At 34.9% G+C, this 57,671-nt stretch carries 39 protein-coding genes (2 of these 39 only partly in view); 20 read left to right on the plus strand and 19 right to left on the minus strand.

Annotated elements, in window-relative coordinates; all coding sequences use genetic code 11:
* The 11 genes from AC3IS6_RS12300 to AC3IS6_RS12350 form a co-directional block, all read left to right on the plus strand.
* A protein-coding gene (locus AC3IS6_RS12300; protein ID WP_489159705.1) for a TonB-dependent receptor crosses the window boundary here: on the plus strand, positions 1–897 show its 3' portion. Its footprint begins 855 nt before the window's first position; 897 of the gene's 1,752 nt are visible here — the last part of the coding sequence; the start codon falls outside the window, past its left edge; it ends in the stop codon at positions 895–897.
* Positions 898–1,041: 144 nt separating this feature from the next.
* A complete protein-coding gene (locus tag AC3IS6_RS12305; protein WP_489159706.1) occupies positions 1,042–1,572 on the plus strand; it encodes a GNAT family N-acetyltransferase in 531 nt (176 codons plus the stop codon).
* Between the two features lie 109 nt (positions 1,573–1,681).
* The gene (locus AC3IS6_RS12310) at positions 1,682–1,972 is read left to right on the plus strand and encodes an SH3 domain-containing protein (RefSeq protein WP_489159708.1); all 291 of its coding nucleotides are present in this window, start codon (positions 1,682–1,684) and stop codon (positions 1,970–1,972) included.
* 131 nt (positions 1,973–2,103) lie between these two features.
* The gene (locus AC3IS6_RS12315) at positions 2,104–2,553 is read left to right on the plus strand and encodes a hypothetical protein (RefSeq protein WP_489159710.1); all 450 of its coding nucleotides are present in this window, start codon (positions 2,104–2,106) and stop codon (positions 2,551–2,553) included.
* A 695-nt stretch (positions 2,554–3,248) separates the two neighbouring features.
* Positions 3,249–4,925 carry an asparagine synthase B gene (gene asnB, locus AC3IS6_RS12320; protein ID WP_489159712.1) on the plus strand — a complete coding sequence of 559 codons (1,677 nt, stop codon included), beginning with the start codon at positions 3,249–3,251 and terminating at the stop codon, positions 4,923–4,925.
* Positions 4,926–5,239: 314 nt separating this feature from the next.
* Positions 5,240–6,856: an asparagine synthase B gene (gene asnB / locus AC3IS6_RS12325; protein ID WP_489159714.1), complete on the plus strand. Its 1,617-nt coding sequence runs from the start codon at positions 5,240–5,242 to the stop codon at positions 6,854–6,856.
* A gap of 271 nt (positions 6,857–7,127) precedes the next feature.
* On the plus strand, positions 7,128–9,863 hold the full coding sequence (locus tag AC3IS6_RS12330) for a M16 family metallopeptidase (RefSeq protein ID WP_489159716.1): 2,736 nt from the start codon (positions 7,128–7,130) through the stop codon (positions 9,861–9,863).
* A 355-nt stretch (positions 9,864–10,218) separates the two neighbouring features.
* Positions 10,219–12,159, plus strand: a complete 1,941-nt coding sequence (gene gyrB / locus AC3IS6_RS12335; protein WP_489159717.1) for a DNA topoisomerase (ATP-hydrolyzing) subunit B — start codon at positions 10,219–10,221, stop codon at positions 12,157–12,159.
* A 113-nt stretch (positions 12,160–12,272) separates the two neighbouring features.
* Positions 12,273–13,208: a malate dehydrogenase gene (mdh, locus tag AC3IS6_RS12340; protein WP_017495355.1), complete on the plus strand. Its 936-nt coding sequence runs from the start codon at positions 12,273–12,275 to the stop codon at positions 13,206–13,208.
* A 227-nt stretch (positions 13,209–13,435) separates the two neighbouring features.
* Positions 13,436–16,411, plus strand: a complete 2,976-nt coding sequence (gene secDF, locus AC3IS6_RS12345) for a protein translocase subunit SecDF (protein ID WP_489159718.1) — start codon at positions 13,436–13,438, stop codon at positions 16,409–16,411.
* 84 nt (positions 16,412–16,495) lie between these two features.
* Entirely contained in the window at positions 16,496–17,110 is a 615-nt protein-coding gene (locus AC3IS6_RS12350) for an acyloxyacyl hydrolase (RefSeq protein WP_489159719.1), read from the plus strand.
* Positions 17,111–17,159: 49 nt separating this feature from the next.
* On the opposite strand, the gene lgt is transcribed toward AC3IS6_RS12350, so the two are convergent.
* The 5 genes from lgt to AC3IS6_RS12375 form a co-directional block, all read right to left on the minus strand.
* The gene (gene lgt / locus AC3IS6_RS12355) at positions 17,160–18,092 is read right to left on the minus strand and encodes a prolipoprotein diacylglyceryl transferase (RefSeq protein ID WP_489159721.1); all 933 of its coding nucleotides are present in this window, start codon (positions 18,090–18,092) and stop codon (positions 17,160–17,162) included.
* A gap of 65 nt (positions 18,093–18,157) precedes the next feature.
* A complete protein-coding gene (gene yidD, locus AC3IS6_RS12360; protein ID WP_070906973.1) occupies positions 18,158–18,397 on the minus strand; it encodes a membrane protein insertion efficiency factor YidD in 240 nt (79 codons plus the stop codon).
* 22 nt (positions 18,398–18,419) lie between these two features.
* Positions 18,420–19,907, minus strand: coding sequence for a cysteine--tRNA ligase (cysS, locus tag AC3IS6_RS12365; protein WP_489159723.1), 1,488 nt, complete (start codon positions 19,905–19,907; stop codon positions 18,420–18,422).
* 465 nt (positions 19,908–20,372) lie between these two features.
* Positions 20,373–21,044 carry a GTP cyclohydrolase I FolE gene (folE, locus tag AC3IS6_RS12370; RefSeq protein ID WP_291285199.1) on the minus strand — a complete coding sequence of 224 codons (672 nt, stop codon included), beginning with the start codon at positions 21,042–21,044 and terminating at the stop codon, positions 20,373–20,375.
* Between the two features lie 202 nt (positions 21,045–21,246).
* Positions 21,247–22,443 (minus strand): pyridoxal phosphate-dependent aminotransferase, encoded by a 1,197-nt coding sequence (locus tag AC3IS6_RS12375; RefSeq protein WP_489159724.1) that lies wholly within the window; start codon positions 22,441–22,443, stop codon positions 21,247–21,249.
* A gap of 122 nt (positions 22,444–22,565) precedes the next feature.
* On the opposite strand from AC3IS6_RS12375, the gene AC3IS6_RS12380 reads away from it, so the two are divergent.
* The 5 genes from AC3IS6_RS12380 (at position 22,566) to AC3IS6_RS12400 (ending at position 30,443) form a co-directional block, all read left to right on the plus strand.
* Positions 22,566–23,891: a PDZ domain-containing protein gene (locus AC3IS6_RS12380; protein WP_489159725.1), complete on the plus strand. Its 1,326-nt coding sequence runs from the start codon at positions 22,566–22,568 to the stop codon at positions 23,889–23,891.
* A gap of 150 nt (positions 23,892–24,041) precedes the next feature.
* Entirely contained in the window at positions 24,042–26,672 is a 2,631-nt protein-coding gene (locus AC3IS6_RS12385; RefSeq protein ID WP_489159727.1) for a T9SS type B sorting domain-containing protein, read from the plus strand.
* A 34-nt stretch (positions 26,673–26,706) separates the two neighbouring features.
* The gene (locus tag AC3IS6_RS12390) at positions 26,707–27,642 is read left to right on the plus strand and encodes a PorP/SprF family type IX secretion system membrane protein (RefSeq protein WP_489159729.1); all 936 of its coding nucleotides are present in this window, start codon (positions 26,707–26,709) and stop codon (positions 27,640–27,642) included.
* A 10-nt stretch (positions 27,643–27,652) separates the two neighbouring features.
* Positions 27,653–29,818: an OmpA family protein gene (locus AC3IS6_RS12395; RefSeq protein ID WP_489159730.1), complete on the plus strand. Its 2,166-nt coding sequence runs from the start codon at positions 27,653–27,655 to the stop codon at positions 29,816–29,818.
* A gap of 139 nt (positions 29,819–29,957) precedes the next feature.
* The gene (locus AC3IS6_RS12400; protein WP_489159732.1) at positions 29,958–30,443 is read left to right on the plus strand and encodes a hypothetical protein; all 486 of its coding nucleotides are present in this window, start codon (positions 29,958–29,960) and stop codon (positions 30,441–30,443) included.
* A gap of 122 nt (positions 30,444–30,565) precedes the next feature.
* Here the strand turns inward: AC3IS6_RS12400 and AC3IS6_RS12405 are convergent, their stop codons facing one another.
* Positions 30,566–30,946 carry a DUF1573 domain-containing protein gene (locus tag AC3IS6_RS12405; protein ID WP_264523270.1) on the minus strand — a complete coding sequence of 127 codons (381 nt, stop codon included), beginning with the start codon at positions 30,944–30,946 and terminating at the stop codon, positions 30,566–30,568.
* A 273-nt stretch (positions 30,947–31,219) separates the two neighbouring features.
* Between AC3IS6_RS12405 and AC3IS6_RS12410 the strand changes: the two genes are divergently transcribed.
* Positions 31,220–33,853: a valine--tRNA ligase gene (locus AC3IS6_RS12410; protein WP_489159734.1), complete on the plus strand. Its 2,634-nt coding sequence runs from the start codon at positions 31,220–31,222 to the stop codon at positions 33,851–33,853.
* A 151-nt stretch (positions 33,854–34,004) separates the two neighbouring features.
* Here the strand turns inward: AC3IS6_RS12410 and AC3IS6_RS12415 are convergent, their stop codons facing one another.
* From AC3IS6_RS12415 to AC3IS6_RS12440, 6 genes are all read right to left on the minus strand, one after another.
* Complete coding sequence (locus AC3IS6_RS12415) at positions 34,005–34,628, minus strand: GyrI-like domain-containing protein (RefSeq protein ID WP_489159736.1); 624 nt, start codon at positions 34,626–34,628, stop codon at positions 34,005–34,007.
* 160 nt (positions 34,629–34,788) lie between these two features.
* Entirely contained in the window at positions 34,789–36,102 is a 1,314-nt protein-coding gene (locus tag AC3IS6_RS12420) for an APC family permease (protein WP_489159738.1), read from the minus strand.
* 189 nt (positions 36,103–36,291) lie between these two features.
* A complete protein-coding gene (locus AC3IS6_RS12425; RefSeq protein ID WP_489159739.1) occupies positions 36,292–38,544 on the minus strand; it encodes a TonB-dependent siderophore receptor in 2,253 nt (750 codons plus the stop codon).
* Positions 38,545–38,805: 261 nt separating this feature from the next.
* Complete coding sequence (locus AC3IS6_RS12430; protein ID WP_489159741.1) at positions 38,806–39,531, minus strand: hypothetical protein; 726 nt, start codon at positions 39,529–39,531, stop codon at positions 38,806–38,808.
* 174 nt (positions 39,532–39,705) lie between these two features.
* Complete coding sequence (locus AC3IS6_RS12435) at positions 39,706–40,869, minus strand: PepSY-associated TM helix domain-containing protein (protein ID WP_489159742.1); 1,164 nt, start codon at positions 40,867–40,869, stop codon at positions 39,706–39,708.
* Between the two features lie 74 nt (positions 40,870–40,943).
* Positions 40,944–43,349 (minus strand): TonB-dependent siderophore receptor, encoded by a 2,406-nt coding sequence (locus AC3IS6_RS12440; protein WP_489159744.1) that lies wholly within the window; start codon positions 43,347–43,349, stop codon positions 40,944–40,946.
* A gap of 110 nt (positions 43,350–43,459) precedes the next feature.
* Between AC3IS6_RS12440 and AC3IS6_RS12445 the strand changes: the two genes are divergently transcribed.
* Positions 43,460–44,446 carry a helix-turn-helix domain-containing protein gene (locus AC3IS6_RS12445; protein ID WP_489159745.1) on the plus strand — a complete coding sequence of 329 codons (987 nt, stop codon included), beginning with the start codon at positions 43,460–43,462 and terminating at the stop codon, positions 44,444–44,446.
* A gap of 48 nt (positions 44,447–44,494) precedes the next feature.
* Here the strand turns inward: AC3IS6_RS12445 and AC3IS6_RS12450 are convergent, their stop codons facing one another.
* Both AC3IS6_RS12450 and AC3IS6_RS12455 read right to left on the minus strand, forming a co-directional pair.
* Positions 44,495–46,924, minus strand: coding sequence for a TonB-dependent siderophore receptor (locus AC3IS6_RS12450; RefSeq protein WP_489159747.1), 2,430 nt, complete (start codon positions 46,922–46,924; stop codon positions 44,495–44,497).
* A 117-nt stretch (positions 46,925–47,041) separates the two neighbouring features.
* A complete protein-coding gene (locus AC3IS6_RS12455; RefSeq protein WP_489159749.1) occupies positions 47,042–49,363 on the minus strand; it encodes a TonB-dependent siderophore receptor in 2,322 nt (773 codons plus the stop codon).
* Positions 49,364–49,618: 255 nt separating this feature from the next.
* Between AC3IS6_RS12455 and AC3IS6_RS12460 the strand changes: the two genes are divergently transcribed.
* Positions 49,619–50,779 (plus strand): MFS transporter, encoded by a 1,161-nt coding sequence (locus AC3IS6_RS12460; protein ID WP_489159752.1) that lies wholly within the window; start codon positions 49,619–49,621, stop codon positions 50,777–50,779.
* Positions 50,780–50,985: 206 nt separating this feature from the next.
* Here the strand turns inward: AC3IS6_RS12460 and AC3IS6_RS12465 are convergent, their stop codons facing one another.
* The 3 genes from AC3IS6_RS12465 to AC3IS6_RS12475 form a co-directional block, all read right to left on the minus strand.
* Positions 50,986–51,462 (minus strand): DUF6265 family protein, encoded by a 477-nt coding sequence (locus tag AC3IS6_RS12465; protein WP_489159754.1) that lies wholly within the window; start codon positions 51,460–51,462, stop codon positions 50,986–50,988.
* 125 nt (positions 51,463–51,587) lie between these two features.
* Positions 51,588–53,888 carry a DNA topoisomerase 3 gene (locus AC3IS6_RS12470; protein WP_489159756.1) on the minus strand — a complete coding sequence of 767 codons (2,301 nt, stop codon included), beginning with the start codon at positions 53,886–53,888 and terminating at the stop codon, positions 51,588–51,590.
* 332 nt (positions 53,889–54,220) lie between these two features.
* Positions 54,221–55,663 carry a hypothetical protein gene (locus AC3IS6_RS12475; RefSeq protein WP_489159758.1) on the minus strand — a complete coding sequence of 481 codons (1,443 nt, stop codon included), beginning with the start codon at positions 55,661–55,663 and terminating at the stop codon, positions 54,221–54,223.
* A 260-nt stretch (positions 55,664–55,923) separates the two neighbouring features.
* Between AC3IS6_RS12475 and AC3IS6_RS12480 the strand changes: the two genes are divergently transcribed.
* On the plus strand, positions 55,924–56,715 hold the full coding sequence (locus AC3IS6_RS12480; RefSeq protein WP_489159759.1) for a DUF5995 family protein: 792 nt from the start codon (positions 55,924–55,926) through the stop codon (positions 56,713–56,715).
* Positions 56,716–56,915: 200 nt separating this feature from the next.
* Here the strand turns inward: AC3IS6_RS12480 and AC3IS6_RS12485 are convergent, their stop codons facing one another.
* Both AC3IS6_RS12485 and AC3IS6_RS12490 read right to left on the minus strand, forming a co-directional pair.
* Positions 56,916–57,335 (minus strand): lysozyme inhibitor LprI family protein, encoded by a 420-nt coding sequence (locus tag AC3IS6_RS12485; protein ID WP_489159760.1) that lies wholly within the window; start codon positions 57,333–57,335, stop codon positions 56,916–56,918.
* 220 nt (positions 57,336–57,555) lie between these two features.
* A protein-coding gene (locus AC3IS6_RS12490) for a serine hydrolase domain-containing protein (protein WP_489159762.1) crosses the window boundary here: on the minus strand, positions 57,556–57,671 show its end. Its footprint extends 1,312 nt past the window's final position; 116 of the gene's 1,428 nt are visible here — the last part of the coding sequence; its start codon lies off the right edge, out of view — the gene reads right to left on this strand; the stop codon is at positions 57,556–57,558.

The raw sequence follows: 57,671 nt of genomic DNA on the forward strand, positions 1-57,671 counted from the left end.
ACAAACCCTTTAAAGTACAGCCTTACGAATTTTGGAATTGAACCAAGCTTTGTGATTTTAGAAAATGACTGGACACTTGAACTAGGAGCCGGATTGTTTTATGGTTTGGATTCTGAAAACAGCGGAAACAAGTTCTATATTTATCCAAAAGTGAATGCTTCCTATAAATTGGTTGGAGATTTGATGATTTTCTACACAGGAGTAAACGGAGGCTTGAATCAAAATTCTTATACTGATTTTGTGACCGGGAATCCGTTTTTATCCCCAACACTTAATATGAAACCTACCAATAATCAGTATACTGTTTTTGCAGGTTTAAAAGGGAAATTGGCCAACAATGTGAGTTATAATCTTACAGGTTCTTATCTAAATGAAAAAGATAAAGCATTGTACAAAGGCAACGATTATACAGAAGATTTTTCCAATCAGAATTATGCTTTTGGAAACTCATTTGGAGTGATTTATGACGATGTGAGAACATTCCGTTTTTATGGAGAATTAAAAGCTGATTTTTCTCAAAACGTTTCTTTTGGAATCAACGGTACTTTTAACAGCTATAAATTCGACGGTATAGAAGCATGGAATTTACCTTCTATGAAACTGAGTTCAAATCTGGACGTAAATATTACGAAACAATGGTATGCGGGACTGAATGTTTTCTTTGTTGGAGAGCGTAAAGACATGCAATCGAATCTAAATTTAGGAACAGATCCGGTGATTACAACGCTAAAAAGTTATTTTGACGCCAATGCACATTTAGGTTATAAATACAACGAACGTTTGACTTGTTTTTTAAAGCTTAATAATATTGGAAATCAAGCTTACGAAAAATGGCTGAATTATCCGGTACAAGGATTTCAGGTAGTCGTTGGAGCAAACTACAAATTCGATTTTTAAAAGAGGCTTACACAAAGCTATAAAGTTTTTGAGCCGCGAATTCACAAAGTAATTAGGATTATTAGTGAATTCGTGGCTCACTTTTTTTGAGACTGTATAAAACCTTTGCATCTTTGTAACTAATAACAGTAGTACCTCAAAAAAATGGAAATTAAACTGCGACAAGAAAATGAAAAGGACCAAAAAAGTGTTTTTAATTTAATTGAGAAGGCTTTTGAAAAGGAAGAATATAGTGACCACAAAGAACAATTTTTGGTTGAAAGATTAAGAAAATCAGACGCTTTTATTCCTGAACTATCTATTGTTGCCGAAGTAGAGAATGAAATTGTTGGGCATATTTTATTGACAAAGTTAGAAATCAAAAACGATACGGAAACTTTTGAATCTTTGGCATTGGCACCGGTTTCTGTGCTACCTGAATTTCAGGGAAAAGGAATTGGTTCAAAACTTATATTGCACAGTCATAAAGTAGCGAAAGAGTTGGGTTACAAATCGGTTATATTATTAGGACATCAGGACTATTATCCGAGATTTGGTTATGAACTTTGTGAAAGATACAATATCGAGATGCCTTTTGAGGTTCCTGCAGAGAATTGTATGGTGATTGCTTTAACCGAAAATGGATTATCAGGAGTAAGTGGAAAAGTCATTTATCCGGTTGCTTTTTTTGAGTAATAATTAGGAGTCTTTTCTTTCAACTATTTTTAGGATCTTTATGGTTTCATAACAAAAGAGAATTTTGACAACGAAAGAATTAGGTAGCTCATTTCAAAAAAAGACAAAAATGATGGAAGTATTTAAAATTCTTGAAGCATATAAGATACAATATGAAAATCCTATTACTCTCTATATAGGCGAGACTGTAAAATTAGGAGAAGAGGAGACAGAAGAAAAGTGGAAAGGATGGATTTGGGCCGAAAATGAGAGCAATAAAGGCTGGGTCCCGGTTCAGATACTTGAAATTTCTTCGGATAAAAAAAAGGCAAAAGTTTTAGAATATTACACTGCTAGAGAATTGAATGTCGATAAGGATGATGAAATTCTAAAAATTAAAAGCTTAAACGGTTGGACATGAGTGAGAAAAATCATGAATAATGAGGAAGGATGGATTCCCGATGAAATAATAGGTTAAAATATAAAAAGAAGACTTTTTTATTTAAAATCTCTGCTCCTCTGTATCTTTACACCTCAGTACCTAAAAAAAAAATGACTTTTAAACAAAAAATACACTCGCATTACCTGCAAATGGTTCAGGATCGAATAGATGTTTTTAGAGATATGATTTCGGCTTTGACCGAAGATTCTAAAAACGATGCCAAAGGTTCTGCCGGAGACAAACATGAAACTGCTTTGTCTATGATGCATATCGAACAGGAAAAACTCACCAATAAACTAAAAGAAGCGATTGCCCAAAAAGCGATTTTAGATAAAATTGATGCCTTAAAAACTACTGAAAATATCATTTCGGGAAGTTTGGTGAAAGCCAACGGAATTTATTTATATGTAAGCGTAGCACTTCCTAAAATCAATGTTGACGGTGTAAATGTTATTGCGCTTTCTCCACAATCACCTTTAGGTGCGCATTTAATGGGGAATAAAGTGGGATTTACTTTTGAAATTAACGGGACCAAATATTTAATTCAGGAAATTAGTTAGATGGATTATCTGTATTTAATATGCAGCTTCTCTTTGTTTGGGGCTGCTTTTGCTTTTTATAAACTACACAAACTTTGGTTAAAGGATGTTACTGAAAAAAATGATCAGTATAAATTTCAAATTAATTTTCAGTCTTTCAAAAATTGGCTTTACGTAGTGATGTTGATACTAGGAGGAATAGTTTATTTTTTCAGAGCCTTACCTTAATATTTCTTTTTAAACTTTTTTAAATCTAAATGTGTCGTTCCTTCGGAACTTTGTTTTGTTGATTATTTTTTTCAACGGATTTCAATCTGTTGAAAAAGTATAAACACGAGTCATAAGTTCCGTAGGAACGAGCAATATAAAGTTTGTAAATCTTTAGATTACCTCTCATTAAACTTTAGTTTTGATTAAAACAATAATTCCAGAACAGCTTTCATCCTTCTATTTGAGAATCTGTCAATGATTCTGAGATATTGTGCAATTTAACTTAATGATCGTTCTTTGAATTTGCGTTTTTTACTTTTATTAAGCGTGAAATTGAAATTTTTAAGTTTGAAGCTTTTTTTAATACTGAAATTTTATATTTTGTATGTAAAAACATATTTTTGGTTTTAAATTGTAATTGAAATTGTTATATGTGTTTTTCAATTGTAACTGATATTGCATCTTTGCCTTATCAAAATAAAATTTAAAAATAAAAATATAACGTTATGTGTGGAATCGTATGTGCCTTTGATCTAAAGCAAAAAGCCGAAACTTTAAGACCTCAAGTATTAGAAATGTCTAAAATTATCCGTCACCGTGGACCGGACTGGAGCGGAATTTATAGCAATGATAAAGCAATTTTATCGCACGAGCGTCTGGCAATTGTAGATCCGGCTTCTGGAAAACAACCTTTATTTACCGAAGATAAAAAATTGGTTCTGGCTGCAAATGGTGAAATTTACAACCACAGAGAATTACGCAAACAATTTCTGGGAAAATACAACTTTCAGACAGAAAGTGATTGCGAAGTAATCTTAGCACTTTACAAAGAAAAAGGACCTCATTTTGTAGATGAAATGAACGGAATTTTTGGATTTGCAATCTATGATGTTGACAAAGACGAGTACTTCATTGCTCGTGACCACATGGGAATTATTCCATTATATATTGGTTGGGACCAGCATGGAACTTTTTATGTTGCTTCTGAATTAAAAGCTTTAGAAGGATATTGTACAAAAATCCAATTGTTTCCTCCTGGACATTATATGACAAGTAAAGACGGTGAATTTGTGCAGTGGTACAAAAGAGATTGGACAGATTATGAGGCGGTAAAAGATAATGAAACAAGTATTCCTGAAATTAAAAAAGCACTTGAAGCAGCAGTTCACAGACAATTAATGAGTGATGTTCCTTATGGCGTTTTACTTTCCGGAGGTTTAGATTCTTCGATCACGTCGGCAGTAGCCAAAAAGTTTGCACAAAAACGTATTGAGTCAGATGATACTACAGATGCCTGGTATCCGCAGTTGCACTCTTTTTCAGTAGGATTGGAAGGTTCCCCTGATTTAGCGGCTGCACAGGTGGTGGCAAAACATATAGGAACCATTCACCACGAAATTAAATTTACTATCCAGGAAGGATTAGATGCCGTTCGTGATGTAATTTACAACTTAGAAACCTATGATGTAACGACCGTTAGAGCATCGACTCCAATGTGGTTGATGGCGAGAGTCATCAAATCAATGGGGATTAAAATGGTATTGTCAGGTGAGGGAGCAGATGAGTTGTTTGGAGGGTATTTATATTTTCATAAAGCACCAAATGCAAGAGAATTTCACGAAGAAAACGTTCGTAAATTAGGGAAACTACACATGTACGATTGTTTGCGTGCCAACAAAAGTTTGGCAGCGTGGGGAATTGAAGGGCGTGTTCCGTTTCTGGATAAAGAATTTATGGATGTGGCAATGCGAATCAATCCGCAAGATAAAATGATAAACAAAGAACATTCAATGGAAAAATGGGTGGTTCGTAAAGCATTTGAAGACATGTTGCCTGAAAGTGTTGCCTGGAGACAAAAAGAGCAATTTTCGGATGGTGTTGGATACAGTTGGATTGATACCTTGAAAGAAGTGGTAGCTAAAGAAGTTTCGGATGAACAATTGGCAAATGCAAAGTATAAATTCCCATTGCAAACGCCAACTTCTAAGGAAGAGTATTATTATCGTTCGATTTTTGCAGAACATTTTCCAAGTGATGCGGCTGCATTATGTGTGCCACAGGAAGCCAGTGTGGCTTGCAGTACAAAAATAGCTTTAGAATGGGATGAAGCTTTTAAGAACATGAATGATCCATCAGGAAGAGCTGTGGCAAGTGTGCACGATGATGCTTACGCTAAAGCATAAACAAGTATTTTTAGAATTAGTATATATATTTCCGAAAGACGTTCTCAGTACTGAGGACGTTTTTCTTGTCTTATATTGTTAAAAGGTATTGTTTCAATTAGTTAAAAGTTTTTTTTTGGAAATAGTTTGACTTTCTTTTTTATATTTGGTATTCACTGAAATAAAATTAAAAGAACTAAATATTGTAGCTTAATAAGTACATAAAATTCAGAAATAATATTTAGCTTAGCCGAACATTAGAAAAACATAAGATATTTAATTAACCGATTTAATATCGGCAATAAAGAGAGAATAATAAAAAAATATAGAACAGTATGTCTGGATTATTAGCTGTTATAGGTAAAGGAAAAGACCCGCAACTCGTAAAAGAGCTTTCTGCAAGAATGTCACATCGTGGTCCTGATGAAAGTGATTTACATATTATGGAAAATGGCAGTATTATGTGCCATGAAAGTTTGTCAATTATTGATTTAAAATCTGGAAAGCAACCTATTCAGGGAACTAACAAAGCCTGGATGGTTCATGATGGAGAAATCTATAACTATCAGGAACTAAAAGACACGGTTTTAAAAGAGCATATCTTTAGAACAAAATCTGATTCAGAAGTCATCGTTCATTTGTACGAAGAATTTGGACACAAATTTTGTAATATGCTGGATGGCGACTTTGCTTTTGTGATCATTGATGGTGATAATTATATTGCAGCAAGAGATGCAGTTGGTGTAAAACCTTTGTATTATGGATTGGATGAGAGAGGAAGAATCTATTTTTCATCAGAAATGAAGTCAATTTCAGATCAATGTAAATCCTTTTCAACTTTTCCTCCTGGACATTATTATACAGGTAAAACCGGTTTTGTAAAATATTACAATCCGGAATATGAAGACCATTCTAATGCCAGTCAAAAATTAGATTTAGATTTAATTCGGGAGACTTTAATTGAAGCAACCCGTAAACGTTTAATGAGCGAAGTTCCTGTTGGAGTATTACTTTCCGGCGGATTAGATTCTTCATTAACGTCTGCAATTGCTGCCCGTTTATTGAAAGAAAACAGTGAAAAATTGCATTCATTTTCGATTGGGTTGGATGCTGACGCACCAGATAACAAAGCAGCTAGAACAGCAGCAGCATTTTTAGGGACAGAACACCATGAAATACATTTTACAGTAGAAGAGGGGGTTGAGATTTTGGAAAAAGTAATCTACCATATTGAAACCTATGATATTATTTCGGTGAGATCCGGAGTGCCAATGTATTTGTTGTCAAAGGCGATTGCCGATAAAGGAATTAAAGTAATTCTTTCGGGTGAAGGCGCGGATGAAGTTTTTGGAGGTCATTTATATTTTAGAAATGCACCATCAGCACAGGAATTTCAGGATGAAACAATCGAAAGAGTACAAAAAATGTTTACCGCTGATTTGTTACGTGCCGACAAGATACCAATGGCGCACGGATTGGAAGCGAGAATTCCGTTCCTGGACAAAGAGTTTTTAGAGGCTGCAATTCGAATTAAAACCGAAGAGAAACAACCAAAAACATACGATGGAATTGAAAAATACATTTTAAGAAAAGCATTTGATACACCAGAGAATCCGTATTTACCGGAGGAAGTTTTATGGAGGCAGAAAGAACAGTTCTCGGATGGGGTGGGATATAGCTGGGTAGATGAATTGATTGATTATTGTGCCGGACAGGTTTCGGATGAGCAGCTGGCCGGAGCAAGTGCAGAATTTCCTTATAATTCGCCAACAACCAAAGAAGCTTACCTTTACAGATCGATTTTTCATAAATATTATCCACAGGTTAGCGCCGCACAAACGGTTAGAAAATGGATCCCAAGATGGCAGGAAAATCTGGATCCAAGTGGAAGAGCTAATGCCGCACACGTAAAAGCAGGTGTTGAAACTTCGAAAGCAGGAGTGACAGTTTAAAAGTTTAAGAAATAAAATGCTTTGCCAGTTTATACTTAGATCCAAATTGAAACTTGGAAATAAATCATAAAAAAAATCCGAAAAGACATTTCAAATGTAGTTTCGGATTTTTTTTATGATTTAAAAGGAATAGGATCTCCGAATTTTGAATTCCAAATATTTGGAATTTGGGACTTAAATTTCTAAAAACTAAGTTAATTACCGCTCATCGTGTTTAGGAAAAAGATTATATTTGGTTACCAATAAAAACTAACCTTTTAAAAAATCACCTATGAGAAACTTATTGCTTAGTAGTATTTTATGCTGCTCATTTGCTTCGTTAAGTTCTGCTTATGCACAAAAAACCGATGTGCCAAAATATATCAAAAATGTTGAAGGAGTAAAAGAATATTCCTTGAATAACGGATTGAAAGTTCTTTTAATTCCGGATGCTTCACAAAGTAATATGGTGGTGAATATCGTTTACAATGTGGGGTCCAGGAATGAAGGTTACGGAGAGAAAGGGATGGCTCACTTATTAGAGCACATGCTTTTTAAAAGCACCAAGAATTTGGGAGACATTAAAAAAATGCTCTCTGAAAAAGGAGGATCTGCCAACGGGACTACCTGGTTAGATCGTACCAATTATTATGAAGTTTTTCCATCCAATGATGAAAATCTAAAATGGAGTATTGAAATGGAAGCAGACCGAATGATCAATGCCACCATTTTACAAACAGATTTAGACAAAGAGTTTTCTGTTGTTAGAAACGAGTTCGAGATAGGAGAAAACAACCCTGATGGTGTTTTGCAGGAAAGGGTGCTTTCTGCAGCTTATTTATGGCATAATTACGGAAAAAGCACCATTGGAAGTAAGGAAGATATAGAGCGTGTAAAGGCAAAAACATTACGAGTTTTCTACGAAAAGTATTATCAGCCGGATAATTCAACTTTAATAATTGCCGGAAAATTTGATGAGAAAAAAGCTTTGCAATACGTAGGGCAGTATTTTGGAGGTATTCCGAAACCTAAAAGAGTTTTGGATAAAACCTATACTATAGAACCGGCCCAGGACGGTGAAAAATATGTTGAGTTGAAAAGAGCGGGTGACAGTAAAAATATTGGAGCTTTATACCATACTGCGGCTTACGCAGATAAAGATTACGCAGCTATTGATGCTTTGGGTGAAATTTTAACGGCAGATCCATCAGGTTACCTATATAAAACGTTAGTTGAAACTCAAAAAGTATCCAGTATTTATTATTGGCAGCCAACTACCAGAGATGCTAGTTTTGTGTATTTTGGAGTGGCAGTTCCTAACGATAAAGATGTCGTAGCAACAAAAGAATTAGTGAGAGCCGAACTGGATAAAATAGGATCGACCAAATATACAGACGAAGATGTAAGTAGGGCTAAGGCTAAAATCATCAAACAAATTGAGGGTATAAAAAACAACACCGTTTCTTTTGCTATTAATCTTACAGAAATTGTTGGAGCAGGAGATTACAGACTAGGGTTTTTATATAGAGATGCAATTGAAAATCTAACGAAAGAAGATATACAAAGAGTTGCCGAGAAATATTTTAGAAGCAATAACAGAACTGTTGGAGTGTTTATTCCTTCAAAAGACGAGCAAAGAGTTAGGCCGGCAGAATATACAGACGAACAATTGTTAGCCTTTACTAAAGATTATAAAGGAAAAGCACTTGAAAAAGAAGCGGCTCCATTTGAAGCTTCGATCAAGAATTTAAAGCAAAATTTTGCAGAAGGAAAGCTTGGTAATGGTGCAAAATATGGCTTGATTAAAAAAGAAATTAAAGGAGGAAAAGTTCAGGCAAGTTTTAAATTTCCGGTAAGTAATGAAAAAGATTTGTCAGGAAAATCAGATGTGGGGGCTATTTTGGCTCAATTGTTAAAAACGGGTACAAGTACCAGAACAAAAGAACAAATCAGTGATCGTTTGGATCAATTAAAATCAAGTTTGTATTTTGATTTTTCGGGACAAACATTATCAGTAGATGTTAATACTTATAAAGAAAGTTTTAAAGAAGTGATGGACATTTTAGGAGATTTGCTGGTTAATGCTACTTTTCCGCAAAATGAGCTAACCAAAACGATTAGCGAATACAACACGTACTTAGAATCGAGTTTAAATGATCCTCGTTCTGTAGCATTTATAGAGCTTTCAAGACAAACGTCAAAATATCCTAAAGAAAGTATTTTTTATACGGCAACTGTTCAGGAGCAAATTGATGCTTATAAAAAGATAAAGCAAACAGAAATTGTTGATTTCTATAAAAACATTTTAGGAGGAAACAACGGAGTTGGAACTGTGGTAGGAGATTTAGAGGCTAAATCGACAGCTCAGATTTTAGAGAGCACTTTTGGAAAATGGAATTCCAAATCGAAATATGAAAGAGCATTGTCTACTTATTTCGAAACTCAGAAAGCAGATAAAGATTACATTACCCCGGATAAGGAAAATGCCGTTGCGGTAGGAAAAATTAGTTTTAAAATGAATCAGAAAGATGCTGAATACCCTGCATTTGTGATGGCAAATGAAATTTTAGGAAGTGGAGGATTTTTGAGTGCCAGAATACCAATGCGATTGAGAGAAAAAGAAGGAATCAGTTATGGAGCGGGATCTTTTGTAAATGTACCGATTACAAATGATGTTGCGTATTGGGCTTATTATGCGTTTTTAAACCCAACGAAAAAAAGTGCAGTTGAGGTTGCTGCAAAAGAGGAGATTGCTAAAGCGTTAAAAGATGGTTTTACAGCCGAAGAATTAAAATCAAACCTGGTAAGCTGGTTAAATGAAAGAAAAACCAGATTAGGCGATGACGGAACTTTAATGACTTTGACTAATACTTATTTGCAATACGGAATTCCTTTGGAAGATTATGACGCTCTTGAAAGTAAAGTAAAAGCATTAAAAGTGGAAGAGGTAAATTCTGTGGTGAAAAAGTATTTGAGCTTAGATAAAATGACTTCCATTTATGCAGGAGATTTTAATAAAAAACAATAAAGCTTAGAAAATCTAATGTAAAAATTCCAAATTCTAAATTCCAATTTATGGAGTTTTAAATTCATAGAAACCGAAATGCATTTTATAGTGTTATTTCGGTTTTTTTTATACGGTTTTAAAAATAGAGTTTTTGTAATTTAGGTTTTATAAAATCATTTTTTTACCACATTCTTATTTTTGTAATTTGTAATTTAAGAAAATTGGAATTTAAGCCTGCCTTTAGGTCTATTTTTCGGTTTTTAAGACAATTGTGTTAATAACTTACCCTCTTTAAATGGTAATTTAACGGATATATAATTTGCGTTTTTATATATTTGCGTGTTAGACAATAAATACATTTTTTAGAATAAATTATATGAGCGAAGAAATCAAGAAGAACAATTATTCAGCAGATAGTATTCAGGCATTAGAAGGAATGGAGCACGTAAGAATGCGTCCATCGATGTATATTGGAGATGTGGGGGTTCGAGGGCTACATCATTTGGTTTATGAGGTTGTTGATAACTCTATTGATGAGGCGATGGGAGGACATTGTGATACCATTGGTGTTGCAATAAACGAAGACGGATCAGTAACAGTTGAAGATAACGGTCGTGGTATTCCAGTTGATTTACATAAAAAAGAAGGTGTTTCAGCACTTGAGGTAGTAATGACTAAAATTGGTGCCGGTGGTAAATTTGATAAAGATTCTTACAAAGTTTCCGGAGGTTTGCACGGGGTTGGGGTTTCGGTTGTAAATGCCCTTTCCGTTCACATGAAGTCTACTGTTTTTAGAGAAGGAAAAATCTACGAACAAGAATATGAAAGAGGAAAATCATTATATCCGGTAAAACAAATCGGAGAAACAGATAAAAGAGGAACACGTCAGACATTTTATCCTGATAATACCATCTTTACTCAGACTACAGAGTTCTCTTATGATACTTTGTCAGCTCGTATGCGTGAGCTTTCTTTCTTAAATAAAGGAATCACAATTACATTTACTGACAAAAGAGAAGTAGATGAAAAAGGAGAATTTAAATGCGAAGTATTTCATTCAGATGAAGGTCTTAAAGAATATATTCGTTATTTAGATGGTAACCGTGAGCCAATTATTTCTCATGTAATCAGCATGGATCACGAAAAAGGTGAAATTCCGGTTGAGGTTGCTTTGATTTACAATACAAGTTATACAGAGAATATTTTCTCTTACGTAAATAACATTAATACACACGAAGGAGGAACGCATTTACAAGGTTTTAGAAGTGGTTTAACAAGAACCCTGAAAAAATATGCCGATGCATCCGGAATGTTGGATAAATTGAAATTCGAAATTGCGGGAGATGACTTCCGTGAAGGATTAACAGCTATTATTTCGGTAAAAGTTGCAGAGCCTCAATTCGAAGGTCAGACCAAAACAAAATTAGGAAACAGAGAAGTAGTTTCTCCAGTTTCTCAGGCGGTTGGAGAAATGTTGGAAAATTATTTGGAAGAAAATCCAAATGATGCCCGAATCATTATCCAAAAAGTGATTTTAGCTGCTCAGGCACGTCACGCTGCTAAAAAAGCTCGTGAAATGGTACAGCGTAAAACCGTTATGGGTGGCGGTGGATTACCAGGAAAATTATCAGATTGTTCCGAGCAGGATCCTGCAAGATGTGAGGTTTACTTAGTCGAGGGAGATTCGGCAGGTGGAACTGCGAAACAAGGTCGTGATCGTAACTTTCAGGCGATTTTGCCATTACGTGGTAAGATTCTGAACGTTGAAAAAGCGATGCATCATAAAGTATTCGAAAATGAGGAGATTCGTAACATCTTTACCGCTTTAGGGGTTACTGTTGGTACTGCAGAAGATAGTAAGGCTTTAAATCTTGAAAAACTAAGATACCACAAAGTAATCATCATGTGTGATGCGGATGTCGATGGTAGCCACATTTCTACCTTAATATTAACATTCTTCTTCCGTTTCATGAAAGAACTGATCGAAGAAGGACACGTTTATATCGCTGCACCACCTTTATACTTAGTTAAAAAAGGAAACAAAAAAGAATACGCATGGAATGATGTTCAACGTGATCAGGCCAATGAGAGAATGGGAGGAAGCGCCGCGATTCAGCGTTATAAAGGTCTTGGAGAGATGAATGCGGAACAATTGTGGGAAACAACAATGGATCCGAGCTTTAGAACTTTACGTCAGGTAACCATTGACAGTCTGGCTGAAGCTGACAGAGTTTTCTCTATGCTGATGGGGGATGAAGTACCGCCACGTAGAGAATTTATTGAAAAAAATGCAGTTTACGCCAATATCGATGCGTAATAAATTATAATCATCAATTCGTTTAATTGTTTAAATTTACTTAAATGATTAAACGAATTGTCGATTTATCAAATACACAAACAAATTAATTAATAACCGATAAAGTATAAAATATGAAAGTTACCATTGTAGGAGCAGGAAATGTTGGAGCTACATGTGCAGATGTTATTTCTTATAGAGGAATTGCAAGCGAAGTAGTGTTGTTGGATATTAAAGAAGGTTTTGCCGAAGGGAAAGCGTTGGATATTATGCAATGTGCCACAAATACAGGTTTTAATACCAAAGTATCTGGGGTGACCAATGATTATTCTAAAACTGCCGGAAGTGATGTAGTAGTTATTACATCTGGAATTCCAAGAAAACCAGGAATGACCCGTGAAGAATTAATAGGTATAAATGCAGGAATTGTAAAAACAGTTGCCGAAAACGTACTGAAGTATTCTCCGGACACTATAATAGTTGTGGTTTCTAACCCAATGGATACGATGACGTATTTGGCATTGAAATCGACAGGAGTACCAAAAAACAGAATTATTGGTATGGGTGGAGCGTTAGACAGTTCTCGTTTCAGAACTTATCTTTCATTAGCTTTAGATAAACCGGCAAACGATATCTCGGCAATGGTTATTGGAGGACATGGTGATACGACTATGATTCCATTAACCCGTCTGGCATCTTATAACGGAATTCCTGTAACTGAATTTCTTTCAGAAGAAGTATTGCAAAAAGTAGCTGCTGATACTATGGTGGGTGGAGCAACACTTACAGGTCTTTTGGGAACGTCAGCATGGTATGCACCTGGGGCTTCTGTAGCTTATCTGGTAGATAGTATTTTGAATGATCAGAAAAAAATGATCGCCTGCTCTGTTTTTGTTGAGGGAGAGTATGGGCAAAATGATATCTGTATAGGTGTGCCTTGTATAATTGGTAAAAACGGAGTGGAAGAAATATTAGACATTCAGTTAAATGATCATGAAAAAGCCTTATTTGCGAAAAGTGCAGATGCGGTGAGAAGCATGAATGACGCTTTAAAATCGATTTTAGTATAACGAATTTCGTAAAAAGAGGAAAAGGCTGCACTTTTGCAGTCTTTTTTTTGAGATTAATTAATAAATAAATTGGTTAATCTTTTCGTTAATTATATATTTGCTCGGGTTAAAAAAAATGTTGTAATTCGTGATCTTGATTTTTTAGTTCTTAAAAATCATATCAGGGCTTATTCTATGGGACTTTAAAACAAAAACAAACAATAAAAAATAATTAATTTTTAGTAATAATGCAGAATAAAGGACTTATTAAATTTTTCGCAATTCTATTTGCATTGGTAAGTATTTACCAACTCTCGTTCACTTTTGTGGCCAATAGTGTCAAAAGTGAAGCTAAAGCTTTTGCAGGAGATAATCCTGATAAAGAATTAAAATACTTAGATTCTATTGGAAAAGAAAAAGTGTTAAACCTTGGTTTTACTGATTTTACTTATAACGAAGTAAAAAACAAACAACTTAACAAAGGTCTTGACTTAGAAGGAGGAATCAACGTGATTCTTCAAATTTCTGTTAAAGACGTTTTGAAAGGATTAGCAAACAATTCTAAAAATCCGGTATTTAATAAATCATTAGCTGATGCAACTGCAAATTTAGAAGGAAACAAAACCTATTTAAATAAGTTCTTCGAAGCTTTTGAGGCTAACTCAAAAGGGACAACGAAATTAGCTTCACCTGATATTTTTGCAAACAGAAGTTTACAAGGAGAAGGTGGTGTAGATTTTCAAATGTCTGATGCACAAGTTCAAAAAGTAATTAAGAAAAAAGTAGATGAGTCTATCGAAAGTGCTTACAAAGTACTTAGAGAGCGTATCGACAAATTTGGTGTAACTCAGCCAAACATCCAAAAATTAGGAGAAACAGGAAGAATCTTAGTAGAGCTTCCAGGTGCTAAGGATGTAGATAGAATCAAAAAATTATTAGGAGGAAAAGCTCAGTTAGAGTTTTGGGAAACTTTTAAAATTGAAGAAATTGGTAACTTTTTAGTAGCTACTAACGAAGCTCTAAAAAAGACTGAAATCAAAAAAACAGAAACTAAAACTGTTGCTAAAGATTCATTAAATGCTTTATTGACTGATAACGCTAAAGATTCAGTTGATACTAAAAAAGGTAACAACCCATTATTTGACAAAATGTTAGGTCAGGGTGGTGGACCAGTTTTAGGATACTTTGCTCCTAAAGATACAGCTACTGTAAACAATTATTTTAAAAGAGCTGACATCAGAATTTTATTGGGTGCTGATCAACACAATGCAAAATTTGTTTGGAGTAAACCAACTACGATCAAAGATGCAAAAGGAAAAGATATTGAAGCTGTTGAATTATATGCTTTAAAAGGAAACAGAGACAATGTTCCTGCGATGAGCGGTGGTGTTGTAACTGATGCAAAAGATACTTTTGACCAATTAGGAAAACCAGCTGTTTCTATGCAAATGAACAGTCAGGGAGCTAAAGTTTGGGAAGAATTAACAGGAAGAGCTTTCTCTCAAAAAGGATATATTGCTATTGTTTTAGATAATATTGTTTACTCTGCACCAGGTGTTACAAGTGGACCGATTGCAGGAGGAAGATCTGAAATTACTGGTTCTTTTGATGTAGCTGAAACTAAAGATTTAGCTAACGTATTAAACGCAGGTAAATTACCGGCTTCTGCAGATATTATTCAGTCGACAGTTGTAGGGCCATCTTTAGGTCAGGCTGCAATTGATGCTGGTACAATTTCTTCTGTATTAGGATTTTTATTAGTTTGTTTATGGATGGTGTTCTATTATGGTAAAGCAGGTTGGTATGCTAACCTTGCCTTATTATTGAACTTACTTTTCTTGTTTGGAATTATGGCAAGTTTTGGTTTTGTATTAACATTACCAGGTATTGCAGGTATCGTATTAACGTTAGGTACAGCGGTAGATGCGAACATTATTATATTTGAAAGAGCAAAAGAAGAATTACGTGAAGGTAAATCATTGTCTGAAGCTGTTGTGGCTTCTTACGGATGGCATGGAGCAATGCGTTCTATTATCGACGCAAACGTTACTCACGTTTTAACTGGTGCAATCTTGTTCATTTTTGGTACAGGACCAATTAAAGGTTTTGCTTTAACATTATTGATTGGTATCGTAACTTCATTGTTTACTTCAATCTTTATTGCTAGAATCTTTATTGACAGAAACATTGCTGGAAAAGGAGATTTAACATTCTCTACAAACATTACTAAAAACTGGTTTACAAACTTCCACTTTGATTTTATTAAGATTAAGAAATTCACTTATATCTTCTCTTCAATTGTAGTTGTAGTTAGTTTAGTTTCGATCTTCTTCGTAAACGGATTAGATGAAGGTGTTGATTTTGTTGGAGGAAGAACATTCCAGGTGAAATTTGAAAAACCAATTGATGCTACTGTAGTATCAGATGAATTGTCTGCTTCTTTTGGTACACCTGTTGAAGCTAAAATTTTAGGTGATGATGATCAGTTGAAAATCACAACTAAATATAAAATTAAAGAAGATGGTGTAGCTATTGATGAAGAAGTGAATCAAATTTTATACAAGTCGTTAGCGAAATATTTCCCTAACACTTCTTATGAAAAATTCATCAACTCATTTGATGGTAAGAAAATTGGAGTTGTGCAACAATCTAAAGTTGGAGCTTCTATTTCTGAAGATATTAAAACAAACTCTTACTGGGCTGTATTAGGTGCAATGGCAGTTATTTTCTTATACTTAATGATCTCTTTCCGTAAATGGCAGTATTCATTAGGTGCAATTGCAGCGGTAGCACACGACGTTATCTTTGTATTAGGAATCTACTCTTTATGTTATAAATTTATGCCTTTCCACATGGAAATGGATCAACACTTTATTGCGGCTATCCTTACTGTAATTGGTTACTCTATGAATGATACTGTAATTGTATTTGATAGAATTAGAGAGTTCATCATCGGAAACCGTAAAGGAAGTTTTGAAGATATCGTAAACGCTTCTATTAACACTACATTATCAAGAACGTTGAATACGTCATTAATGATGATCATTGTATTGTTAACGATGTTTATCTTTGGTGGAGAATCTATCAGAGGGTTTATCTTTGCAATGTTGATTGGTATTGTGGTAGGAACTTATTCATCATTATTTATTGCTACACCAGTGTTGGTTGATACAATTTCAAGTGATGATAAACACACAATCGAAGACAAGCACAATCATGCATAATCAAGTGCTTTAGTTATAAAAAAAAGATCCAGTGAAAACTGGATCTTTTTTTTGTCTTATATTTAGGTCAGTAAAAAAGTATTTATGAGTAGAAAACTACTATTGGTTTTAATGTTTTTTTTTAGTGTGTTCAATGTTTTAGGACAACATAGAAATGATAAATTGGCTATCGGTGTCAATTACGGATTTGGCAGTGAATTTAATAACAGAAACTATACTTTTACCAATCAATTTTATAAAATAGAGTTGTACTACCGAGTAAAGAAAACAAAGTATTTTCAGTATGAAATTTTAATTCAGCCGGAAGTTAATTTTGGAAGGCATCAACTATTGAATTTTTATTTTGTAAAACCGGAGACGCCTGATTATCTCGAAAAGAGAGAGGAATATACAAGGCTGAAAAATGTTCATGAGTATGTGCTAAATCTTGGTTTTTTGGTCAGAAAGCCAATAGGTAAGGTTTTTTCTGTCTATGCTTTGGGAAGTATTGGGCCAATGATTACCGATACAGAAACCGAAAGAATGTCTGCTGGTTTTGCTTTCGCAGATGTTTTGGCGTTGGGCTTGTCGGTTAAAGCGCAGCAATTACAGTTTGATATTCGTTCAAGTATTCGTCATGTCTCAAACGCAGGACTGAATAGTGAAAATGCAGGATATAATACACGAAATGTTGAATTTGGTATTTCATATCACTTATAAAAAAAATGCCCGATATGTAGAATATCGGGCATTTTGTGTGTGTTGTTATTTAAGACTCTGCTAAAGGGTTTCTTTGCGCTCTTATGACAAAGAAAAGGCCGATAATGATAAACGGGATGCTTAACCATTGTCCAGTGGAGAAAAGACCTAATTCGTTCTCAAATCCGCCTTGGCTTTCCTTTACAAATTCGACGATAAAACGTACAGCAAATAAAAGAACCAGAAACAGTCCGAATAATAATCCTGATTTCAGTCTGGCGTTGGTTTTCCAATATAGGAAAAACAAAACAGCAAAAACAAATACATAAGAAATAGCTTCGTACAATTGTGTTGGGTGTTTTGCCGGAACCTGAGCCAGTAAATCGGCAAATTTAGGATCAGTTGCAATAGCAGTATAAGCAGCTTTTGGATCTGCTATTTGTGTAGCATTTACAGCTTCATTTTTACTGAACTGGTCGTGTAAAAAACGAATTCCGAAAGCAGAAGTAGTTTCATGTCCGATAATTTCAGAATTGAAAAAATTTCCTAAACGAACAAAAATAGCGCCACTGGCAACCGGAATCACAACACGATCCAGGATCCATAATAAAGGGCGTTTCAGGATCATTTTGCTGTAATAATACATGGCAAGGATAATGGCAATAGCTGCACCATGGCTGGCTAGCCCCTGAAAGCCGGTAAATTCAAATTTAGGTTCAAATCTAACTGGTAAAAATATCTCAAGTAAATGATTTCTAAAATATTCCCAATCATAGAATAAAACATGTCCTAAACGGGCACCTATTAAAGTAGCTAGTACAGTCCAGACAAATAAAGAATCCAGTTTGTCAATAGATTCGTTTTCGCGTTCGAAGATTTTTTTCATTAAAAACCATCCTAAGCCGAAGGCAATTACAAACATTAAGCTGTAATAACGAATCATAAAAAATCCTAAATCGATTCCTTCTGAAGGATTCCAAACAATATTTAAGGGCTGTGTCATGTATTGTTGTTTTTGAGTATTTTGTAAAAATAAATATTAAAAGTAGAGTTCCTCTTTATATAAATTTAATGTTTGTGTGAACATTTCTTCTCGGGAACAGGATCGTAACCGGTTCTTCCCCAAGGGTGGCAGCTTAAGATTCTTTTCATGCCAAGGTATCCTCCATAAAATAAACCGTGCGTTTGCAGGGCCTGAATCATATAAGTGGAACAGGTTGGTTCAAATCTGCAACTCGCCGGAGTAAAAGGCGATATTGCAGATTGATAAAAGCGGACTAATAAAACAAATGGAGTAATTACTTTCATGATTTATTAGGAAATGAATGAGTTATATGGAGAAGCTTGTTCCTTCTTTTCCGTCTTTCAATTGAATCCCCAAAGCAATCAACTGATCGCGAATCTGATCTGAAAGGGCGAAGTTTTTATCTGCTCTTGCCTGATTTCTCATTTGAATTAATAATTCAATCGTTCCGTTTAATTTTTCGGTTGTTTCTGCGGTATTTGCGGAAACTTTATTGTTAATACCTAAAACATCAAACAGAAAATTAGAAAAAGTAGTAGATAACAATTCGATATCTTCTGATGTTAATTTTTCAGCTCCGTCATTTACTACATTAATATAGCGGGCTCCTTCAAATAATTGTGCAATTAAAATAGGAGTATTAAAATCGTCGTTCATGGCATCATAACAATTTTTTCTCCATGCAGCAATATCTAAAGAAGAAGAATTACTTGATTTTAAGGATGAAACCAATTTGTATGATTCCATTAATCGGTGGTAACCTTTTTCGCTTGCTACCATTGCGTCATTAGAAATGTCTAAAACGCTTCGGTAATGTGCTTGAAGAAAACAGAAACGTACAATATTGGGTTCAAATGGTTTTTCAAAAAAAGTATTATCACCTTTAACTAATTCTAAAGGCAGAATGTAATTTCCGGTTGATTTGCTCATTCGTAATCCATTCATGGTAAGCATATTGGTGTGCATCCAGTAATTTACCGGCGATTCTCCATTACATGCTTTTCCTTGCGCAACTTCACATTCATGATGAGGGAATTTTAAATCCATTCCGCCTCCGTGAATATCAAATTTTTCTCCCAGATATTTTGTACTCATTGCAGTACATTCTAAATGCCAGCCCGGAAAACCTTCGCCCCAAGGTGAATTCCAACGCATTATATGTGCTGGTGAAGCATTTTTCCAGAGGGCAAAATCTTGTGGGTTTTTCTTTTCATTTTGCCCATCCAAATCTCTGGTGTTAGCGAAAAGCTCATCGATATTTCGATTGCTTAATTCGCCATATTTCATTCCTCTTTTGTTGTATTCAAATACGTCAAAATAAACGGATCCATTACTTTCGTATGCAAAACCTGATTCAATTAATTTTTGAGTCAGTTCGATTTGCTCTAAAATATGACCTGTAGCTGTTGGTTCAATTGTTGGAGGAAGAAAATTAAAGGTATCAAGAACTTTATGAAAATCTACAGTATACTTCTGTACAATTTCCATAGGTTCTAATTTTTCTAATCTGGATTGTTTTACAAAACGATCGTTGTCAATGTCGCCATCATCTGTTAAATGTCCTGCATCAGTAATATTTCGGACATAACGTACTTTATAATCAAGGTGCAAAAGATACCTGAAGATTACATCAAACGACATAAAAGTTCTAACGTTTCCAAGATGTACATTACTGTAAACTGTGGGACCGCAAACATACATTCCAATATTCCCCTCATTAATAGGATTGAAATTTTCTTTTTCGCCCGAAAGCGTGTTATGTACTTTTAAAGATTGACTTTTATATAAAGGCATATTTTTATTTTGATGTTTAACCGTTTATTTGTTTAACCGTTTGTTGCTTTTTGGGACTATAAAAACTACTTGAATTTTAGCGCTTTGATTTCACAATTGTTTAGGTAGCTCATCATCGCTCCAATTTTGTTTTTTATTAACTCAGCCATTTCATTTAGCTTTAACTGCTGTTTCTCTGAAATCAGTCTTTTATCAAAGGCTCTTTATGATTGAGATTTTACTTCTCGTGGAGCCTTTTGCAATGCTTAAAAATAGAATGAATTCTCTATTGCCATTTTGTTCAAAACCTTCAGCAGTATATTTATTATGGAATCCAATCTTCTGTCAATTTAATAGTTTGTTTTTAAATTGGTGTTTCTGATTAGGAATTCAATTTGTTGGCGGATTTCTCTGTCCAAACTCCAAATTTATAAGTCTTCGAAACGTTCCCATAACAACAAACTATACACTCAAAACCATAAACTTTTAGAATTGCGTATCTAATTTAATATAGTCTAAAAGTTCTCTTTTAGTTTGTGGATCTTTAAATCTACCACCAAATTCAGAAGTAACGGTACTACTTTCGATGTCTTTGATCCCTCTTGAATTTACACAAAGATGTTTAGCGTCGATAACGCAGGCTACATCTTCGGTTCCAAGTGCTTTTTGTAATTCCTGAACAATTTGCATGGTTAAACGCTCCTGAACTTGAGGTCTTTTTGCATAATATTCTACGATACGGTTCATTTTCGACAAACCAATAACTCTTCCATTAGAAATATAGGCTACGTGTGCTCTTCCTATAATTGGCAATAAATGGTGCTCGCAGGTAGAATAAACTGTAATGTTTTTCTCTACCAACATTTCACCGTATTTGTAATTGTTGTCAAAAGTAGAAGCTTTTGGCTGTCTTGAAGGATTAAGACCTCCAAAAATTTCTTTTACAAACATTTTAGCTACTCGGTTTGGAGTACCTTTTATGCTGTCATCTGTTAAATCCATTCCCAGTGTTTGCAGAATGTTTTCAACATCTTTTTTTATTTTTTCTATTTTTTCGTCATCACTTAAGTCAAAAGCATCCTGTCTTACGGGGTTTTTTGCATTACTGCTAAAATGATTGTCTCCTATTTCGTCTAAAAAATCTTCGTTATTTATCATTAAAAACTTACTATTAGTATGGGTATTTCTTTTTAAGGCGGTAAAGATAATTAATAAATAGGAAACCTTTTCTATGGTTTTTACTATTTAATTGCTCGTTTTGGGATATAATTTAAATTGATTCCAAAATGTGGTTGCTTTTAAACACAAAAGACAATAACACAGTTTGTTATTGTCTTTTGAAAGTTTTTGATTTTTATGGTTATTTCTTGTTGTAAACTAAAAGAGCCTCTTTTAAAATGTTTACAGCAGTAATTAAATCTTTTTTATTTAAAACATAAGCAATTCTTACCTGATTTAATCCCATTCCCGGAGTGGAATAAAATCCAGCTGCAGGAGCAACCATAACCGTTTCTCCGTTAAGATCGTAGCTTTCTAAAAGCCATTGTGCAAAATCTTCAGAGTTGTCTATAGGCAATTGTGCGATACAATAAAATGCTCCCTTAGGTTTTGTGACAATTACGCCTTCAATTTTGTTTAATTCTGTGATTAAAGTGTCACGACGTTCTTTGTATTCGGTAATTACCTCGTCAAAATAACTTTGCGGAGTATCTATTGCGGCTTCGCATGCAATTTGTTCAATTGTTGGCGGACTCAAACGTGCCTGAGCAAACTTCATTACGGTTGCCAGTACCTCTTTGTTTTTGGTTACCAGGCAGCCAATTCTCGCTCCACACATGCTGTAACGTTTTGAAACAGAATCGACCATGATTACATTTTGCTGAATCTCTTCAAGATTCATTACAGAGAAATGTTTGTCGTTTACATCGTATAAAAATTCGCGATATACTTCGTCTGCAATTAGGTATAAATCGTGTTTTTTGATTAAGCCTGCCAGTTGTCTGATTTCTTCTTCAGAATATAGGTATCCAGTTGGATTTCCGGGATTACAAATTAGTATGGCTTTTGTTTTTGGTGTAATTAATTTCTCGACAGTATCTATGCTTGGCAAAGAAAAGGCACTTTCGATAGTTGAAATTACAGGGATTACTGTCGCGCTTGTTGAGGATGCAAAAGCATGATAATTAGCATAAAAAGGCTCAGGAATGATGATTTCATCTCCCGGATCTGTAATTGTGGCCAATGCAAACAATAAGGCTTCTGATCCACCAGTTGTTACAATGATGTCTTCTGAGTTTACATTTACGTTTTGGCGCTGGTAAAATTGTGCTAATTTTTTTCTATAACTTTCATATCCGGCAGACGGACTGTATTCTATAAGAGTTAAATCAATATTTTTTACCGCCTCGATGGCCACCTCAGGTGTCTTGATATCCGGTTGACCAATGTTTAAATGATACACTTTCTTTCCTTTTTGTTTTGCAAGATCTGCATAAGGAGCGAGTTTACGTATCGGTGATTCGGGCATGTTTCTGCCTTTGTGTGAAATTGTTGGCATGAGTTTTCTTATTGAAGTGCAAATTTGCATTTTTTTTTCGAATTTAACGTAAACATTACGGGTACTTATTAATTTGTAGTAATTATCGATATTTTTAGTAATTTTATCTTAAAATTTTATCAATGAAAAAACATTTCATGTTGTTTTTTGGGCTTTTGACAGCTTTTGCACTTCAGGCACAAGAAGATTTCTTAATTGAAAACCACGCGTCAAAGGTTACCATACCTTTTAAGTTAATTAATAATCTGGTTTTTATTCCTATAAAAGTAAACGGAGTAGAATTGAATTTCTTACTGGATTCTGGTGTTGAAGAAACCATTTTGTTTAGCATGGAAGAAAAGCAGGAAGTTAGTTTTAAAAATGTTCAAAAGATAAAACTGAGAGGTTTAGGAAGTGAAGAAGAAATAGAAGGTTTAAAATCGACCAATAATATACTGGAAAGCCATGGTTTGAAATCAAATAATCATTTGCTGTACGTGATTTTAGATCAGAGTTTTAATTTGTCATCGCATATTGGAATTCCGGTGAATGGTATTATTGGGTATAAATTCTTTAGAAATAACCTGGTTGAGATCAATTATCAAAAAAAGAAGGTTATTGTTCATCAAAACAATGAAGAAATCCATAAGAGGCTTAACAAAAAATTTAAAGCCGTTCCTATTACTGTTGAAAGAGCTAAGCCATATCTTTATACTACCGCTCTTGTAGACAGTGTTGCTGTGCCTGCAAAAATGTTAATTGATATTGGTAACAGTGATGCTTTTTGGATTTTTGAGAATAAAAAAATTAAGCTCCCTAAAAAGAACTTTTCTGATTTTTTAGGAAAAGGTTTTAGTGGTGATATAGAGGGGCATCGTGCTAAGATTGAGAAATTTTCTATTGATGAGTTTAATTTTAAAAATCCGATAGTGGCTTTTCCTGATTCAAGCTCGGTTCGAAATGTAAAGATGGTACCCGATCGTATAGGTTCTGTTGGTGGGGAAGTTTTAAAACGATTTACGTTGGTGATGGATTATGCAGACAAAACGTTATATCTTAAAAAAAATAGTAAATTTTCGGAACCCTTTACTTATAATAAGAGCGGAATTACAGTGCAGCACAATGGACTTCAATGGGTTCAGGAAACGGTTCATCTGGAAACAGTAAAGGTTGTTAATTCGATAGAAGAAACAGGCTACACGAATAAAAAAAATGATGATTTCAGATATAAATTTTCACTAAAACCGGTTTATGAAATTGTAAACATTCGGAAGAACTCAGCCGCAGAACGTTGTGGATTGAAGATAGGAGATATTATTGTTCGTATTAATCACACGCTTCCTTATAAGTATAACTTACAGCAGATAAATTTACTCTTAAAGTCTGAAGAAGATGTGTGGATTGAATTAGAGGTAGAAAGAAACAGCTTGGTTTTGAAATTCAGATTTAAACTGGAGGATGAATTGTAAAAGGAGTTAAGTTCTATTTTTTAAGACAATTAAGGATTGTTATTTTGATCTTAGGTGTGTTTTGTAAATATTTAATTATTAAAATAAGCTCTTGGTGTTTAATAAACATTATTATTTTGTTATGTTTGTATAAAAAATAATTGGGAGTTTATGGTTAAAAAATACGCTAATTTCTTACAATTTTTATTGTTTTTTATTGCCTTATTGGTTTGGTCTTCAAAAGCTGAGGCTCAGTGTGCGGGTACTGATGCGCAAAAAGTAATTTGTAACATTGAGAATCCAATCAATCAGTCGATCTCTTTGTTTGACTTGTTAGGAGGTACTCCAACTCCCGGAGGGACGTGGACAGATGATAATAATTTAAGAGGTTTGAATCCTGTTACTGGAATTTTGAATGGACAAATGATACGTAGTGGCGGTGTTTATCATTATACGTATACTGTTCCGGGTGTTGCAGGATGTGTTGATAATAAAGCTGTTGTAACTCTTACAATTGGCGCATATGCAGGAGTTCCTGCTCCTTATGCTACAGTATGTACTTTAGATGAAGTTTTTAGTTTGTTTAGTGCGTTTAATAGTACTGTAATGCGGCCACATTCAAACGGCACCTGGACCAATGCTGCAGGTCGGATTGTAGATCCATCAATATTAACTGCAGGTTTGGAGGGATCGTTTGACTTTACATATACAGTTCCGGCGGTTACTGCGTGTTCGCCAATATCACCGTCCGTAAAGATCACGGTAACCTTTTTTAAAGCACCTGAACCTGGAAAACCTAAGGATTTGTTGCTATGTGGAGAAACTGATTTAGACTCTTATACCAACTTAGATTTGCATACTTTACTTTCCGAGGAAGAGTTTGGAGGGGAATGGAGAGGTTTGGGGTTGACTTCTGTACGCGATCATAATGTTAACCTTAAACAGTTATACGATACTTATGGTCCGGGAATTTTAAATTATACTTATACTGTTTTTTCATATCCTGATAATCGGATTTGCCCGGATCGAACTTCGGCCATAAGCATTACTTTGGAAAAAAGGCTTGATTTTACTGGTGCAAAAATCGTTGTTGAATCGGATATTTGTGAAGATGCGATTTCCAGGGCTACTTATTTAGCAAAAATTACACAAGGACCGCAAGCTATTCCAAACGGGGAGTATAAGGTCACTTTCAATGTTTCCGGTCCAAATGCGGGTGGTGAAACAGTGACAGCGAATTTTGTAAATGGAGAACTAATTTTTCCTATAAAATCATCTTATTTTAAGCAAGTTGGAGTATTTAATATTAATGTCACTAATATTCTTGCCACTGCCAGTAAAGAAGCTTGTGCTAATATTGTTAATAATTTATCCTATAATTTGAGAATTAACCCATTGCCTCATTTAGAAGGAGCTTTGTTGATTCCGGATACTGTTTGTCAAAATAAAAAAACGGTAGTTCAAATTTCAAATGCAACTCAATTAACAGATGGTAATTATGATATTGTTTACAACATAACCGGAGATAATTTTGCAACGGGCTTAACTGCAAATATCACAGCTGTGGGAGGTAATGCAAGTTTTGAAATTCCGGCAAACTTCAATATAAAAAGTGGTGTTTCGACAATAACCATTATCAAAATCACGAATACTTTTACGGGTTGTACTAACGTAGCTAATGCTCAAGGGAATTTAATTATTAATCCTTTACCCAACGCAACAACTCTTGTTTTGCAGATCGAGAATCTTTGTTTTGGAGCCGCAGTTCCTGTTGCTGTTTCCGGATTAGGAAATTTAACAGACGCGACACTTTCGTATATACTTTCCGGTAGCAACTCTTCGGCATTGCAAACTATTGTTTTAGCAGTTGCAAATGGAAAAGCATCTTTTATTATCCCTGCAGAATTGATTTTAAATACTGGATCTACAACAATTATAGCCCGTAATTTAAAAAACAATGTTACATCTTGTGATGTTGATTTAATCAATGTGTCAGACGACTTTATAATAAATACAATTCCCGATTCTCCTTTGGTAATAAGTCCACAGGAATTTTGTGAAGTGGAAGGAGCGACAGTTGCCAATTTGACTCCGCAAGGTGTTCGGTACAAATGGTATAGTTCTACAACGTCAACGACGCCCTTGGCCAGTACTTATGTTTTAAAATCAGAACAATTGTATGTGAGAGAGACTTCTGTTACAAATTGTATATCTGCGCCGACTTTAGTCTCGATTGTGGTAAATGATACACCGGCTCCAACTTTAAATCCGGGAGGAGAAAATTTTTGCGGTTTAAAAAATCCTACTATTGCAGACTTGTCAAAAGTAACCAATGTGTCTTCGACTGTTGCCTGGTATGATGCAGAAAATAATGGGAATTTATTGGCCTCGACAACATTACTTAGAGACAAAGTAACGTATTATGGTTTTGATCTTTCGAGCGTAACAAATTGTATTTCGGATAATTATTTAGGAGTTACTGTTTCTTTAGTCGATTGTAATCCGGAAGAATTTGCTTTTTTTATTCCGGACGGATTTTCGCCAAATGGAGATAATGTAAATGATACTTTCAGGATTCCGGATATAGATTTTTTATATCCTGACTATACTCTTGAAATTTTTAATAGATATGGAAATGTTATGTTTAAAGGAAATAAAAATAAACCCAATTGGGATGGAAGAAATTCTGAAGCAGTAGGTTTTGGTGATGGAATCGTGCCAAACGGAGTCTATTTTTATGTTATTAATTTTAATAAAGACAACAGACGCCCGCAACAAGGCCGACTTTACCTGAACAGATAATTTCCTTTTTTATAGTATTTAATATAAGTTTCAAATGAAGAAAGTACTACTTTTTATAAGTTTCCTCTTTTATATCACATCAGCTTCAGCACAGCAGGATCCGGAGTATACTCATTACATGTATAATATGAGTGTGGTAAATCCTGCCTATGCAACAGGAGTTTCTGCAATGATGAATTTTGGAGGATTGTACAGAACCCAATGGGTTGGAGCCGTTGGAGCACCCAAGACTTTTACTTTTTTTGGACATACGGCGTTAAGCGATAAAATTGAAGTAGGTTTGTCATTGGTTTCAGATGACATTGGTGATGGCGCTAAAAAAGAAAATAATTTTTACGCGGATTTTGCCTATGTCTTAAATTTGGGTGGTAAAAATAAGCTTTCGCTTGGACTAAAAGCAGGTTTTACCTCTCTCCAGACTAATTTTAATGGTTTTGTTTTAGAAAGCGGAGATGCTGCTACAGATTTGGCTTTTGCTGAAAATGTAAACGTCACCAAGCCTAATATTGGAATAGGAGCTTATTATTTCAGAGATAATTTTTATGTTGGATTATCCGCGCCAAATTTATTGAGCACCAAACATATCGAAGAGAAATCAGGAATCAATGCTTACGGATCAGAGGTAATTCATACATTTTTAACTGCCGGATATGTTTTTCAAATCAATGATAAGGTAAAACTGAAACCCGCTTTTATGTCACGATTTGTCCCGGGAGCACCTGTTTCTGTAGACTTGACAGCGAATGTCTTATACAATAATAAATTTGAATTGGGAGCAGCCTATAGAATAAACGATGCGGTGAGTGCTTTAATGAATATAAATGTTACACCAACTTTAAGAGTAGGCTATGCTTACGATCATACTTTGACGAATCAGGGGCGGTTTAATTCTGGCACGCACGAAATTATGCTGCTTTTTGATTTAGATCTATTAGGAAAAGGATATGATAAATCTCCTAGATTCTTTTAAAATGAAAAATATGAAAAAACTACTCGTTATTGTATTCGTATTTTCAATACAGTTTATAAATGCTCAGGATTTTGAATTGGTAAGAGCCAAACGTTTTTTTGATAAAACTTATTACAGTGAAGCCATTATGCTATATGAGAAGTTAGCAGAAAACAAACCTTCACAGGAAGTGATAAAAAACTTGGCAGACTCTTATTTTTATACCAACGATTTGATAAAAGCACAGCGTTACTACAGGCTTTTGATTCAAAATTACAATAATGATTTAGATCGAAATTATTATTTCAGATACGCACAGACTTTAAAAGCAAGTAATAGTTATGAGGATGCGAATTTAGCTTTAAAGGAATATTATGCAAAATCAGGTGTTAGTGATGCTGTTTCTAATTTTGAAAAAGAGCTTAAAGTTTTAGAAAATGTTTCGGCAATAGGGAAACGCTACGATCTTAAGAATTTGGCAATCAATACACCTAATTCAGAGTTCGGAGCTGTAAAATATAATGACAATCTGGTTTTTGCGGGAGTAAAGTTAAAACCGGGATTGTTGGACAAAAAGTTCAAATGGGACAATGAAACCTATTTGAATCTGGTTACGATTCCTTTAAAAAATAGCAATTCGGCTGATTCTATTGTGCATTATTTTGCTAAAGAACTAAAAACCGGTATGCACGAGGCAAACGCAGTTTTTACAAAAGACGGTAAAACGATTTACTTTACACGAAACAATTCGAAGAACAAAAGCAAGAAAACAAACGATCAGAAAATTTCGAATCTTCAAATCTTTAAAGCCGAATTGGTTGAAGGAAAATGGACGAATATAGAATCGCTTCCATTCAATAGCTCTGAATATTCCACAGAGCATCCGGCCTTAAGTGCTGATGAGAAAGTATTGTATTTTGCATCGGATATGCCGGGAACTTTAGGTTCGTTTGATATCTATTCAGTCAATATAAATAAGGGAGCATATGATACACCCCGAAATTTAGGTCCTACAATTAATACAGATAAAAGAGAGCAGTTTCCTTTTGTTTCAAACGATCAAAAGCTCTATTTCTCGTCTGATGGACATTTAGGTTACGGATCATTGGATGTTTTTGTTTCAGAAATTAAGGGATATGAGTACAGTAAACCTGTAAATATTGGTTTGCCTTTGAATTCAAACGGGGATGACTTTTCGTTTAATATTGATTCCAATACTAAAGAAGGTTATTTTGCCTCCAACAGAGAAGGAGGAAAAGGGAGTGATGATATTTATCAAATTAAAGAAATCAAAGATTTAATAGTAGAAGATTGTAAACAATTTATTGCGGGAATCATAACGGATATTGATACAAAATTGCCTTTAGAAAATGCGATCGTAACTTTGCAGAATTCAGATGGAAAGACTTTGAATACAGCGACAACTGACGTAGATGGAAAATTTAGTTTTACAGTTGTTTGTGAAAGTGCATTTACAGTTTTGGGTACTAAGGAAGGGTATACAAGCGAATCGAGAACAGTGTCTTCGGGAGCAACCAGAGATGCAAGTCATGATGCTTCGATGGCATTAAAATCTTTGGAAGTACTAAAACAAGAAGAAATTATAATTGCGGAAACAAAAAAGAAAGAAGAGCTGCAAATTGCCGAAAGTAAAAAGAAGGAGGAGGAAATTGAAACGAAACGAAGAAAAGAAAAAGAAGCTTTGGCTGTTATTGCTTTAAAAGAAGCAGATAAAAAAGCAAAAGCCGAAGAAATTGCAGCAGGAGAAATCAGAAAGAAAGAAAAAACTGCTCAAATTATTGCGCAGGAAAAAGATGTTGTAAAAGACAATAAAGGAAGATTAATTATTAAAACAGATCCGATTTACTTTGATTATAATTTGTGGTACATCCGAAAAGAATCTAAAGTAGTATTGGGTCGTGTGGTAGAATTAATGAAGAAATATCCCGACATGGTAATCGAAATTGGATCGCATACTGATTCAAGAGGTAATGACAAGTTTAATGCCGATTTGTCTCAAAAAAGAGCCAGTTCGACCAGGGATTTTATAATAGAGTCGGGTATTAATGCTAAAAGAATGGTGGCTAAAGGATACGGGGAGTCTATACCTATGATAAAATGCCAGCCTGATGAAGCCTGTTCGGAAGAAGAACACGAATTGAACAGAAGAAGTGAATTTGTAATTAAGAATTTATAAATGGAGTAGTTTTGCCAGACTCGCAGGTTCTTAAAACCTTTTGAATTTGCTATTATGGTTGAAATTTTAATTTAGAAGCCTTTTTTTTGGCTTCTTTTTTATTTAATTTTATAGAATAACAATGACTAAAAAAATAATTATGAAAAACCTAGTGGTATCCTGCTTGCTTGTGACTTGTATCGGACTTCAAAGCTGTAAAGACAATGAAAATCAGAAAGCGGCCGAAGCAGCTAAAGCGGCTGCTGAAACCATCGTAAGTACAGAATGTTATAAAGCTATTTATGAGAAAGATACAATCGATTTAAAATTAAACACATTAAAAAATGGAAAATTAAATGGTACTATGTCTATGAAAGTTTCCGGAGCAGCAGAAAGAGTAGGGGAACTTGCGGGAGAGTTTCACGGAGATACCTTATTTGCCGATTATACTTTTAAAGAGGTGACCAACAAGAATAAAACCTTTAAAAACCCAATGGCATTTTTAAAGAAGGATAATAAACTTATTTTGGGTAACGGAACCATGCAGACGACTATGGGTGTCACTTATCTGGTAAAAGACAAGCCTATCGATTTTGATCGTGTAAAGTATAAGTTTGATGTTTCGGCATGTGCGGAGAAAAAATAATAACCTCTTAAAACAAATCCGACAGGTTTTTGAAAGCTGCCGGATTTAGTTTAAAAATGCGGATAAAAAAAACCGCTTCTTAAATTTGAGAAGCGGTTTTGCTATTTATAGATTTTAGTTTTTTATAAAACTTCACCTTTAATTTTTAAGGCTACTCTACCGTCAGGATAGTTTACGGCATTGGTTTCAACAGTAATTGTTTTACGGATCGGACCGGCAACCATGTTGTATTTTACATCAATTTTACCTGTTTTACCTGGCATAATTGCTGCTGCGGGTTTGGTAACAACTATAGAACTTACGGTCGATTCGGCACCTGTAATCAAAAGTGGTGCGTCACCTGTGTTGGTAAATTCAAAAGATCTAACTCCGTTGTCACTTTTAGAAATTTTTCCATAATCAATTGTATTGTCTTGGGCTGCAAATTCAATTTTTGGGCCGTTTTGTGCATAACTTATTGTGCTAAACAATACGACTGCAATAAAAGAGGCTACATTTTTCATTTGAAATTTATTTTAAGTTGTAAGTAAATATACATTCTTTTAATTAACACACAAATTATTAATTCGCTTTTTATAGTGTACTTAATTATTTACTTTTGCTGTCAGTAATGATTACAAAAATTGAACCAGTTTTTCTGTTTTATTGTTTAATCGTTTAACCGTTTAATCGACTGATGATTAGTAAAAGCTGTGATTGCAGTAAAAAACGATTAAACAAATACGGGAATAACGACTAAACAAATACACGAATTAACGATTAAACAATCTATTTAAATGACAATTCCAGCACAATTTGACGCTAAAACAATCGAGAATAAATGGTACGATTACTGGATGAAGAATAATTATTTTCATTCAGAGCCTGATCACAGAACACCTTATACAATTGTAATTCCGCCACCAAACGTGACAGGAGTCCTTCACATGGGGCATATGTTGAACAATACCATTCAGGATGTTTTAATTCGTAGAGCGCGTCTTAAAGGTTTTAATGCCTGCTGGGTTCCGGGAACCGATCATGCCTCTATTGCTACAGAAGCAAAAGTAGTACAGAAATTGAAAGCAGAAGGAATCAATAAAAATGATTTAACCCGCGAAGAGTTTTTGGCACACGCTTGGGAATGGACAGATAAATACGGCGGTGTAATCTTAGAGCAGCTTAAAAAATTAGGAGCTTCCTGCGACTGGGAAAGAACTAAATTTACGATGGATCCTGATATGTCAGCTTCTGTAATTAAATCGTTTGTTGATTTATACAACAAAGGTTTGATTTACCGAGGGTACCGAATGGTAAACTGGGATCCGGAAGCCAAAACAACTTTGTCTGACGAAGAGGTTATTTACGAAGAACAACAAGGAAAATTATTTTTCTTAAAATATAAAATTGAAGGTTCAGAAGATTTTCTGACGATTGCTACAACGCGTCCGGAAACTATTTTTGGAGATACTGCTATCTGTATCAATCCAAATGATGAGCGTTTTACACATTTAAAAGGTAAAAAGGCTATCGTTCCAATTTGTGGAAGAGTTATTCCGATTATCGAAGACGAATATGTTGATGTTGAATTCGGAACTGGATGTTTGAAAGTGACTCCGGCGCACGATATGAATGACAAAACGTTAGGAGAGAAGCACAATCTTGAAATCGTTGATATTTTTAATGAAGATGCTACGTTAAATAGTTTTGGATTGCATTATCAGGGTAAAGACCGTTTTGTGGTTCGTACCGAAATTGCAAAAGAATTAGAAGAAATCGGAGCTTTGGCAAAGACCGAAATCCATTTGAATAAAGTTGGAACTTCTGAAAGAACCAAAGCAGTAATCGAACCGAGATTGTCTGATCAATGGTTTTTGAAAATGGAAGATTTGGTAAAACCGGCTATTACGTCAGTTTTAGAAACCGGAGATATTAAATTGCATCCAAAACGTTTTGAAAATACGTATGCGCACTGGTTAAACAATATTCGTGATTGGAACATCTCACGTCAATTATGGTGGGGACAACAGATTCCGGCTTACTATTACGGAGACGGAAAAGAAGATTTCGTAGTAGCCGAAAGTATCGAAGATGCTCTAAAATTAGCGCAGGAAAGAACTTCAAACTTGAAACTTGAAACAAAAGATTTAACACAGGATGTTGATGCTTTGGATACCTGGTTTTCATCATGGCTTTGGCCAATGTCAGTTTTTGGCGGAATCATGGACCCGGAAAGTGCAGATTATAAATATTATTATCCAACAAATGACTTGGTTACAGGTCCGGATATTTTATTTTTCTGGGTTGCCAGAATGATTATTGCAGGTTACGAATATGCAGGTGAAAAACCATTTACAAATGTGTATTTAACCGGTTTGGTTCGTGATAAACAACGTCGTAAAATGTCTAAATCATTAGGGAATTCCCCTGATCCGTTAGACCTAATCGATAAATTCAGTGCCGATGGAGTTCGTGTAGGATTGCTTTTGAGTGCTTCTGCAGGAAACGATATTATGTTTGATGAAGAATTGTGTAATCAGGGAAAAGCATTTTCAAACAAGATTTGGAATGCCTTTAAACTGATTAAAGGATGGGAAGTTTCAGAAACTATTCCGCAACCGGAATCATCAAAAGTAGCCATCGAATGGTATGAAGCAAAATTGCAGCAGACTTTAGTTGATATTGAAGATAATTTTGAGAAATACAGAATTTCAGATTCATTGATGGCCATTTACAAATTGGTTTGGGATGATTTCTGTTCGTGGTTCTTAGAAATGATTAAACCCGTGTATCAACAACCAATTGATAAAACAACGTTTGATAAAGCAATCGAAATGTTGGAAAGTAATTTGAAGTTGCTTCATCCTTTTATGCCTTTCTTAACCGAAGAAATTTGGCATTTAATTGCCGACAGAACCCCGGAAGAAGCTTTAATCGTTTCGACCTGGCCGGAATTAAAACCTTTCAACGCAAGTTTAATCTCTGATTTTGATAGTACTATAGAAGTGATTTCAGGAATCAGAACGATTCGTAAAGACAAAAACATTCCGTTTAAAGATGCGATCGAATTAAAGGCAATCAACAGTGAGAATATTACAACGTATTTTGATTCAATCGTAACAAAACTAGGTAATATTTTAGCTTTCGAATATGTTTCGGCAAAAGTTGACGGAGCGTTATCTTTCCGCGTAAAATCAAATGAATATTTTATTCCGATTACCGGAAGTATTGATGTTGAAGCTGAAATTGCAAAACTGATTGAAGAATTAAACTATACAAAAGGATTCCTGAAATCTGTAGAAGCAAAACTTTCTAACGAAAAATTTGTAAATGGAGCTCCGGAAAAAGTCCTAAACATAGAGAAACAAAAACAAGCCGACGCTTTAGCAAAAATTGCTACAATCGAGCAGAGTTTAGCTGGTTTGAAATAAGAATTAGATTTCTCGGGTGATTATAAAACTAAATCCGACAGGTTTTTGAAACCTGTCGGATTTGTTATTTTTAAAGGCCACGAATTCACGAATTTTACTTTAAATACTTTTATGGCAGTATAATTTGTGAATTCGTGGTTACTAAAATAGGTTATTTTACAGGTTCTCTGAGTAAAGTTTTTAATTTCTCAGAAGGTGTTTTTCGAAAGTCTGACAGATAGATTTCATGATGCAATCCGTTTTGTTTTAAATCGTGTGCAGTAGTAAATTCCTGGATTTTTTTCAGCGTTTGCGGCTCATTTTCAAAAGGGCCAACATGAAGAATCTGGACCACTTTGCCTTCTGCCATTTCATAAAATTCAATGGACTTCGCCAATGTTATTTGTTTTTTATTGACGACAATTTGAAGAGCTTCTTCCGTTTGTTCTTTAGTTATGAAGTCCGGCATTCGAATCATAATTCTGTAATCCCATTCCGTTCGGGGTATTTTTAACGGAGCTTCATCTATTGAAATATCTTTGTATTTTTCGGCATCAAAACTCCATAAAGCTTCTAGTTTTGGAACGACAAAATCATTATCGACTGCTTTCTGCATAAATTTAATACAATAAGCAGTGGTGTATAACGCCTGAATTTTTGCTAAAAATGTTGCTCCCGAGGGATCTCCTTTCCCGGTAACCGATATATAATTTGTTCTTTCTATATAAAGTATTTCAGGATTGACTTTGGCTGAATAATATACTTTGTCCGTTTTTGTTAAATCTAGTTTGCTCATTTTTTTAGTTTTATAGTGCAAATTAAATTACAGTGAGTGACAACCGTATGTCAGCAGAAATACGTTGTATCTTTTTTCTTAAAAAAAAAACGCCATGAATTCACGAATTATTTAGGACGTAAGTTTTGAATATAAAATTTGTGTCTTTAACAATAAGAAGTTACTTTTTCTTCTTCAAAACCAAAAATAGGGGGTAAGAAATCGCTGTAATTCCCATAATAATGATAAAGCTTTTAGGGTCGCTGTAGATAAATCCGATTAGTAAAGCAATCGAGATTATTATAGCAATTATTGTCGTCCAGGGATACCAAAAAGAGCGATAAGGTCTTGGTAGATGGGGTTCTTTTGTTCTTAATTTTAAAAGCGAAAAATAGGCCAGTCCCCAAACAATAATCGAGATAAAAGCTGCAAAGGAGAACAGTACTTCAAAGGAACCAATACAAATTAAAAACAAGCTGAAAAGTGATGATACTAAAAGCGCGACAATAGGTGTTCCGCCTTTGTTTACTTGTGTTCCTTTTTCGATAAAAAATCCGTCACGACTTAATCCGTACAAAATTCTTGGCGGAATCATCATAAAAGCATTCAAAATACTAATTAAAGAAAAAATAGAAATTACCGTGACGATAACAGCACCGTTTTTTCCAAAAAGAATTTTAGCAACATCGGCGGCGGCGAGATTTGATTTGGCTAAAGTTTCGATTGGTAAGACATGAAAAAAAGCTGCATTTACCAAAATATAAATAGACATAACCAGTAAAACGCCACTATACAATGATCTCGGAATGTTTTTACCCGGGTTGTCATTTTCTTCAGCAAAGAAACAAACACTGCTCCAGCCGTTATAAGTACCGATGATGAGTTGTAATGATTTGAAAAATCCAAATAGTAAGCCAATCTGAAAGAAGGAACTGTCTGTTTTTATAGGAGTAGTTTCAATGCCGGTATACATAAAGCAGGCAACAACCAGAGCAACAAAACAAATCACTTTTAGTAAGCTTGTTATTTGCTGGATAACACTTCCGTTTTTTACACCGCTCAGGTGTATCAGTACAAAAGCGAGCAACAATGAAATTGCCATTACTGTGGAATAATTGGCAAGTGAAGGAAATAAAATAATAATATATTCACTGATTACAATACAGTAAAAAGCAGGAGGAATAACATTGGTAATATAGTCAAACCAGCCGGACAGAAACCCAGCATATTCTCCAAAAGCTCTTTTGATATAGTTGTAAGAACCTCCGGCTTTTGGTAACATAGTCGCAAGTTCGGCATACGAATTAGCCCCCAATAAAACATATAAACCTCCAAAGAGCCATGAAGCAATAATTAACCAGTAGTTGTTAAGCATTTCAGCAATAGTCCCGGGTGTTCGTAAAATACCAACCCCAATCGTGCCTCCAATTAATACGGCAATATTAAAACTTAAACCGAGGCTTTTTTGCAATTGATTTTTTTTGGAATCTGACATATATCGGAGTTTTGTTTTGGTGAGAATTTTTGTGAAACAAAAGTAATACAATCGGATTACTTTCTTTAGTGAAAACAAAAAACCTCAACTGTTGCCAGATGAGGTTTTCTGTTTAAAAGCCAAACTTTTGTGTTTTTCATTACTGAAATACGGTAAAAGATTGGAGGGGCAAAAACTAATTCAAATTTTTTAGAATTTGTATCGTAAACTTGTCATGATCTGACGTGGTGCAATTGGATTCACACTATAGTTTTCGTGTACAGTATAATTCAATTCATTTGTTATGTTTGATAGTTTGCATAAAATTGAAATTTTTCTCCAGGTATAACCTGCTGATAAGTCAATTGTAGTATAACCTTCTAATGGGATTTCTCTGTCATTAATTGTTTTTACTCCTGTTGTTGGATTGATTACAACTAAATTATTCCATCCACCAATTCTCTTTCCAATGTAGTTTCCGATAGCTCCAAAAGAAACACCTTTTAATAAACCTTCAGGTAAAGTGTAGAAGAAACTTAAGTTTGCTGTATTGGCAGGAGTTCTTGCTAAACGATCTCCTTCGATAAAACTTCCGTTTAACCCTGAAGTTTTGCTGTAACGCATGTCATTATAACTGTAACCTGCATTAATGCTTAAGCCTTCAACAGGTCTTGCTGTAACATCAACTTCAATACCTTTACTTTTAGTTTCTCCACTTAAAACTTTTACGTTTGTGTCTGTATTTGGAGTTCCGTCAGCTTTTAATTCAGCTGTTTGTGCTAAATTGCTGTTCGTAATCTGATAAAGAGTAACGTTTGTACTTAATAAACCTCTCCAGAAATCTTTCTTAATACCTACTTCATACTGATCAATGATCGATGGTTTTATAGCTTGTCCGTCAACAGTTACTCCTGTATTTGGTGTAAATGAGTTTGCATAACTTGCAAATAACGAAGTATTTTTTGTTGGCTGATATACTAAACCTACTTTAGGAGAAAATGCCTGATCGGTTAGTTTTTGACCTTCTGTAATTGTTGCTGGCTTTTTTGTATAATCTGTTGTTGTTGCCTGAGTTTCCTGCCAAGACCAACGTAAACCTGCTAAAACTTTAAATTGCTCTGATATTGAAATCAAATCCTGAAAATAAACTCCAAAACGGTTTGAATCTGTATTTACCAGTCTGGTTGCATTTGCTGTTGGGATATCCATACGTTGACCATTATAAGTAAGGTCAAAAATGTTTACGCGATCGTATGCATTGGCAATGAAGTTTCCTTTGGCGTCTTTTACCATTTTCTCATTGAAAGCATAGGTGTAAGCTTGTGTGAAAGCGTTTTCAAAATCAACTCCCGTAAAAATCTGGTGCTTAACACTTCCTGTATAAAAATTACCTTGTAAGCTTAATTGTTGTCCCATGATTTGTTCAAAGTTCTGATTTTGCCCCAATGGACGAATGTAATCACCATTTTTATAATTTGGGATCGTGGTGTCTATAGATACACGCTCAGTTCCTTTAGAAGTTCTTTCGTAATTTTGATATGAAGTATTAAAATTAAGCTTCCAGTTGTCATTAAAGTTATGATTCACTAAGGCAGAAACGCTGGCTTGAGTTGTTTTTCCGAAAGACCAAAGTGCTCCTAAATATTTGCTTCTTGACACATCAGCAATGTCTTTTCCTATAATTCCTGTTCCAAAATCCGGTGTCCAGTTGTAGCTTAAATAATCTCCTTGTAAAACGATCTGAGTTTTGTCGCTAACTTTGAATAAGAAAGATGGATTTAAGTAGTAACGTTCGTTTTTTACAACATCTCTAAAGCTTTCAGAGTTTTCATAAGAACCTGTGAATCGGTAAGCTATATAGCTGTTTAGCGGTCCGTAGATATCAACAGACGGTTTGTAATAAGAAAAACTTCCTATTTGCATTGAAATTTCTCCTCCTTTTGTAAACTGTGGTGTTTTGGTAACCATGTTTAAGATTCCTCCCGGAGCAACATTTCCGTATAATAAAGCTGCACTTCCTTTTAAGAATTCAACTTTTTCTAATGAAGAAACTTCAGGCATTGACCCACTACTGAAACGGAAGCCATTTTTAAACATATTGTTGGCCCCCATATCATATCCTCTAGAAAAAAAGGATTCCTGTGCACCACCACGAGCTGATCCTACATATACACCATTTAGGTTTTTTACGACTTCACTCAATCTGATGGCTTGTTGCTGTTCGATTATATCGCTTCCAACAATCTGAACGCTTTGCGGTAAATCCATGGCCTTAATACCTGAACGAGCTGCTTCAATTGGCTTTTTAGGTTTGTTTGCTGTAATTAATACTTCATTTAGTATTTCTCCTTTTTTGTTTTTTACCGTGTCATTGGCAGTTGAGGCTGCCTCGTCGCTTGAATAGTTTTGACTGTAAGAAGCAAAACTTATAAAGGATAATGCAAGTAGTAAATTATATTTCATGTCGCTTATTTAGATTTAATAAAAATAAATTTTTGCAAATGTAATATCGAGATACGGTCTTAACAAAATTTTCAGAGTTTTTCTAGATTAAAATTTCATTAGAATAGTCTTAAGATTAGCTTAAGACTTTGCTTTTTTTAATTTAATTATGTATGCATGAAAAGAGTGATTCTATGGAGCAGCTCTTCGAATAAAAAAGCCCTGTTCTTAATGAACAAGGCCTAACCAACAATATAAAGGTTTAAAATCGGAAGAATTGTATTATTTAACGGCAATTAAATAAGTTGCCATCTTCCAGATTTCGTTGTAATTTTTACCATTATGTTCTCCGGCAGCTTTTTCGGTATAAGCAAACTCTACCATATAATTTCCTGACCAAAGTGGTGTAAAAGAGATTTCTCCTTTGTCATTACTCCATAATTCTTTTTCCCAGCCATTTGGAGCAATTACTTTTATTTTTTGTTTTTTGGCTGCAGCACCTTCGTACAATGCATTTATGTTTATTGCTGTTTTTTGTTTGGCAGCTGTAACTTCTTTAGAAAACACACTGATAATGTTAGTGTTTGCCGCAGCATCGTTTCCTTTTGCAGCATTTCCAACGGTAACTGTTGCACTTGAATTGTAATCTAATTTCATGGTTCCGTACACATCTTTTACAGTGTGGTGCATGACAACGGTGTAAACGCCATCTTCATCCGGTGTAAAAAAGGCCTGATATTTATTTTCTAAAGCGGTAGCAGTAAGTTTTGTTTCCTTTTTTGAAGGACTGATTACAACCAATGAAAAGTCTTTTAAATCTGAAAACCATTTTGCCGAAGCCGTAATATCATTGTCTGAAAATTCTCCAAAGAAAACTGAAATTTCCTGTGCTTTCCCTTTAGCTCCAGTCGCTTTGGTTTCAATCCATAAAGCGTGGGCAAATAATGCAGGGCTGGCAACTAACATTAAAAGTAAAAATGTTATTGATTTTAAAGTTTTAGGTTTCATAATATTTAATTAGTGAGTTAATAATTGACTATCACAAATGTAAAATTTAATATTAGTTTGACAATATTTATTTAGAATAATTATGAATAATGATTTTTGGTTAACTGCATTGCTCTTGAGAATTTCTTTATTTTTTTTTAGATTTTCGGAAGCCTCCCAAAAAAAAGAAAGTTTTTAAGTTGTTTTTGATTTTTTCTTTTGGCGCCCGTACCAGATTATAAATCCTGTAACAGGTAAAAACATGCAGATTAGTCCTACGATTAAGGTAAAGGTTTTTCCAAGCCATCCCGCCCAAAATCCAATATGGAGATTCATAGTCATTCCGTCAATAGCCAAACCTTTGATGACTCTAGCCGGAATTTCGATTTCCTGTCCTGTATATTTATTGATCGAGAATGTTTTTCCATTTTCAATGCCTTTTAATCCAATTTTTTCGGCAGTAATGGCAAAGTAACTAGTAATACTATCTTTTCCTGCCACAGACAAACGCACCTCTTGCACTGTTTTGTCTTTGGCAAATTGTTTCGCCAGGATGTTACTTAACGGAATTGCAACTTTGGTACTGTCGTATTCGGGTTTTATTTTACTCATGGTTAAAAAAGCTTCGGGAGTGCCATTGAAAATTTTATGAGTGACAGTGTTTAGAGGTTTATTCACCACTATTAATCCGGTAATGGTAATCATCAAAGCTGGCAGTAGATTGTAAAATCCGGGTACATTATGCAAGTCATAATTAAGTCTTTTAAAACTGGCTTTTCTTTTTATCGTAAAGCTTTGCAGTCTGCTAGATCGATTCCATTTTTTAGGCCACCATAAAATGAGTCCGGTAATCAGTTCGATTAGAAAAATCCAAACCGAAATTTCGACAATCAAATGACCCGTTTTCCCAAAGGGCATTTCGCCGCTGTGCACATGTGCTATGACATAAAAAACATCATAGGCTTTTCCAGAATCTAAAATCGCTCCCGTGTAAGGATCGACCCAGGAAAATTGTAAGTCTCTTTTTTTGGTTGCCGATGCAATTTTTACCGTTCGGTTAGGATCTCGATAGGTTACAAAGTAGGTTGCTTTTCGATCCGGAAGTTGTTTTTTGAAGGCCTTTAAAATTTCTTCGGGAGTGAGTCTTTTGTCCTTAGCTTCTTTTACATACAGAGAATCGTAGGCTAGTCCATCGATAATATCATCACAAAAAATAAACAGTACACCTGTCAGGGCAACAATAAAAACAATGATTCCGGAACCCAGTCCCAACCATAAATGGAGCCAGTGATTTAATACACTCCATTTGCTTTTTTGTTTAGTTTTCTTCTCTTTTTTTTGAATTGGATTTTTCGTCATGATATGCAACAATAAAAACCAAGCCCGCAACTTTTAATACAATTGGCAGGCCTGGTTACAACTAATTGAAAAAATTAAATTTTAAAGTTAACCCCAAATAAAAAGGTTAATGGTTTTTGAGGTTGTCCGTAACCATTGTAATATTCTTTGTCAAAAAGATTATCTATTTTCATACTCAGTCTGTATTTTGGCTGATCATAGAACAATAGACCGTCAAAAACAGTATAATCATTTGAGCTAAAAGTGTTTGTATCATTCATGAAGATTTTGCTCACATAATTACCTCCAAAACCAATTCCAATACCTTCCATTTTACCTTTTAATACGCGGTAACTCATCCAGAAGTTTGCAATTTCTTCAGGAGAATAATCTAAGTTATTTCCAATAATTGCTGCGTTCGAAGCTTTTACAAATTTTGCGTGATTTTTGGTGTAACCTGCCACTATGTTAAAACCCGGAAACGGATTGGCAATAATTTCGGTTTCAAAACCTTTACTGCTTTTTTCGGCATCTTGAACACTGTAAGTATTGGTTCCGTCAATAACAGTTCGTAAACCATTTCTAATACCAATTTGGTAGTAGCTTACTGTCGCAACTAATTTACCTTCAATAAAGTTGAGTTTTGTTCCAATTTCCCATTGATTTGCTTCTTCCGGGTCAAAGTTTTCTATTCCGCTTACACCTAAAGTTGGAGCAATGTTAGAGAAACCATTTTGGATGTTTGCAAACACAGAGAATTGATCTACGAGAGGCGCATAGACAAATCCGGCCTTCCATGCAACCGTATTTTGGTTGAACCATGGACTTGTAACAAGCCCGTTTGTTTTAACGCTTTTTTGAAAATTTCGATCAAATCGCAACCCACCCAGAAAAGTGAATTTTTTATTGAAAGTGATGGCATCAGACAGGTAAATCCCTAAATTATTAGTTTCTGTTTGTGTATTAGCAACCGATGCATTTACGGTTTTTAATTTGTCGTCCCAGGCTTCTTCGGTCATTGGCGGCACAGCTCCGGTAGTTACGTCAACCTGATCGTATTCGATAAACGGACCGCGAAACAAAGCACGCTGATAATCATCATACATAGTGGTATAGGTACCACCGATAACAACTTTGTTTTCAAACTTTCCGAAATTATGAATTCCCGTAAAATCTTGCTGAATTTGATTTGAACCTGCTTCACGGGGATGGTATTCGATAAAATTCCTTTGCAGCATTTTATCAGTCATCATTACCAGTCTGATATATTTTCCGTCCGTATCAATAGACGATGAAGTGTATCCGGTTTTGGAAGACCAGTGATCGTTAATTTTATAGTCGATTAAAGCTCTGAAAGTTCGTGAAAACATTTTAGCAGCCATGTTTCTGTTGTGGTAGGAGGTATTAAAATCCCATTTTAAATCGTCCCATGAATTATTTTTAGCCATTAGGGCGGGACTTACACCTCTTGCAAAAAATAAATTTCGGTCTGTTTTATATAATTCGGCATCCACCAAAAGTGATAAACGTTCGTTTACCTGATAAGAAAATGAAGGAGCGATCATATAATTTTTCTGAAAAACCTCTGATTGAAAACTTTGCTCAGAATGATATGCTCCATTGATACGAAACAAAGCTGTTCCGTCATCGTTTAAAGCAGTATTGTAATCTGCGGTCAGACGGTTTAAATTCCAGCTGCCTGTGGTATAACTAACCTCTGCTTTTTCGCCATTAAAAGGACGTTTTACAACCCGATTAACAACACCACCATAATTGGAAATGTTATTAAAAGACGAACCAAAAAAGACTGCAGAAGGACCTTTGATGACCTCAATTCTCTCAAAGTTTTGCGGATCTATTGGCGCTCGTACGTAGGAAACCATTCCATCACGCAAATAACCATCAGAGCGGAAACCTCTTAAATAAGCAGATACATTTCCGTCGTTTGTCTGTACATAACCACCACCGGTAATACTTTTCATTGCCGATGGGAAATCGGTAACCAATTGTTCTTTTAAAAGCTCTTTGGTGACTACAGTATAAGATTGTGGCGTATTAATATTGCTTAACGGTAATCTTGATACAAACGGTGTTTTTTTCTGCGCAAATTGATTCTGACGTTGTGCAACAATCACTATTTCGCGAAGCTGCGAATTGCTTTCTTTCATAAAAATATTGGGTAAAACCTGGCTAACCAGCTCTACTTTCACAATCAATTCCTGAGACTCCAGTCCCAAAAAAGAGAAGGTTAGGATGTAGTTTCCAAAAGGAATATTTTTAAATTCGTAATTACCATCTTTGTTGGTTTCAACGCTATAATTAAGACCGCTTAAGGTAACATTGATATGCTCAGAATTAACTCCATCGGCTGAGGTTACTTTTCCTTTTATTGTGGCATTTTCCTGCGCAATAATTTGATTAGAAAAGAAAAATACCACCAAAAAACTGAGTTGTAAAATCTTGTAATACAATGGATTTTGTTTGTTTTTAACAAATGACATATTATTCTTATTTAGATTGATTAAAATTTTGATAATTTTACGCAAAAGTATAGTATAGAGGTATCGGCAAAAGCCGTAAAAAGGATTAAAATAAACGCAAAAGGAATTATATGAAAAGTCAGTTAAGAAGCGAAATTTATGAAGACGGAGTGCTGGTCATCGACAATCCGATTCCGTTTAGTGAAACCTTAATTGAAGAGCGAAAAGAACATAATTTTAATGGCATAAAAGGAGTCTTAACTAGTATTACATTAAATGGGGTACAACTGGAATTTAAAGATGTAACGATTGAAAAAGATTTCTATTCGGTAGCTGTAGAGCATGATTTCTCGTTTATAAAACTGCACTTTGAAATAGAAGGGGATAATGAATATTGCCCTGATAATAAAAAAGAAAAAAGAATCTACATTCCGCAAGGACATTACAATTTCTTCTACTTACCAGTAATCAAAGGAAATCTGAACTTTAGGACTCAGAAAAGAAAAACGGTCGAAATAAGTTTTACAACAGATTATTTGCAGCAATTGTTTCATTCTAATTTAAAAGAAGCAATTCCGCTATTGGCTGAAGCTATTGAGAAAAAAACTGCTTTTCTGATGTGGGATAAAAGTCGGGTGATTTCGCCACAATTGCAAAAAATAATTACCGAAATAACAGCCTGTACTTACAGCGGAGTTATTAAAAAAGCTTTTTTGGAATCGAAAGTAGTTGAGATAATTTCGTATTTGTTTACAATCATTAATGAAAATGAAAACAAAGAAGAATTGGCAGAATTAAGCCCGTATGATTATTCTAAGATCATAGAGCTGGAAACCATTCTAAAAAACCGGTTTAGAGAGAATCACAGTCTTTCCGGCCTTGCTGCGAATATTGGACTGAACACTTTTAAATTAAAAAAATATTTCAAACAAATTTACGGAGTCTCGGTTTTTGCTTATCTGACTACGATAAGAATGGAGTATGCCAAAAAGTTAATCGTCGAAAAAGGATTCCCGATTGCTGTTGTTTCAGAAGAAGTTGGGTATAAAAATCCACAGCATTTTACAGTGGCTTTCAAAAAGACTTTTGGCTATTTGCCCAGTAAACTAAAAAAGTAAAAGGGACTAATCAAATTAGTCCCTTTTTTACTTTCAGAGAATAGTATATTAGAATTTGTAGGCGAAACTCGCGACAATATTCCTTGGTTTTTGCGGATTTAGAGTTGACCATCCACCATTAAAATAATCTTTATTGGCAATATTGTTGATGTTAAAGGCTACGCGAAATTTATTTGAATTGTAGAAAACAGAACCATTGATAACAGTATATTCCGGTAATACAAATTTCCCGGTTTTAGAACTGTCCAAAATGGCATTTTCACTCGCATAATTTCCTCCAAAACCTAGACCGAAATGCTCGAGCGTACCTTCTTCAAATTTATAAGTTGCCCATAGATTTATGAGGTTTTTTGGACCTGACCAAAATGGTCTTTTGCCTTGTTCCAGCCAAACATTACCAACATCACCTTTTGTAATTTTGCTGTCGTTATAGCTGTATCCGGCAATAATACTTAATCCTTTTATTGGTGCGGCATTTAAATCAAATTCAAAGCCTTTGCTTTGCGCTTCACCACCTTGTGAACTGTACAATGGGTTGCTGGTTACCAAATTGGCTACATTAATATTGTAGTAGCTAATAGTTGCGTTTAATTTGTCTTCAAAGACATTTGCTTTTACACCAAATTCCAATTGATTGGCATGTTCCGGTTCGAAAGTTTTGGATCCGATTAAATTGCCATCAGGATCATAATTTACGGCTGGTGCAATGTTTCTGAAACCATTCATATAATTGGCAAATACAGATAATTTGTCTTCAATTGGCTGGTATAACAGCCCGAATTTTGGCGACAAAACGGTTTGTGTATAATCGTCATTTTTATTTTTGATATCACCTTTAGTATCAAAATAATCTACTCTTAAACTTGCCATCGCTAACAGTTTTGATGTAATATTAAGCACGTCGGAAGCATATACACTGTAAGTAGCGTCCTGCGGATTAAAGTTTCCTGCCGGTCTGTTTGCCAAGAGCTTGTCAACAGATGTTTGCGTAAGATAATAAGGGGCGGCAGGGTCTAATTGTCTCACTTCGCCTTGTGCGGTAATGTTGTAAAGACGACCATAACCGGAGCCTCCACTCATTACATTTCTTTCAAAATAATCAAGACCAGCCACAAGACGATTGCGCATATTACCAATTTTGAAATCTCCAATAAAATTCTGCTGAATATCAGTCGTTACGGTTTGTGATTGTTCTTTGGTAATCCAAAATCCAAAATCTTTATTTCCGTTTTCATTGTCATAAATATAAGAGTAATATCCTCTTGATTTTGATGAACTTCTGGATAAGACCGTTTGCGAAGTCCATTGCTCAGAAATTTTATAGGTCATTTGCCCCTGAAGGCTATATCTCGGATTTTTCATCGATAAGTCATTACTGTAAAAAGACAAATCGGTATTGTAGTTTAATTCGGCTAAATTGGCATATTGCAAAGAGGCATCTCTCCCTAAAAACAACATCGAAGGCGTTGTTTTTTCTTCCTGCATAAATTCAGTATTGATTAAAAAGGAAAGTTTGTCATTTACTTTGTATGAAAGGGAAGGAGCTACAAAAAGAGAGGTACGGAATCCGGCATCCTGAAAACTGTTTTCAGTTTGATATGCTGCATTAATTCTAAAAAGAACATTACCTGCGTCGTCCAGTGGAGTATTGATATCGGCAGTTACTCTGTTTAAACCAAAACTTCCGGCCAGATAAGATACTTCGCCTCCAAAACCACTGTATGGTTTTTTGGTAACGGTATTAATAAGTCCGCCGTAGCTCACCAAACTACTGCCAAATAAAGTTCCCGATGGGCCTTTTATGACTTCTATACGCTCCACATTTGCAGGGTCTAAACTACCGTTTGTTAAACCCGGTAATCCGTTTACAATATTGGCCTGAACTTCAAATCCGCGCAAACTATAGTAACTTCCCCCGTCACCGCCACGTCCTGTAGATTCCCATAATTTTTGAATTCCGGGTACATTTTTTAAAGCGTCTTCATAATTTGTAATGGCTTGCTCCTTAATTAATTCAGAAGAAACAATGTTGTAAACCTGTGGATTTTCGACATTTTTTAAAGGCATTTTTGAAACATAAGTACTTTGCTTAGGAAAAGCCTTTCCTCTGTTATTGGTAATGATCACCTCTTTTAACTGTTTGTTCGAAACCTTCAACTGTAAGTTAAGTGTTGTAGTTTCATTGATCGAAACAATTACTTCCTGTTCCAGAGTTTCATAACCGGCTAAAGAAACTTGCAAAGTGTAGGTGTTTGGTCTTACTCTGTTAAATTCAAAAGCACCGTCTTCATTACTAGTGGTACCGTATTTTGAACTTTTCAGGATAATGTTAACGCCAACGGCCAGTTCGCCATCAGATGTTGTTATCGTTCCTTTAATCTTTCCGATGTTTTGTTGAGCAAAAGCACTGAAAGAAAAGAGTAAAAAGAGATAGATTACGAATTGAGAATTTTTAATTCGTTTTTCAAAGTTGTTCATGATTTTTTTGATTGGTTAATGTTATCAGTGAATAATTGTAGGGAATTAATAAGGGACTAGTTTTCTTTTAAATGCAAACACCTCTAAAGCAGAGGTGTTTTTTTATTGTAGATTATATTAAAACTTAAGAGTTAAGTTTACTAATAAGTTAGCAGGAGCTTGCGCCATTCCATAAGAGTCCCAGTATTTTTTATTGTTTATGTTGTTGTATTTAACGCCGATTCTCCATGTTGGCTTATCATAAAATACGGTCGCATTGTAAACAGAATAAGATGGGCTGTAAAAACTTTCGTCTTCAAACTTGTATTGTTTGTCTACATAATTGCCTCCAAAACCTAGTCCTAAATCTTTTAATTTGTTTTGAAACTTATATGATATCCAAAAGTTAACTACATTTTCCGGAGCTCCGCTGGCCTTATTTCCTTCAATAGCAGCATCAGATGATTTTACGATACGATTATCATTATAAGCATATCCAAGCATAGCATTTAAACCCGCAACTGGGTTGGTGATAAATTCAAAATCAATACCCTTGCTCACTTGTTTACCATCCTGAACACTAAATCCGTCAGAAGTTGTTCTTGTAGCATTATCAATCGTAATGTTGTAGTAACTTAATGTAGTGCTTAATTTTTTATTGAATGCTTCTACTTTTACCCCACCTTCGTATTGGTTGGCATAAACCGGTTTTAATATTAATAAGGTTCCGTCTGGCTGATTTACCGGACCCGAATTTTGAAAACCATTCATATAATTTCCAAATAAAGAAACCTGATTTTTAACAACCTCGTATACTAAACCTAATTTAGGAGATAATGCAGTTTGGTTATATCCCTTTGTGTCTTCCAGTTTTTTCTGAACGAAGTTGTCCAGACGAAGACTCAACATGGCTGATAAACGATCTGTAAAGCTTATAACATCTGAGGCGTAAATACTAAATATTTGTTCGTCAGGAACTGCCCACGTAAGTTGAGATACTACTGCATCAACTTGTTTTTTTCTGATAGGATCAAAAGGTTTTGTGACATCGATAGTGTCCAGAACCGGTGTGGCACCATAATTAAAAGTACCTTTTGAGAATCTGTAATTTGCACCCAATAAAAGTTTATGTTTGATGCTTCCGGTAGAAAACTGACCGTTAATGTTTTCTTGTATATTCGTAAATTGATTAAATATAGGGCCAAAACGGGATACACTTCTTTTTACTTCTGTAGGTGAAGTCCATTGCGTGTAATATTGATAACTGCGATTTACATTTTCGTCTATAAAAGAGAAAACAGTGGTAGATTTCCAGTTTTCTGCCAATTGATATTCTGCCTGTACAAAAACTTTTGTTGATGTCGTTTTGGCATCAAGATCATCGTGAAATAAACTTTTTCTATAGTCTATCTTTAGATCTGTTGGGTTTGTAATTCCCGGAGCATACAAACGTCCGTAAGTAGGACGTGTGTTGTTTACATTGTAGATTTCGGTATCAATACTTAAGGTTAGTTTATCGGTTGCTTTGTAAGTAAGACTTGGCGCTATTAGGAATGTTTTGCTAAAACCATAGTCTAAGAAACTCTTTTCGGTATTTACCGCAGCGTTTAATCGAAACAGTACATTGTTATCAGGTGTTAGTGGAGTATTAACATCAAGTGCTAGTCGGTTTAATCCAAAACTTCCTCCGGTATATGATATTTCTGTTTTTTTAGTCTCAAAAGGTTTTTTGGTAACTAAATTTACCACACCTCCAAAAGAAGAAACAGACGACCCAAATAAAGTCCCTGAAGGACCTTTAAGAACTTCAATTCGTTCTGCATTATCAATAGAAATAGAGCTTCGACCCGTCATATTTTCCATTCCGTTTCGTGCATTGACACCAGTGCTAAAACCTCTAAACGAAATTTCAAGTCCCCCTGATGGATAAATTTTTGTGGTTACACCTGGTGCATTCACAGCTGCGCTTCTAATGTCTATTGCAATTTGTTCCTGTAAAAGTTCTTTTTGAATAACGCTGTAAACTTGAGGGTTTTCCAGATTTTTTAGCGGCATTCTTGCTACGTAATCGGTTTTTTTAGATAAGATGCTTTTTTTGCCATTTACAACAACTTCGTGTAATTCTTTGTTAGAGACTTTTAATTGTAGATTAACAGCGGATGTTTCGGTTTCAGTAACAACTACAACTTGTTCTGTAGTTTCGTAACCTGTTAAAGATATTTGCAAAGTATAAGTATTTGCTTTTACTCTGTTCAGTTCAAAAGTACCATCGTCGTTAGTAACGGTACCGTATTTTGAGTTTTTAAGAATGACATTTACTCCAGCGGCAGCATCGCCATCTGATGTCGTTATCGTTCCTTTTATTTTTCCAAAGTTTTGTTGAGCAAATGAACAAAGAACAGAAAAAAAGAAACTGACTGTAAATAGAAAACGATAGGTTTTCTGAAAAGAATATTTCATTTTATAATATTTGGTTAAATTTATTTTTATTTAGAATTAATAAAAACAGTGCAAATGTAAAAATTAATATTTCTTTAACAAATAATGTTTAGTTTGATTTCATGAACTTTGAGTTAAATCTGGGGTAGTTTTTTTTAATTTTTTTGAGGAATGATCGGAATGAATTAAATTTCTGACGTTTATTAAAAAACGTAAAAAGGGTAGAAGTTACACTTTGAATGCCTTAATTTTGTGTTTTAAAATGAAGCTCTTGATATGATTTTACCTTTCTTGAAAAAACTACAGTATTCTCCCAAAGGATATCGTTTGGCCAATACTGTGTTTTTTTTCCTTTCGGGATTTGGATATTCTTCCTGGGTATCCCGTATTCCACACATACAGGCGCAATTGCATTTGTCCGAAGCTCAGTTTGGAGCAGTTTTATTTGCCTTTCCGATTGGTTTAATGTTAACGATGCCTTTTACAGGAAAGCTTTTGAATAAATACAGCAGCCGTTATGTTATGTTGCTGGGAGCAATCATGTTTAATATTGTATTGTCTTTACCTGGATTGGTTGCTTTTGTGTGGCAATTGGTTATTGTGCTCTTAATCTTTGGTGCGTCGCGTAATATTTTCAATTTATCTATTAATGCACAATCTTTGGAGGTTCAAAAACTATATCCACATTCTATTATAACCCGTTTTCATGCCGTTTGGAGTATAGCAGTTTTCTCGGGAGCAGGATTGGGGTACGTAATGGTAACACAACATATTGCACCGTCACATCATTTACTGGGAGTAAGTGTTTTTATGCTCGCACTAACAGCTTGTTTTTACCCACTGAGTATTCATAATGAACCCGTACCGGTTAAAAAGAAGTTCTTCTCGATGCCCGAAAAAAATCTGGTTAAGTTTGCCCTGATTTGTTTTGTGTCTATGGCTTGCGAAAATACGATGTACGATTGGAGCGGAATTTATTTTGAAAACATATTAAAAGCTTCTCCAAAGTTAACCAGTGCCGCATTTGTCTTTTTTGCAACAGCAGTAACTCTTGGACGTTTGTTTGGTGATTATGGCGTAATGAAATTTGGTACGAAACGAATTCTGTTTTACAGCGGTGTTTTAATCACATTAGGATTTGGGATTTGTTTTATCCTGCCATATGCTTATCCAACTATTTTTGGCTATGTCTTAATTGGGTTTGGGGTTTCCTGTGTGGTTCCGCTTGTATTTAGTATCGCCGGAAGATCATCAAAACTAAGTAGTGGTTCTGCCTTAACTTCTATATCTACTATTGGTTATCTTGGATTTTTATTGGTTCCGCCAATGGTAGGGTTTATATCCGAATATTTAAGTATGAAGTGGGCATTTTTGGTAATGGCTCTTTTAGGGATACTTATGATCTTTATGGTGAATAAAATCGGGGAGAATGAGTGATTTTTTTGAAGGACTAAGATGCTAAGTTGCTAAGGTTCTGAGTTTTTTTAATTCCGGAGGAATGAACTATTTTGTAGCGATGGATTTTAATCCGTTGGAATCAAGAAGGTATAAGAAATTAGAGTTCCATAGGAACGGTCCATTTAATAACGCAAAGTTAAAGGAAATTGAACTTTGTGACTTCGCCAAAAAACGATCTAAAAATACTATTTCTTCGTCATCACAAATTTCTCCGAACTTGGTTTCCCATTCAAATTCCCTGAAATCTCAGCAGTTAAAGTATTATTCGCACCTTTTGTATAGGTAATCTTTTGCGGATAATCGTGTTTAGGGTTCTCGAAAACCAATTGTTTGTCAGACTCAGATGTTGAGGAGAAAGAAACTGGTTTATCATTATTTTGACCTTTTACCGTTGCAATATAAGTTAGCGTTTCGTCTTTTTGCGCTAGAACGATACTTTCGAAATGAATGGTGTCTTTTTCTTTTATGAAATAGGAGGAAGCACTAAAAGTACTATCGTTTAGTTTTTGCCAGTTTTCGGTCAGAACACCCTCTGGAGATTTGTTTTCCCAGTTCCCAATGAGCCAGTCTGCAACTTTGATTTTATCTTTTTCGGTAGAATCCTTTTTTTGACAAGAAACAGCAACTAAAACAAGAGCTAAAAGAGTAATTTTCTGAAACATATTTATGAGTTTTGGTTTTAAATGGAGGTACTAAAGTATGAAAAAGAATTGATTGTTGTTAAATGTTAAATATGAATTGTGAGATGTAAAATGCATCTGAAACACTGTTTCTTACATCTCACAATTTACATCTCACAAAGAATCGAATAAACCAATTCCTTCGTTGGTTTTTGATCTTTCAGTTTGGTTCTGACGTCATCAAAAGTAACTTTAAAATCGCAACCTGATTTATATTCACTACAACCATAGGCAGTTTTTCCTTTCAGAACGGTACCCTTTTTACATTTCGGACATGTTAAGGAATCTGATACTACGGCAGTTTTTGCTTTCGGAGCTGTTTTTTTCGCTTCTAATCTGAGTTTGTAATTTTCTTCAAAACGAATCAAACCTTCAACAGTTCCTTCTTCAGTTTTGAAACCTTTTATATTTACTGTTGATCCTTTTTGGACTAGTCTTAAATATTGATTCTCAGATATTTTTTTCTCAGCAAAAGTATAGGGAAGTAGAAAATCGCAACCCGATTTATATTCGCTGCATCCAAAGGCCGACTTTCCTTTTATGAGGTTTCCTTTTTGGCATTTCGGACAGGTTTCAGCCAGAATACCCGCGGCTTTCTTTTTTTCTGCTTTTACAACTGGTTTTTCAATCGTCGCGGCATGAGAAATATTGGCGTGTCTGGTTTCGCTTCGCACTTCGGTAACCAGAGCTTCGACCATGCGTTTCATGTTTTTTATAAATGCTCCGGCGGTATAAGTCCCTTTTTCGATATCTTTCAATTGCTTCTCCCAGGAACCCGTTAGTTCAGCCGATTTGATAAGTTCGTTTTGAATGGTATCAATAAGCTGAATTCCTGTTGGTGTTGGTAAAACCTGTTTTTTGTTTCGAACGATGTACTGGCGCTTGAAAAGTGTTTCGATAATATTGGCCCTTGTTGATGGGCGTCCAATACCATTTTCTTTCATCAGTTCGCGGAGATCTTCATCATCGACTTGTTTACCTGCGGTTTCCATGGCACGTAACAAAGTTGCTTCGGTAAACTGATTGGGTGGCTTGGTTTCTTTTTGTAGAAACGAAGGTTCATGCGGGCCTTTTTCGCCCACAACAAAACTGGGTAATAAGTCGGCTTCTTTTTCTTTGGCGTTTGGATCTTCGAATACAACGCGAAACCCTTTTTTTAAGATCTCTTTTCCAGTGGCTTTAAAAGTCACATCGGCGGCTTTTCCAATTACGGTGGTATTGGCAACCAGACAATCGTCGTAGAATACGGCAATAAAACGTCTTGTAATAATGTCGTAGACTTGCTGCTGATTGAATTGTAAATGAGCTTCTATTCCGGTTGGAATAATCGCATGGTGATCTGTTACTTTTTTATCGTTGAAAACCTTTGGCGATTTTTTTATTTTTTTCTCCAAAAGAGGTTGGGTCAATTCGGCATATTTAGATAATTTTTGCAGAATTCCCGGTACTTTTGGGTAAATGTCATTTGGTAAAAAGGTGGTATCAACTCTGGGATACGTAACTACTTTTTGTTCGTACAAAGTTTGAACGATTTTAAGCGTTTCATCTGCCGAAAATCCAAATTTAGTATTGCAGTATACTTGTAATCCTGTTAAGTCAAATAGTTTTGGAGCGTATTCATTTCCGTTCTTTTTTTCGACAGAAACAATTTCGAATTCGCTTTCTTTGACTTTGTCGGCTAAAAGTTCTCCGTCTTCTTTTTTTAGAAAACGTCCTTCTTCATAGCTAAAAAGAGTTTCTCGGTATAAAGTCTGTAATTCCCAATAAGGCTGAGGTTTAAAATTTTCAATTTCTTTAAATCGGTCGACAACCATGGCCAATGTTGGTGTTTGCACGCGTCCAATAGACAATACTTGTTTGTAACCGCCATGTTTTACGGTATACAAACGCGTAGCATTCATTCCCAGTAACCAATCGCCAATCGCTCTTGAAAATCCGGCATAAAATAAATTATCGTAATTTTCAGAGGGTTTCAGGTTTTCAAAACCTTCTTTGATGGCTTCGGTGGTTAGAGACGAAATCCATAAGCGCTGTACTTCACCTTTATAATTTGCTTCGTTCATCACCCATCGCTGAATAAGTTCTCCTTCCTGCCCGGCATCCCCGCAGTTGATAACTACTTCGGCCTTGTCAAATAGACTTTTTACGATTTTAAACTGCTTTTGGATTCCTGAATTTTGCACCACTTTGGTTTCAAACTTCTCAGGAAGCATGGGTAAATTGTTCAAATCCCAGCTTTTCCAATGGGGTTTGTAGTCATTGGGTTCTTTTAAGGTACATAAATGCCCAAAAGTGTAAGTTACAGCATAACCATTGCCCTCAAAATACCCGTCGTGTTTGGTATTGGCCCCCAAAACGGATGCGATTTCACGTGCTACACTCGGTTTCTCAGCAATACATACCTTCATTTTTCTCTTTCTTATTCGAAAGCGAAATTAGGAATTTTAAAAGTGGTATTGAAATTATAGAGTTATAAAGTTGCAAAGAGGCAAAGGAGCAAAGGGACAAAGGTTTTTTTGTTTTCCGCAGATCTAGAATAGATTTGAGCAGATGTACGCAGAGTAGTCAGTTTAAAGAAATCTTATAGAATCTGCTTTGATCTGCGGAATCTGCGTGAAAAAACTTTTAGTATTTTAATCTTATTGTCCATAAATAAAACATAAAAACCACAAACAGAAGCTTGTGGTTTTTGTAATTATAAATTTTAGCTTTCCCTTAAAGTAAAAGGTTTGCTATTGAGTTATTTTAATTTTAGACGCAAATTGGATTCTCTCAAAAATTCATTAACATGTTCTTGTTTGATTTGTGTTTTGTTTAACCCCTTCAGACTGCCTACATATCCTGTAAAAACATGGCTTATATTGAGGGGAGAAATAACTCCTTTATGAGATGTATTATGGCAAAAGAAACAATTAACAAGATCGTTAACTGAAGTTTTGCTTATTGTTGTTGGACTAAATCCTGCCTGAACATAGGTTTCCATCGTAATATTGTAGGCCGCAACGGAACCTCTGGTTAATTTTCCAGGGTTAGAGTCTGAAAGAGTATCAGCTAACGAATTTAATAGAGCTGCCTGGGCCTGAGTACTATTATATCCTGCAGTATTAATCCACAGCGAACCATTGTAAAAATAATTGTTCCAGATACCTTTCAGCTGTGTTTTAACGCTTTGATTGATAGTACGAATATTATTGAAGTTTTGTGAACCATTTTGACTCGTTTTCATATAAACCTGAACATTATGAGGACCTTTCTGTACTTTTTCAACAGGAACACCATATTTGTAAACAGAAAAGATATCTGTATAAATTCCATTTTGTGTCGTTATATTTTTAACGGTTGCAGTGTCGTTTTTATTAAAAAAAGGATAATCAACTTTACTCGTCACCGGTGCATCAGTTGTTGGCGTCGCTTTTGACCAATCGTAAGCAGGTGCAAGGTTTTCATGTTCAAAAGTAGCCCACACAAATTCGGGATGATTCTCTACAACTCCAACTACATGCATCCCTAAAAGAGCTACTCTTTTTTTTACTCCATTGATTACACCCTGGGTAATAAAATAAGTAGAAGGATCTTTAAGAGCACTCGCATCAATCCAGGAGGTTTTAAGTTCTAATGAGCCTACAGGAAAAGTTATATCTTTTATTTTGGTAGGATCTTTTTTTGCTATTGGACCATATTTTAGCAGGGTTGAGTACATAAGGTCGTCCATGAAAATAGAATAATAAACTGTAGTAGATTTAGGAACACCTGATGCATATTTAGGGGTTTTTAAAATGTCATGGGAAGAACTTGCCTGAGCGGTATCTCTTAGAACAACAATTCCTTCACTTGTATCTACTCTTTTACCTTCCGCAGTCACCTGAATTAATTTACGCATAAATAATGGTAGTCCATTGACGTCATTGGTGAGCCAAAGAAACTTTTGCCAGGACCATTGATGAAAGTCACAATTTGTTACCGTTGCATTGTTAGCAAATACGCTTGTTGGTCCTTCATTTGGCGGAGGAGTCTGGCGAGTGTTGTTTACAATACTAAACCAATTAGGAGGAGCTAAACAAGTAGAAGTAGCGGCACTTTTATTTACAGTTGTATAAGCGTCTTTTTCTGTCTTTGGATCCTTTTTACAGGCACAGAGTGAGATGAGGGTGATTAAAAGCAATACTTTTTTTGTAGTTTTCATAGTTGGGGTCTTTAGTTAATTTTTGTAGTTATCTCTTTTTGAATAGTTGAAAGTAGGTAATTAAGAAACTGGCTTTTTAAAAAATGTCTTAAACGCTCCATTTTTAGGTATGAAGACAAGAAAAGCGTGTATGAATAAAATAGAAGATTTTTCTTTTTTCTTAAATTGAAAAATAACAAGATAAATGCTTCAAAAAAGACATTTTGAAAGATTAAAATAATTATATTCGTTCTGCCGAAATTAATTTTAACCCATTAGAAATGAATATAAAACAAGCTACAACAATAGACGAAGTCATTCAGTTACTGGATGAAATAATAGCCCTGTCAAAAATAGAACAAAGCGCTATAGGTTTGTTTGCTACCCTATACCGAGAAGTTACCGTAAAAGTAAAAGAAGGTATCCAAAATGGCTCTTTTCAGAATGGTGAGAGAATGGAAAAACTGGATGTTATTTTTGCCAATCGGTATTTGAAAGCCTATTACGAATACAAAGCCAAAGAAAAACCATCCGAATGTTGGGGATTTGCTTTCGAACAAGCCGAAAAGTTTTGGCCGATCGTTCTTCAGCATTTATTACTCGGAATGAATGCTCATATAAATTTGGATTTGGGTATAGCTGCGGCTGAGATCAGTACGGTTGAAGATATGGGAAGTTTAAAAGCTGATTTCGATAAAATAAATACCATTTTAAGCAGTCTCGTAGGAAACGTAGAAAAGTGTCTGATTAAAATTTGGCCAACACTCACATGGATACTTAAAGTAACAGGCAAAGTAGATACTTTTTTTATTGACTTTAGTATGGAAACCGCGAGAGACGGCGCCTGGAAATTTGCGAACGAATTTGTAGCAGTTCCGGAAGACAAAAGAGAAGCCTGTACACATGAAAGAGACGTGAGAATAACGCAAATTGCTCGTTTAGTTTCAAACCCCGGTTATTTTGTGAGTGCCGTTTTCAAGTTTATTCGCTTATTTGAAAGAGGAACCGTAGCTCAAAAAATAATTGATATGCAGATTATGGAGCAAAATAAGGTCGATTGTGCTCCTGCATAATTTTAGTTTCGTCACGAATGACTCATATTGTAGCAATGGATTTTAATTCGTTGAAAAAGATTTTTTGGTTTCAAAATTTCTGTAGGAGTGGTATACATTTCTAAGTCCCTGTTGCGTAAAGTTTCTTGGCTATGACAGCTGCTGTAGAAATACTTAAGAATCACAGCTGTGCAATTGAGGTATTTTCTAACTCAAACCATCTAAAAATCTAACATTTTATAATATTGTTGTAATTCGATCGCTCTCGTTTTTACTATTTCTTTTTTCTTGTCTTCAGCGACGGCGTACCACATTGTTCCTCCCTGAACTTCATAAAAATATTTTGAAATAAAAGCATATTCTTTGTCTCTGTAAATTATCCATGCCTTTTGAGATTCTTTCAGTACATCAAAAGCTTCTTTCGGGAGTTTTGTTTTTAACAGGTTATAATATTTATTCAATTCTTTATCCCAGGATTCACGTGCTTGTATGGTACAATTACACATATCTGCATTCGAAATATCATCTTTGTTTAGACATTTAGATTCTAAAACATCAATTGGGTTCTCATTTTTCTTTTTGGTTTGGGAAAAAGTAATGATCGAGAAGAAAAGAAAAACAACGACAAGTGTTTTATTCATAATGTTGAGTTTAAAACTCAAATATATTAAGGTTTGATTTTAAATGAATATTTATAATTTAAAAAAATTAACACTACAGCACGAAGTGTTTTGATTTTTAGATTGTTGGCTTTATTCAGATTCAAATATTAATTTCTTTATGGATTATTGAAATGTGTACAAAGCCTTGAACCTTCGTAAAGTTTTGATAACATTTTGTAGAGTAAGCTTTTAAATGGTGTTATTTTAGTTTAATAAATTTGACATCTGTTGCTCCAAAATTTGTAATATTCAATCCAGTTATCTCGTTTTTTGGGTTCCTTTGAAAGCTTATTTCTGCAGAAAATGTAATTGCTC

Source organism: Flavobacterium sp. KH_035 (assembly GCF_057839565.1).

Bases quoted from the DNA above. Each gene is read 5' to 3' on its own strand.
- AC3IS6_RS12305 (WP_489159706.1), top strand. From the start codon at position 1,042: ATGGAAATTAAACTGCGACAAGAAAATGAAAAGGACCAAAAAAGTGTT.
- AC3IS6_RS12310 (WP_489159708.1), top strand. From the start codon at position 1,682: ATGATGGAAGTATTTAAAATTCTTGAAGCATATAAGATACAATATGAA.
- AC3IS6_RS12315 (WP_489159710.1), top strand. From the start codon at position 2,104: ATGACTTTTAAACAAAAAATACACTCGCATTACCTGCAAATGGTTCAG.
- asnB (WP_489159712.1), top strand. From the start codon at position 3,249: ATGTGTGGAATCGTATGTGCCTTTGATCTAAAGCAAAAAGCCGAAACT.
- asnB (WP_489159714.1), top strand. From the start codon at position 5,240: ATGTCTGGATTATTAGCTGTTATAGGTAAAGGAAAAGACCCGCAACTC.
- AC3IS6_RS12330 (WP_489159716.1), top strand. From the start codon at position 7,128: ATGAGAAACTTATTGCTTAGTAGTATTTTATGCTGCTCATTTGCTTCG.
- gyrB (WP_489159717.1), top strand. From the start codon at position 10,219: ATGAGCGAAGAAATCAAGAAGAACAATTATTCAGCAGATAGTATTCAG.
- mdh (WP_017495355.1), top strand. From the start codon at position 12,273: ATGAAAGTTACCATTGTAGGAGCAGGAAATGTTGGAGCTACATGTGCA.
- secDF (WP_489159718.1), top strand. From the start codon at position 13,436: ATGCAGAATAAAGGACTTATTAAATTTTTCGCAATTCTATTTGCATTG.
- AC3IS6_RS12350 (WP_489159719.1), top strand. From the start codon at position 16,496: ATGAGTAGAAAACTACTATTGGTTTTAATGTTTTTTTTTAGTGTGTTC.
- lgt (WP_489159721.1), bottom strand. From the start codon at position 18,092: ATGACACAGCCCTTAAATATTGTTTGGAATCCTTCAGAAGGAATCGAT.
- yidD (WP_070906973.1), bottom strand. From the start codon at position 18,397: ATGAAAGTAATTACTCCATTTGTTTTATTAGTCCGCTTTTATCAATCT.
- cysS (WP_489159723.1), bottom strand. From the start codon at position 19,907: ATGCCTTTATATAAAAGTCAATCTTTAAAAGTACATAACACGCTTTCG.
- folE (WP_291285199.1), bottom strand. From the start codon at position 21,044: ATGATAAATAACGAAGATTTTTTAGACGAAATAGGAGACAATCATTTT.
- AC3IS6_RS12375 (WP_489159724.1), bottom strand. From the start codon at position 22,443: ATGCCAACAATTTCACACAAAGGCAGAAACATGCCCGAATCACCGATA.
- AC3IS6_RS12380 (WP_489159725.1), top strand. From the start codon at position 22,566: ATGAAAAAACATTTCATGTTGTTTTTTGGGCTTTTGACAGCTTTTGCA.
- AC3IS6_RS12385 (WP_489159727.1), top strand. From the start codon at position 24,042: ATGGTTAAAAAATACGCTAATTTCTTACAATTTTTATTGTTTTTTATT.
- AC3IS6_RS12390 (WP_489159729.1), top strand. From the start codon at position 26,707: ATGAAGAAAGTACTACTTTTTATAAGTTTCCTCTTTTATATCACATCA.
- AC3IS6_RS12395 (WP_489159730.1), top strand. From the start codon at position 27,653: ATGAAAAAACTACTCGTTATTGTATTCGTATTTTCAATACAGTTTATA.
- AC3IS6_RS12400 (WP_489159732.1), top strand. From the start codon at position 29,958: ATGAAAAACCTAGTGGTATCCTGCTTGCTTGTGACTTGTATCGGACTT.
- AC3IS6_RS12405 (WP_264523270.1), bottom strand. From the start codon at position 30,946: ATGAAAAATGTAGCCTCTTTTATTGCAGTCGTATTGTTTAGCACAATA.
- AC3IS6_RS12410 (WP_489159734.1), top strand. From the start codon at position 31,220: ATGACAATTCCAGCACAATTTGACGCTAAAACAATCGAGAATAAATGG.
- AC3IS6_RS12415 (WP_489159736.1), bottom strand. From the start codon at position 34,628: ATGAGCAAACTAGATTTAACAAAAACGGACAAAGTATATTATTCAGCC.
- AC3IS6_RS12420 (WP_489159738.1), bottom strand. From the start codon at position 36,102: ATGTCAGATTCCAAAAAAAATCAATTGCAAAAAAGCCTCGGTTTAAGT.
- AC3IS6_RS12425 (WP_489159739.1), bottom strand. From the start codon at position 38,544: ATGAAATATAATTTACTACTTGCATTATCCTTTATAAGTTTTGCTTCT.
- AC3IS6_RS12430 (WP_489159741.1), bottom strand. From the start codon at position 39,531: ATGAAACCTAAAACTTTAAAATCAATAACATTTTTACTTTTAATGTTA.
- AC3IS6_RS12435 (WP_489159742.1), bottom strand. From the start codon at position 40,869: ATGACGAAAAATCCAATTCAAAAAAAAGAGAAGAAAACTAAACAAAAA.
- AC3IS6_RS12440 (WP_489159744.1), bottom strand. From the start codon at position 43,349: ATGTCATTTGTTAAAAACAAACAAAATCCATTGTATTACAAGATTTTA.
- AC3IS6_RS12445 (WP_489159745.1), top strand. From the start codon at position 43,460: ATGAAAAGTCAGTTAAGAAGCGAAATTTATGAAGACGGAGTGCTGGTC.
- AC3IS6_RS12450 (WP_489159747.1), bottom strand. From the start codon at position 46,924: ATGAACAACTTTGAAAAACGAATTAAAAATTCTCAATTCGTAATCTAT.
- AC3IS6_RS12455 (WP_489159749.1), bottom strand. From the start codon at position 49,363: ATGAAATATTCTTTTCAGAAAACCTATCGTTTTCTATTTACAGTCAGT.
- AC3IS6_RS12460 (WP_489159752.1), top strand. From the start codon at position 49,619: ATGATTTTACCTTTCTTGAAAAAACTACAGTATTCTCCCAAAGGATAT.
- AC3IS6_RS12465 (WP_489159754.1), bottom strand. From the start codon at position 51,462: ATGTTTCAGAAAATTACTCTTTTAGCTCTTGTTTTAGTTGCTGTTTCT.
- AC3IS6_RS12470 (WP_489159756.1), bottom strand. From the start codon at position 53,888: ATGAAGGTATGTATTGCTGAGAAACCGAGTGTAGCACGTGAAATCGCA.
- AC3IS6_RS12475 (WP_489159758.1), bottom strand. From the start codon at position 55,663: ATGAAAACTACAAAAAAAGTATTGCTTTTAATCACCCTCATCTCACTC.
- AC3IS6_RS12480 (WP_489159759.1), top strand. From the start codon at position 55,924: ATGAATATAAAACAAGCTACAACAATAGACGAAGTCATTCAGTTACTG.
- AC3IS6_RS12485 (WP_489159760.1), bottom strand. From the start codon at position 57,335: ATGAATAAAACACTTGTCGTTGTTTTTCTTTTCTTCTCGATCATTACT.